Origin of the sequence: Streptomyces griseiscabiei (assembly GCF_020010925.1) — a bacterium.
GTDB lineage: Bacteria > Actinomycetota > Actinomycetes > Streptomycetales > Streptomycetaceae > Streptomyces > Streptomyces griseiscabiei.
On the sequence record NZ_JAGJBZ010000001.1, the window covers coordinates 2,463,271 to 2,518,914 of the forward strand.

Sequence of the window (55,644 nt, forward strand, 5' to 3'; positions counted from 1 at the left end):
CTCACCGAACTGGTCGGCCGGGGTGTCGTGGGCTTCCGGGCGCGCGGCCTGTGGGCGGGCGTCGACATCGACCCCGCGATCGGCACGGGCCGCGAGATCAGCCACCGTCTGATGGACCGGGGCATCCTGGTCAAGGACACCCACGGCTCCACGATCCGCCTGGCCCCGCCCCTGACGATCACGGCGTCGGAACTCCGGTCGGCACTGGAGACCCTGGGGGAGGTCCTGAAGGCGGGCTCCTGAGAGACCTGCTCCTCGCCCACGCGCGACGGCGCCCCGGTGGCAGGCCGCCACCGGGGCGCCGCGCGGTCACCGCGTCGCGGCGGCACCGTATCTCGCCTGTCCGCCCGACGAGTTGGGTGTCCGTCCGACGAGTCGAGCGGGCCGCCCGGGACACCCGCGCGGCCCAAGGAGGTCTCGGCCGACTTGCCGCCGGGGACCGGGCGCACAAGCTGGGAGGAGGTCGTTCACTTCCCGGGAGGACATCCGACATGGCGACGGTCCGCAAGCACGACGGTGAGCAGCAGACGCTGGAGGTCTTCGAGATCGAGTTCGACGACGGGGACTGGGAGGCGATGCGCCCCGACCCCGAGCGGTTCTTCCGGGAGCTGCTGGAGCCCGACTACAAGGTCAACGGCATCTGCCTCGACACCAGGAACGCGGCCCGGCTCGCCCGGGGCGAACTGGTGGCGGCGAGTTTCGTCCGGCTCGTCCACATCAGCGGCGGGCCCTTCGACTCGTACTACGTCTGGCCCGAGCACAAGATGTGAGGCCGTGAGCGGTCGGGGCACCGCCACGCGGCGCCCTCACGGCTCGGCGGTCCCGTACGGGCGCAGCAGGAGCAGGGCGATGTCGTCGGTGTGCCGGTCGGTACGCGGGGTGTGCTGGACGAGGCTGTCCACGAGCTGGTGCAGGGGGAGGCCGCCGACCTCGCCGAGGTGCTCCGCGAGGTCCGTGATGGTCCGGGTGATGTCGCGGCCGGGGTTCTCCACCAGACCGTCGGTGTAGAGGGCGAGGAGCGTGTCCGGGGCCAGGGACAGCGAGGTGAGCGGGTAGGCGGGGGACCCGATGCCGATGCCCAGCGGCGGGCCGGGGCAGATGTGCACGGGGTGGGTGCGCCGGTCGGGGTGGCGCAGCAGCGGGGGCGGATGTCCGGCGCTGGCGAGCGTGACCTGGTGGTTCGCCAGGTCGAGGTGGGCGTAGAGGCAGGACACGAAGCGGCTGGCGTGCAGGTCGGCGAGGTCGCGGTCGGTGCGGGTGAGGACCTGGTCGGGGGTGGCGCCGGCCGTGGCGTGCGAGTGGACCGCCATCCTGACCTGGCCCATGAGGGCCGCCGCCGTCATGTCGTGACCCTGCACGTCTCCGATGACCGCCGCGGCGGTGGTGTCGGTGAGGCGGATGAGGTCGTAGAAGTCGCCGCCGATGTCCATGCCGTGGCTGGCGGGCAGATACCGGGCGGCGACGTCGAGCCCGGTCACGGTGGGCAGGGCGTGGGGCAGCAGGGTCTGCTGGAGGGCGTGGGCGAGGGTGTGCTGGGCGTCGTAGAGGCGGGCCCGGTCCAGGGCCTGGGCGATGAGTCCGGCGAGGGGGGTGAGGAGGGAGCGCTCGGCCGCGGTGAAGGGGTGGGGTTCGTTGTAGGCGAGGAGCAGACAGCCGATGGGGTGGCCGGAGCTGAGCAGCGGCAGGAAGGCCCACGCGTGCTTGTCGGTGATCTGCGGGGCCCTCGGGTAGAGGCGGGAGAGTTCGCCGCGGTCGGCGAAGAACGAGGAGGTGCCGGTGGTCAGGGTCCGGCCGGCGGGGGTCAGGTCGGCGTCCGTGGGCAGTCCGTCGAACAGTTCGATCACGGCGGGGTCGTAGCCGCGGTGTCCGATGATGTGGATGCGGCCGGCGTCGGCGGTGGACATGATCATGCCGTGGGCGCCGAAGGCGGGCAGGATCCGCTCGGCGACCAGGTCGACGACGTCCTGGACGCCGAGGGTGTCGGTCAGTGCCGCAGCCAGGGCCATCAGCAGATGGATGCGGCTGTGCGTGGGGGTGCCGGTGAAGGCCGGCTGCGTGCCGGCCGGCCGGGAGGTGGGGTCGGGGGCGATGAGGACGCTGGTGCCCGTGTCGTCGGTGTGGAGGCGCAGGTCGAGCCATCGGTCCGGTGGGCGCAGCACGGTCAGGGCGATGGGCTCACGACTGCTCACGGCCGTGCGGTAGGCGTCCATGTACGCGATGTTGTCCAGCCAGGGCAGGGACCGCCACGGCTCGGTTCCCAGCAACTGGTCGGCCGGTCTGCCGAGGAGGTCGGCGGCTGCCGCGTTCATATACGTGACGCATCCGCCCAGGTCGAGGCCGAAGGCGCCGAGGGGCAGGCGTTCCACCAGCTGGGCCGCGGCGAGTCCGGACTGCGGCCTGGGGTCGGCGTGGTGGGGACGGACGAAGCGGGGCCGGTCCGGGATGACCGGGGGGTGGGCCGCGGCGTCCAGGACGCGGGCGATCCGGCGGGCGCCGTCGGCGATGTGCCCGCGCTCGCGGCGGCTGAGCCGGGGCGAGCGGCCGGGGGGCCACATCAGCAGCAGCGCGCCGCGGCAGTGCCGGACGTCCTTGAGGGGCACGACCGCGAACGCGACCTGGTAGGGGATGCTCGCCGCGACGCGGGGGTAGCTGCGGGCCAGTTCGTCCAGGGAACTCACCCAGACGAGGCGTTCGTTGCGTATCGCGTCCTGGCTCGGGCCGCGCACGGCGAAGGGGGCCCGCCACCACGGGGCGAAGGCGTCGACCGGGATGCCGCACAGCGCGACGAGGCCGATCACGGCTTCCGTCGGGTCCAGCAGATAGACGCCGCCCGACCTGGCACCGGTACGGCGCACCGCCGCCGCCAGGGTCTCACCGAGCGGATCGACCACACCCGGCTCCGCACCGGACCCGGTCATGCGGCGCCACACCTAACGCCCATAAGGCGACGCTAAGCCCGCACGCGGGCGACGGCATGTGGATCACGGGGACGGGGCGCCGTGCGGGGCGCTGGACGAGGTGCCGCACGGGCGCCGGACGAGACGCCGGACGGGGGCCCGACCGGCTGTCGGCGGACGGCGCGATCCGGGTCGGGACCGAGGCGGGGCCGGGCAGGACCGAGGCGGGGGGCGCGGAGGTGGTGAGGAGGCGGTGAGGAGGTGGTGGTGAGGCGGTGGCGAGCGGATGGGCAGGCGGTATCCGGCCGAGTACCGGACGGGGTACGGGCGGCCCGTGATGTCCCGGGTGCCGCCGCCCCGCCGCCCCACGGCGCCGGGCGGTGCCACCCGCCGCACGCCTCCGACAGGGTCCGGCCAGAAGTCCGTACGGGACGATACGGGCGGGTCCGGGTGCTCCCGGTGACGCGGCGTGTCGGGCTACGATCAATCGTCGACACGCGGGACGGGGCTCACCAGCGCTCACGCGCCTGACGCAACGTCAGCAAAGTTGGCCGATCCGGTAGCGCGAGGGAGACGCCGTGTTCTATTACCTGCTCAAGTACGTGCTTCTGGGGCCGCTGCTGAGACTGGTCTTCCGGCCTCGCATCGAGGGCCTCGAACACGTACCGTCATCGGGCGCGGCCATCGTCGCGGGCAACCACCTGTCCTTCTCGGACCACTTCCTGATGCCCGCGATCCTCAAGCGCCGCATCACGTTCCTGGCGAAGGCCGAGTACTTCACCGGCCCGGGGCTCAAGGGCAGGCTGACGGCGTTCTTCTTCCACAGCGCCGGGCAGATCCCGGTCGACCGCTCCGGCAAGGACGCGGGCCAGGCCGCCATCCGCGAGGGGCTCGGCGTGCTGAGCAAGGACGAACTCCTCGGCATCTACCCGGAGGGCACCCGCTCGCACGACGGCCGCCTCTACAAGGGCAAGGTCGGCGTCGCGGTCATGGCGCTCAAGGCCGGGGTGCCGGTGATCCCCTGCGCGATGATCGGCACCTTCGAGGCGCAGCCCCCGGGCAAGGTCATCCCCAACATCCACCCCGTCGTCATCCGCTTCGGCAAGCCCCTCGACTTCTCCCGCTACGAGGGCATGGAGAACGAGAAGGCCGTCCTGCGCGCCATCACCGACGAGATCATGTACGCGATCCTCACGCTCTCCGAGCAGGAGTACGTCGACCAGTACGCGGCCGTGGTGAAGGCCGAGGAGGCAGCGGCGGCGAAGGCGGTGAAGGAACGCAAGTTCCCGCGCATGCCGTTGAGTTGAGCATGTTGCCGCAGGCGGTGCCGGGTTGAGCGAGCCGCCGTGCGGCCGGGCGTTCTGCCGGTGGCAGATCTTCACCGTGGCCGGGGCGTGGTCGTCGTACGGTCGGGGGCATGACACGACGTGCTGTGGTGATCGGGGCGACGGGACAGATCGGGCGCGTGGCCGTGGGCGCGCTGGCGCGGGACGGCTGGGCGGTGACGGCCCTCTCGCGGGGCGGCGACCGGGACGACGGCTGGCCGGAGGAGGTGCGGACCGCACCGGCCGACCGGGGCGACGACGCGGCGCTGGCGGCGGCGATCGGTGACGGCTGTGACGTGCTGGTGGACATGGTGGCGTACGGGCCCGAGCACGCCCGGCAGTTGCTCGGCCTGGCCGACCGGATCGGGTCGGCGGTCGTGGTCTCCAGCATCTCGGTGTACGAGGACGGCAAGGGCCGCAACTTCGACACCCAGGCGGAGCCGGACGGCTTCCCCGAGTACCCGGTGCCCCTCCCCGAGAGCCAGCGCACGATCCGGCCGGACGACCTCTCGTACAGCACCCGCAAGGCGGGGCTGGAGCACGAACTCCTCGCCGGGGGCGACCGGTTGCCCACGACCCTGCTGCGCGCGGGCGCCATCCACGGGCCGCACTGCCGTACGCCGCGCGAGCTGTACTTCGTCAAGCGCAACCTGGACGGGCGGCCCCGCCGGGTCCTCGCGTACGGCGGTCGGAGCCGCTTCCATCCGGCGAACGTCCACAACATCGCCGAGCTGATCCGGCTGGCCGCCGCCCGGCCGGGGACACGGGCGCTGAACGCCGTCGACCCCGAGGCGCCGACCGTCGTGGAGATCGCCGCCGCGATCGACGCGGTGATGGGCGTCGAGCCGGAGAACGTCCTCGTGGACGGCCCCGCCCCCTCCCCCACCGTGGGTGACACCCCGTGGTCCGTGCCGGCGCCCGTGGTGTGCGACATGGCGCTGGCGGAACGGGAGTTGGGCTACCGCCCGGTGGTGCGGTACGCGGACTCGCTGCCGGAGACGGTCGCGTGGATCGAGGGCCGGCTGGCGGGCGGACGGGACTGGCGGGAGGCGTATCCCCGGATGGCCGAGGTGTACGGGGACCTGTTCGACTACGCGGCGGAGGACGTGTGGCTGGCGGGGCGGCCGAAGTGAGCGGGTGAGCACGGAGGGAGGGGGCGGCCGGTAGTACCGGCCGCCCCCTCCCTCCTCCTCAGGGTCCTACGGTGTCGGCGTGGCGTGCGGGGCGCACTTCACGTCGGCCTTGCCCACCTTGCCGGTGAGCAGGTAGGTGTCGACCCGCGCGTTGACGCACGGGTTGACCAGGCCGGTGACTCCGTGGGAGCCGGCCTTCGTCTCCGTGACCAGACGCGAGCCCTTGAACCGCTTGTGCAGCTCGACGGCACCCTCGTACGGGGTGGCCGCGTCCCGCTCGGACTGGACGATCAGGACGGGCGGCAGGCCCTTCTTCGTCTTCACGTCCAGCGGGGTGTACTGCTTGGACTGCCAGGTGGCGCACGGCAGGTTCATCCAGGCGTTGGCCCAGGTCATGAACGGGTGCTTCTTGTGCAGCTCGGTGTTGTCGCGGTCCCACTTCTTCCAGCTCGTGGGCCACTTGGCGTCGGTGCACTCGACCGCCGTGTAGACGGCGTTGCCGTTCTCCGAGGCGGCGTTGCCCGCGGTGTCGGAGAGGTCCGGGGCGGCGGCGTCGACCAGCGCCTGGGCGTCACCGGCGGCGTACTTGCTCCACACCTGGGCGGTGGGCGCCCACGCGGAGTCGTAGTACGGGGCGCTCTGGAAGAAGGAGATCAGCTCGGCCGGGCCGACGACCCCGCCGAGGGGCTTCTTCTTCGCGGTGGCGCGCAGCTCCAGCCACTTCGCCTGCACCTTGGCCTGGGTGTTCCCGAGGTGGTACGTCGCGTCGTTCGCCGCGACCCACTTCGTCCAGTCCTTCCAGCGCCCCTCGAAGGCGACGTCCTGGTCCAGGTTGGCCTGGTACCAGATCTTCTCGCGGGAGGGGTTCACCACGCTGTCGACGACCATGCGGCGCACGTGGTTCGGGAAGAGGGTGCCGTAGACGGCGCCGATGTAGGTGCCGTAGGAGACGCCGAGGAAGTTGAGCTTCTTCTCCCCGAGGGCGGCCCGGATGACGTCCAGGTCACGCGCGGTGTTCGGCGTGGTCATGTGCGGCAGCATCGCGCCGCTGCGCTTCTTGCAGCCGGCCGCGTACTCCGCCGCGAGCTTGCGCTGCTTGCGCTTGTCGGCCTCGGAGCCCGGGACCGGGTCCATCTTGGGCGCCTTCACGAACTCCTGCGGGTCGACGCAGGAGATGGGCGCCGACTTGCCGACACCACGCGGGTCGAAGCCCACGAAGTCGTATGCCTTCGACGTGTTGACCCACAGCGGGGCCTTGGTCGTGACCCGGCGCGGGAAACGCAGGCCCGAACCGCCCGGGCCGCCGGGGTTGTAGACGAGCGCGCCCTGGCGCTCCTTCTTCGTCCCGGTGCTGCCGATCCGGTCCACGGCCAGCTTGATCTGCTTGCCGTTCGGCTTGGCGTAGTCCAGCGGGACGGTGACCCAGCCGCATGTGATCGGCTTCTCCAGGCCCCAGCTCTCGGGGCAGTCCTGCCAGGCGATGCCCTTCTTCGCCGCCTTCGCCGCGGCGACCGCCACGCCCTGGGCCTCGCGGTCCTGCGCGGGAGCGCTGTCCGCGGCGCTGGCCACGGGGGCCGTGACGGCACCGGCTATCAAGGTCGCCGTGACGAGCAGACCCGCGGAGCCGAACGCCGCCGTCCTTCTGGTCGGCCTCATACCTCTCAAGAGGAAACTCCCCGTACATAGATTCGAAGTTTCGAATGGTCACGGGGATCCTCGTGCCTGTGAGGTGCCTGAGGACAGAGGGGCGAACAGTTCTTTACTAATCCGATAACCGGTGCGGAAAGTCCCGTTCAGCGGAGGAACGGCCGCGGCTCCTCGCGATCCGGGAGCCGCCCTCCGTCAACCGTCCAGCTCGGCAAGGGCCTCGTCCAGGACGCGCCGCAGCCGTAGCGCGTCCGGCGCGAGGGCGCTGACGAGAACCGCGGGCCCGGCGAGCGGGGTGAGCGCGGCCGTCTCCCCCAGCACCCTCGGCGCGGGCGTCCGCTCGGCGAACTCCGGCCGTACGACCACGAGTTGCCCCAGGGCGCGGAACCCGCCCAGCACGGCGGGCCCGTCCCAGCCGCCGGGCGCGCCCGGACCGCACCCCACCTGCTGATCGAGCAACGGCCGCCCGGCGAGCAGCACGGTGAGTCGGCTGGTGAGCCGGCCGGGCTCCTCCCCCACCCGTCCGAGCACCTGCTCCTCCCGGAACACCAGCCGTGCCCCGGCGGCGAGATCCACCCGCGTCGACACCCCCAGATCGCTGCCCCGCGCGGAGATCAACTGCTCGGGCAGCCACCGCAGTTCGCCTCCGGCGGCGACCTCGATCCGTACGTCGTAACGGGCCTCGCCCTTGGCCTGGCCCGGCAGCGCGATCGTCGCGGCGGCCGACCCCACGCGCAGCCGGGCCCCTTCACCGACCTCGGCCTCGACGGCGAACCGGTCGCCGCCGAGCGGTCCGCTCATGGCCCCGACGAGCATGACCCGCGCCTCGTCGCCGCTCCCCCGGGTGCGGCGCAACGCCAGCGGCCCGTCGCTCTCCAGCACGGGCAGGGCCGTACCGCCCCGCCCGTCCGCGCGGGCCGCGATACGGGCGGTGGCCCTGACGCCGGAGGTCCCCCGCGCCTCTTCCGACACTGTCATGCCGTCTCCGTCGCTCTCATGCCGTCCACGCCACGAGCTTCTCCCGCACCCAGGCCGCGACGTCGCCGACCCCGGCCTCGCTCCGCAGCGACTGGAACACCACCGGCAGTTCCGCGCGCTGCGCCTTCGCGTCCGCGGCCATCCGGGCGAGGTCGGACCCCACGTACGGCGCGAGGTCCGTCTTGTTGACGACGAGCAGGTCGGCGGTGGTGACGCCGGGGCCGCCCTTACGGGGGATGTCGTCGCCGCCGGCCACGTCGATGACGAAGATCTGCGCGTCGACGAGGCCCTTGGAGAAGGTGGCCGTGAGGTTGTCGCCCCCGGACTCGACGAGGATCAGATCGAGCGGTCCGACCTCGTCCTCCAGGTCCTCCACCGCTTCGAGGTTCGCGGAGATGTCGTCCCTGATCGCGGTGTGCGGGCACGCGCCCGTCTCCACGGCCGTGATCCGCTCCGGCGGCAGCACGGCCTCGCGGAGCAGGAACTCGGCGTCCTCCCGGGTGTAGATGTCGTTCGTCACCACCGCCAGCGACAACTCGTCCCGCAGGGCCTGGCAGAGCGCGGCGACGGTCGCGGTCTTCCCGGACCCGACGGGCCCGCCCAGACCGATCCGCAGCGCCCGTCGCGCCCCGTCGGCGCGGTGCGCGTCCGCGCTGATGGCCGGGGGGCCGTCGTGGGAGTGGGTGTGATCGAGATGCATGGGTGGTGACTCCTGACTGGGGGATCGGGTTCGCGGAAGAGCTCGGTGGGATGGGGTGCGGTGGCGGGTGCGGGTGCGGTGGGGCTTCTCGCGCAGTTTCCCGCGCCCCTGAAAAGCAGGGGCTGCGCCCCGTGCTTTTCCCCGAAAGGGCCGCAGGCCTCTTTCAGGGGCGCGGGGAACTGCGCGACCAGCCCCCACCGGACGGACGTTTGGGGGCGAGGAAGGTCAGGACGCGAACAACCGCACGGGCCAAGCCGCATGCACCTCCGCCCCGATCTCCACCAGCGGCGCCGACGAAGCCGGCAACTCCCCCACCCCACCCCGCCCCGCCTCCACCGCCGCCCCCACCACCACATCCATCTCGGGAGCCAGCCGCGCCAACACCCCCGTCGCGTCGAACGGATCAAGACTCAGCAGCCGCACCACCGCACTGGCCACCCCGCTCACACTCTCGTACACGGAGCAGTACGCCGCGTCCTCCGCCCCCAGCCCGGCCCCACGAGCCACCACCCCCAGCACCACCGGCTGATGCGCCCCCTTGGGATACGCCCGTGCCAGCGCGTCCAGCTCGGCCGACGGCCAGACCACCCGCGCCGCCCGCGTCAACTGCCGCCCCAGCTTCCGCGAAGCGACCCGCAGCGCGAGCGACGGCGTACGGGCGTCGGCGGCCGTGTCCAGCTCGGCCGGGTCGACACCGAGCGCGGCCGCCGCGGCGAGGGAGGCCGACACCAGCCCTGCCGTGTGCAACCGCCCCCGGCAGAACGCCTCCAGCCCTTCCACCCCGGTGATCCGCCCCGCCTTGACCGCCGCCTCGGCCCCGCCGGAGTGCGCGTGCCCCCCGGCGGGAAACCGACCGTCGGCCAGTACGAGAAGAGTCGCCCTGCCCATTCAGCGCCCGCCCATCAGAAGAGGAAGTACCGCTGGGCCATGGGCAGTTCGGCGGCCGGAGCCGCCTCCACCAGCTCCCCGTCGATGTGCACGGCGAAGCTGTCCGGATCGACCCGCACCTCGGGCCGCGCGTCGTTCTCGCGCATGTCGGCCTTGGTGACCCCGCGCGTCGACTCGATGGCGACGAACCGCTTCCCCAGCGCGAGCCGCTCCGGCAGCCCGTCCTCGATGGCGAGCGGCGCCACGAAGTTGAACGAGTTGGCGGCCGGCGCCCGCCCGATGGCCCCGAACATGGGGCGCGGCAGGATCGGCTGCGGTGTGGGGATGGACGCGTTGGCGTCGCCCATCTGCGCGTACGCGATCTGCCCGCCCTTGAGCACGAGCTGCGGCTTGACGCCGAAGAACGCCGGCTCCCACAGCACGAGGTCGGCGAGCTTGCCGTTCTCGACGGAGCCGATCTCCTTGGCGAGTCCCTGCGCGAGCGCCGGGTTGATCGTGTATTTGGCGACATAGCGACGTACCCGGTGGTTGTCCGCCCGCCCGTCGCCCGGCAGGGCACCCCTGCGCCGCTTCATCACATGGGCCGTCTGCCAGGTCCGCAGGATGACCTCTCCCACCCGGCCCATCGCCTGCGCGTCGGAGGAGATGATCGAGATCGCGCCCAGGTCGTGCAGGATGTCCTCGGCCCCGATGGTGGACGGCCGGATACGGGACTCGGCGAACGCGAGGTCCTCCGGCACGGCCGCGTTCAGGTGGTGGCAGACCATCAGCATGTCGAGGTGTTCCTCGGCGGTGTTGACGGTGTAGGGCCGGGTCGGGTTGGTGGAGCTGGGCAGGACGTGCGGCTCGGACACCACGGTCATGATGTCGGGCGCGTGCCCGCCGCCCGCGCCCTCGGTGTGGTACGCGTGGATGCCGCGTCCGGCGATCGCGGCGAGCGTGTCACCGACGAACCCGGCCTCGTTCAGCGTGTCCGTGTGGATGGCGACCTGGATGCCGGTCCGTTCGGCGACCGTCAGGGAGGCGTCGATGACGGCCGGGGTCGAACCCCAGTCCTCGTGCAGCTTCAGACCGAGGGCGCCGCCGCGGATCTGGGACAGCATCGCCTCGTGCGAGACGGTGTTGCCCTTGCCCAGGAAGCCGATGTTCAGCGGGTACCGCTCCATCGCCTCCAGCATCCGGGCGAGGTGCCACGGGCCGGGGGTGACGGTGGTGGCCTTGGAGCCCTCCGCCGGACCCGTACCGCCGCCGACGAGTGTGGTGACTCCGGACGACAGGGCCTCGTCGGCGATCTGGGGGCAGATGAAGTGGACATGGGCGTCGACACCGCCGGCGGTGACGATCCGCCCGTTGCCCGCGATGATCTCCGTCTCGGGGCCGATGACCAGGTCGGGGTGGACCCCGTCCATGGTGTCGGGGTTGCCGGCCTTGCCGATGCCGGTGATCCGGCCGTCGCGGATGCCGATGTCGGCCTTGACGACGCCCCAATGGTCGATGATCACCGCACCGGTGATCACCGTGTCCGGGGTGCCGTCTGCGCGCGTAGCACGGGCCTGGCCCATGGATTCGCGGATGACCTTGCCACCGCCGAACACGGCCTCGTCCCCGGCGAGTCCGGGCCCGCCCGAGCGGTCCTCCTCGATCTCGACGAGCAGATCGGTGTCGGCCAGCCGGATACGGTCACCGGTGGTCGGGCCGAACAGGTCGGCGTACGCGGCACGCGAGATCTCAGGCATCGAGGGCACCTCCGGTCTCCCCGCGCAGTCCGGGCACCACACGGGCACCGGCGAGCGGGACGAGTTCGACGTCGACGGGGATGCCCGGCTCGAACCGCACGGCGGTGCCGGCGGCGACGTTCAGCCGCAGTCCGCGCGCGGCGGCGCGGTCGAACTCCAGGCCGGGGTTGGCCTCCGCGAAGTGGTAGTGGGAGCCGACCTGGACGGGCCGGTCGGCGGCGTTGAGGACGGTGAGCCGGGTGACCGCACGGCCCTCGTTGTAGACGATCGGGTCCTCGGCGAAGAGGATCTCTCCGGGAATCACGGCGTCTCCCCTCAGACGATCGGATCGTGGACGGTGACGAGCTTGGTGCCGTCCGGGAAGGTCGCCTCGACCTGGACGTCGTGGATCATCTCGGGGATGCCTTCCATGACGTCGTCCCGGGTGAGCAACTTCCGCCCGGACGCCATGAGTTCGGCCACCGTACGGCCGTCCCGCGCGCCTTCGAGGAGGTGCGCGGTGATGAGCGCGACGGCCTCGGGGTGGTTCAGCTTCAGGCCACGGGCCCGGCGCTTCTCCGCCACATCGGCCGCCACATGGATCAGCAGCCTCTCCTGCTCGTGCGGGGTCAGTTGCACGGCGTCCACCTCACATCCTCGCTCCGGACCGTGCGGGGTCCGGTTGCCTCGCCACCGGGCACATTCGCTGGTGGCGTGGCCGCAGGCTAATTGGGTGGCGTTTCGGCGACGTTAACCGGACCGTGATCCACGCGCCGCGCCGCCGCCGTGCCGGGCCGCCCGTTCCGCCGCGCCCCGGCACCGCCCCGCTCAGTCCCGGTGGCTCAGCCCCGGGCCTTCGGGTCCCCCATGCTCGTCAGCGCCTTCACTCCCAGCTCGACCACCTGGATCGGTACGTCGCCGAACAGCGCGTACTGGGCGGCGAAGCCCTGGGCGAGCGCCACCATCGTGCGGGCCACGCTGACGGCCGGGATGTCGGCCCGCATCATCCCCGCGTCCTGGTACCCCTCGACGATCCTCACCCAGGGCTTGCGGACCGTGGCGAACCCGTCGACGAGGATGGTGTGCAGGTCGGGGTTGCGCAGGGTCTCGCCCCACACCTGCACCATCAGCCTCGGGTACAGGGACTCCTCCGTCTCCCCCAGCCACGGCTGCTGGTGCAGGATCCGGCGCAGGACCGCCCCGATGAGAACGTCCGGCGGCGGGGGCGGGCTCTGCGCCGCGGCCTCCTCGAAGGCCTCGCGGACCCGGCCGAGCACCTCCTCGACGATCGCCGCGATCAGCTCCTCCTTGCCGCTGAAGTAGCGGTAGACCGCCCCGGCGGAGAGGTCGGCCTCCTTCAGCACGTCCTGCATCGACGTGGCGTGGAAGCCGTTGCGCGCGAAGCAGCGGGCGGCGGCGTCGAGGATCTGGCGGCGGCGGGCGTCGAGACGCTCCTGGGATACGCGGGGCATGTCACCCAACGTAAAACGAACGTTCCTTCTTGACAAGGCGCAACCCCCGGGAGCATGGTGAAGTCAAGAAAAACGAACGCTCCTTCTTTTTGGCGGCCCCACCCATCCGGCCGCCCCTCCCACCCAAGGAGAACCATGTCCGCCCCGTCCGCCGCACCCACCGCGGCCCAGGCCACCGGCACCACACCCGCCACCGCCGCCGGCCCCGGCCCGGCGGCGCCGACCCCGGCCCACGCGGCGCCCCCGAGCCGCCGCATGATCGCGATCATCGTCCTGATCCCGGTCATCGCGGCCCTCGCGCTCTGGGCCTTCGCCTGGCCCAACGCCCGCACCGCCCCCCGCGACCTGCCGCTCGGCGTGGCCGGACCGGCGACCGCCGTCACCCAGGTCGAGCAGCAGCTGAAGCAGCGGGACGGCGCCTTCGAGATCCACCGCTACGCCGACGAGGCGGCCGCCCGGGACGCGATCAAGGACCGGACCGTATACGGCGCGGTGGTCGTCACCCAGGCCGGACCCAAGCTGCTGACGGCTTCGGCGGCGAGCCCGATGGTCGCCCAGTTGCTGCAGCAGGCCGTCACCCAGCAGGCCGCCGAAGAGGGCGTCCCGGTGACGACCGCCGATGTGGTGGCCGGTCCGGCGAACGACCCGCGGGGCGGCGCCTTCGGTTCGAGCGTGCTGCCGCTGGCCCTGGCCGGCACCGCCTCCGGCGCGCTGGTCACCGTGCTCGGACTGCGCCGGTGGCGTGCGGTCGGCGCGCTGGCCGGGGCCGCCGCCCTGGTCGGCGTGGCCGCCACCGCGATCACGGACAGCTGGCTCGGGGTGCTCGGCGGGCACTGGTGGGCGGAGGCCGGTGTGCTGAGCCTCGCGACCCTGGCCGTCGGCGCCACCGTGGCCGGCCTCGCCTCCCTGCTGGGCAGGGCGGGCCTCGGTCTGGGCGCGCTGCTGATCGTGTTCCTCGGCAACCCGTTCGCGGCCGCCTCCTCGGCACCGCAACTGCTGCCCGAGCCGGTCGGCGCCCTCGGTCAGCTCCTGCCGCCGGGCGCGGGCGCGTCACTGCTGCGCTCGGTGTCCTTCTTCGACGGCGCCGCCGCCCTCACCCCGGCCCTGGTCCTGACCACCTGGGCGACCCTCGGCCTGGCCGCCGTGCTCCTGGGCGACCTGCTCAGGCGGCGCCCCAAGCCCACGGAGCGGACCACCGCCGAACCGGCCCCGGCCCCGGCACACTGACCCGCCCGGAGACCGAACGCGGAGTCCGAACCCACAGTCCGAACCCGGAGGCCGAACTCACAATCCGCCCCCGGAGCCCGGAACACAGACCGGCCGTGCGTCCCCGCTGTAGCGGACGGGGGCGCACGGCCTTTCGTCACGTCGGCGACACGGCCGTCCGGGCCGTCCGGTGGCTACGAAGCCCCCGGCCCCCGATGCTCCGCCGCGATACCGAACCGCTGCTGTTCCCTCGCCGTCGGCGCGACCTCGCGGACTCGGGAGACGGCACTGACCACCGGCTCCTCGGCGGGTCCCTGCAGCGCTTCGAGCTGCTCCAGGTCGGCGGCGGAGACCAGGGCGACGAGGGGCTTTCCGTGCCGTGTCACGACGACACGCTCACCGCCGTAGACCACGCGGTTGATCAGATCGGCGAGCTCAGCCCTGGCTTGCGTCACCGGAATCTCGTAGGCCATGGAGTCCAGCTTAGACCGGGCGCCGCACACCGCCCCGAGCGGAAGATCCCCGTTCTCGACCGAGACCGCCCAACCGGCACCGCGCGACCGGCACCGCGCGACCGGCACCGCGCGATCGACGCCGCGCGATCGACGCCTCTCAACCGACACCACCGAACCGATCGTCCGAGCCCCTCCCCTCGGCTACGTACGTCCTGTACATTTTTTACAGACGTCGATCAGAGGAGGCGCTCCCCATGCCCGCGAACCGCCCGTCGGCCCGACAGGTGCTGCCCGAGTTCACCGAGCGCACCAGTGCGGGTCACCGAACGATGGATCCGTACTCGAAGTTGTTGGAGGAACGGATCGTGTTCCTCGGGACGCCGATCGACGACACCTCGGCGAACGACGTGATGGCGCAGTTCATGCATCTCGAGTACCAGTCGCCGGACCGCGACATCTCGCTGTACATCAACTCGCCGGGCGGCTCGTTCAGCGCGATGACGGCGCTCTACGACACGATCCGGTTCGTCACCTGTGACGTGGAGACCATCTGCCTCGGACAGGCGGGTTCGGCCGCCGCGGTGCTGCTGGCGGCGGGCACGCCCGGCAAGCGGTTCATGCTGCCGGGGGCACGCGTGCTGATCCATCAGCCGGAGGTGAGCGGCCGGATCGAGGGGCAGACGAGCGATCTGGTCATCCAGGCCGCGGAGTTGACGCGCAACCGCCGGATGCTGGAGGAGATGCTCGTCCGGCACACGGGGCAGAGCCCGGAGCGGGTCGGCGCCGACATCGAGCGGGACAAGTTCCTCGACGCCGAGGCGGCGGTGGCGTACGGGCTGGCCGACCGGGTGATCCCGAGCCGCAGGAGCTCCCACCCGCTCCCCGGCGCGAGGTGAGGCGCGGATGCTGCCACCGGAACTGCCGCCGCTGCCCGCGCTCACCCGCGCCGAGGCGGAGCTGATCGACCGTTACCTGGACGTGGTCGATCTGCTCGGCCGGATCAATCCGGCTCGCCCGGGCGACACCTACCGCGGGTTGCGCGCGGCGCAGGCGCTCGTCGCCAAGGCGATCGCACTGCGCGAAGCGCTCGAACTGATGCACAGGCGCGGGGAGAACGAGGTGCACGCCCCGACCCTCGCGCGGGCGCTGCGGGTCCTCGACGGCGAACGACGGGCCGGCCGCGTGGCCCTGCCCCCGGAGCCGGAGGACTCGCCCGCCTGAGCACAGGAACTCACCTCCCCCGCACGGGACCGCTCGGCCGTCTGAACCGATCCCGGGCCGTTCGCCGTACTACTGACGGAGCGTCCGGTCCGGGTTTCCCGCCCTCCGGACGGCCTACCGTGATCGACCCATCGGCCCATACGTCATGAGGACCTGTGAAGTTGCGCAACATGCCTGGTACATGGCCGGAACGCCTCATTCCGGTGCTGGTGCGGACCTCCTCGACCAGTGGGACACAACAGCCGAAAAGGCTCTGTCCACCCGAACGGTCGAGTGGTGAGTAAGACCACAAATCCACGGTTCCGTTGGGATTTTCGGACGTCCGTGCGCCAAGATCCCTTCCTGACGACAAGCCCCCGCCGCAGCGGCGGGGCGATCCGGGTGGACGCCGAGTCCTGCCGCTACCCGGATGACCGGTCGACAGGAGTGCATCGGCAGGAGTGGAGGACCCAAGCACGACGGGTCGCCGGAACGGTCAAGCCATGACCGGGCCGAGCAGCCCTTGGGGTGAAGCCGCGTCAGCGGCCGGGCAACTTCGCCAGCCCGAATCCGACAGGTCATCCTTCACAGGCGGCTGACGAAGGGTTGCGCATGTCTGCGCTGAATCGTGTCCCGTCGCTGTTGACCCGGGCCGGCACGGCCTCGGCTCTCACCATCGCCGCAGTGAGCGGCAGCATCGTGGTCCCGGGCGCCGCATCCGGCGCCGAGGCCGCCACAGTGGCGTCGAAGGCACTCAAGGTCGCGGCTTCCAAGAAGGGCTCCCCTTACAAGTACGGCGCCACGGGCCCGGGCAGGTTCGACTGCTCAGGGCTGACGCTCTACTCGTTCAAGAAGGCGGGCAAGAAGCTGCCCCGTACTGCTCAGCAGCAGTACAACAAGACGAAGCACATCTCCGCGAGCAGCCGCAAGCTCGGAGACCTCGTCTTCTTCCACTCGGGCTCGAACGTCTATCACGTCGGTATCTACGCGGGGAAGGGAAAGATCTGGCACTCGCCGAAGACGGGTGACATCGTCCGGCTGCAGAAGCTCTGGACGAAGAACGTCTGGTACGGCCGGGTCCGCTGACCCACCGTCGGGGGCGGCGGAGGCTCCGCCGCCCCCGACGGGCGCCCTCGACGGGTGCCGCCAACGGGCGCCCCCGACCGGCATCCCACCGGCGACCACGCCTCGAACAGGCGTGCCATGGCCGGATCTGGTTACCCGTCCGCCCATGGCCGACGAACACACCGTCCCCGCACGCAACGAGACCCCCCTCGAACGCGCAGACCGCAACTTCTCCGAACTGCTCCAGGAGCTGCGGGTCACCCAGACGGGGGTGCAGATCCTCTTCGCGTTCCTGCTGACGCTGGCCTTCACCCCGCGCTTCCCGGAGCTGGACTCCGTGCAGCGCGCCACCTATGTCACCACCCTGCTCCTCGCGGTCCTCGCTGCGGCCCTCTTCACCGCCCCGGCCGCACTGCACCGTTCGCTCTTCGGGCAGAACGCCAAGCCCGTCATCGTCCGGGTCTCCTCCCGGCTGGCCGGCGCGGGCCTGGTGGTGCTGATCCTCGCCTTCGCCGGATCCGTCCTGCTGGTCGTGGATGTGACGCTCGACCGGGCGGCCGGCATCGCCGCCGGGGCCGGCACCCTCGTCGGATGTGTGTTCCTGTGGGGTGTGCTGCCGCGGCTGGTGGGACGCGCGCACTCCCTCAGGTCTCCTGCGGACCGCCGGCCGTGACCGGCTGGACGGGAACCGTCCACGGAAGTTCGATCGCCACCGTCTTGCCGCCCTCCCGTGTGGGTCTGACGCTCAGCCTGCCGCCGCACTCGGCGGTCAGCCAGCGGATGATGACCATGCCCCGGCCGTTGTCCTGCTGGACGGCGGCCGGCAGCCGTTTCGGGAAGCGTGGGTGACTGTCGGTGACGCCGATGCGCAAGTGCTCGTCCCGGTCGAGCGCGAGGTCCACGGTGAACGTGGGCGACTGGCCCAGGGTGTGCTGGACGGCGTTGGTGGCGAGTTCGGACACGATCAGGCGCACGGTGTCCGCGATGTCGGTGTCGCCCGGCAGGCCCCATTCGGCGAGCACACTGGCGACGTAGTTCCGGGCCGCGGACACCGAGGCGGGATCGCTCGGCAGAGTGACGGATGCTTCCAGGTGATCTGCCATGGCGAGGCGTCCCTTTCCCACGGGACCGGTGTCCGACAGGGAGCGGATGGTTCGACTACGGTCCCGGACTGGTGCTTCGCGCCAGACTGCCACTACCTGGGCCGTCACGGGTGGCGATCCACCAAGATATGCATATATCTGTCGCTCGAAGCGGTGAACTATCCGACGGCCGACCGTATTTGGGTGAGGGTTTCGTCCATCCTCTGTCGTCACCCCGACTTCGCGCGCCGGGCGGAAGGAGAATCCCATGCAGTACGGTCCGGCGGTGCGCCGCCGCAAGCTCGGTGCCGAGTTGCGTGTCCTGCGCACCCGTTCCGCGCTCACCAGTATCGAGGCGGCCCATCGCGTGGGCTGGCACCAGTCCAAGGTGAGCCGGATCGAGACGGGCGCCAGCGGGGTGAAGCCCGCGGACGTCCGCAGGCTGCTGGACGCCTACGGGGTCGACGACACGGAGTTACGGGAACTGCTGCTGGCGCTCGCGGGCTCCGAGGACGGCGGCGGGCGGCACAACTGGTGGCACGCGTACCGGGGTGTACTGCCGCCGACGTACCGGGACTTCATCAGTCTGGAGTCCCAGGCCGGCGGGATGCGGACGCTGGAGACCTCGGTGGTGCCGGGACTGCTGCAGATCCCCGAGTACGCGCGGGCGGTGACCCGGGCCGCGGTGGAGGGGCTGGAAGACGACAAAATCGACGCGCTCGTGGAGGTGCGGCTCGCGCGGCAGGAAGTGCTGCGCGGGAGCCCGCCGATGCGGCTGAGCGCGGTGCTCGACGAGGGCGTTCTCCGACGTGAGGTGGGCGGCCCCGAGATCATGACCCGGCAGCTGGTCCGTCTGGTGGAGGCGGCGCGCCTTCCCCAAGTGCGACTGCAGGTGCTCCCGTTCACTGCCGGGGCGCATATCGGCCTCACCGGCCCTTTCGTAATTTTCTCATTTCGGAGCACATCTGATCTGGACGTGGTTGTTCTCGACCACTTGACGAGTAGCCTCTACCTCGAACGGAAAGAAGACCTCAAGGCGTATGTCGAGGCCTTCAACGCCCTTCAGATCCACGCCCTTTCGCCCGAGGACTCGTTGGATTACATCGCCGGGCTAGCCGCCGGCGCGTAAGGAGGCACCATGTCCGCACTGCCTCGGAACGTACCCACCAGTACCGAACTGCGCGAAGTGCGATGGCTGCGCAGCAGCCGCAGCACCGGAATGAACAACTGCGTGGAGACGGCCCGTCCCGGGTCCGGCCGCTGGGCCGGTCTGGTGGCCGTACGCGACTCCAAGAACACGGCGGGGCCCGCCCTGCTGTTCGACCCCGACGCCTGGGAGGGATTCATCACCACGCTGCGGTGACCACCACCGGCAGCGTGCGCACTTCCGCTTGCGGCGACGCTCGGCCGGGACGCCGACTCACGGTCGCGTATCGCCGATGATCCCCACGGCTCGGTCGATCTGCCCCTGTGTGAGATCCGCGCGGGCGGTCAACCGCAGCCTTGAGACGCCGTCGGGCACGGACGGTGGGCGGAAACAGCCGACGGCGAGACCCGCCGCCCGGCAGTCCGCCGCCCACCGGACCGCCTGATCCGGCGACGGCGCGCGTACGGACACCACGGCGGCGTCGGGCCGCACCGCTTCATGGCCCGACGCCGTCAGCCGTGTGTGCAGCTCCCGCGCCACCTCCCGGGCCCGCGCCGCCCGTTCCGGCTCGCGGCGCAGCAGCCGCAGCGCGGCGAGCGCCGCGCCGGTGGCGGCCGGGGCGAGGCCCGTGTCGAAGATGAACGTGCGGGCCGCGTTGACCAGGTGGTCGATGACCTTCGCCGGGCCGAGGACGGCGCCGCCCTGGCTGCCCAGCGACTTGGACAGGGTGACCGTCACGACCACGTCGGGGTCGCCCGCGAGCCCGGCCGCGTGCGCCGCGCCCCGGCCCCCGTCGCCCAGCACACCGAGCCCGTGGGCGTCGTCGACGACGAGCCCGGCGCCGTACTCCCGGCAGACGGCGGCGAGGGCGGCCAGCGGGGCGGCGTCGCCGTCCACGGAGAAGACGGTGTCGGAGACGGCGACGGCGGGCGCCCCGCCGCCCGTGCCCAGCGCCTTGCGGACCGCCTCCGGGTCGGCGTGGGCGACGACCTGGGTGGTGCCCCGGGCCAGTCGGCAGCCGTCGATGAGGGAGGCGTGGTTGCCCGCGTCGGAGACGATCAGGGAGCCGTGCGGGGCGAGCGCGGTGACGGCGGCGAGGTTGGCGGCGTAGCCGGAGGAGAAGACGAGGGCGGCCTCGAAGCCGCAGAAGTCGGCCAGTTCCCGTTCCAGTTCGCCGTGGAGCTCGGTGGTGCCGGTGACGAGCCGGGAGCCGGTGGCCCCGCCGCCCCACCGGCGCGCGGCCTCGGCGGCGCCCTCGGTGATCTCGGGGTGCCGGGCCAGACCGAGGTAGTCGTTGCTCGCGAGGTCCAGCAGCGGCGAGTCGGCGGGGCGGGGCCGCAGGGTCCGTACGAGCCCGGCCCGGCGGCGCGCCGAGGCCTGCTCGTCGATCCAGCCGAACGCCATGGGTCCTCCGGGGTGGTGTGGGCACCCCGGCGCGCCGGGCCGTCGTGGACGGTCCCGGTGGGGGCTTTTGTAGGCAGTGCACAGACACTAACGGCAGGACCGGCCGCCCACGATGTGGTGATACCCACACGCCGATCCCACTCTGTTGTCCGAACTCTCCTTGGCCGGGAGCGGTCCCGTAGGACAGGATCGGCTCTCATGGACCTGCTGAACACGCTGGTGGACAAGGGGCTGCGGCGCGAGCCGCTGAGCCGTGCCGAGGCGCTCGCCGTCCTCGGCACCTCCGACGACGAGCTGTTGGACGTGGTGGCCGCGGCCGGGAAGGTGCGCCGGCACTGGTACGGGCGCCGGGTGAAACTGAACTATCTGGTCAACCTCAAGTCCGGGCTCTGCCCCGAGGACTGCTCCTACTGCTCCCAGCGGCTCGGCTCCACCGCCGGCATCCTCAAGTACAGCTGGCTCAAGCCCGACGAGGCGTCCAAGGCCGCGGCGGCCGGGCTCGCCGGGGGTGCCAAGCGGGTCTGTCTGGTGGCGTCCGGGCGCGGTCCGACCGACCGGGACGTGGCCCGGGTCTCCGACACGATCAGGACGATCAAGGACCAGAACGAGGGCGTCGAGGTCTGCGCGTGTCTGGGCCTGCTCTCCGACGGACAGGCGGAACGGCTGCGTGAGGCGGGCGCGGACGCCTACAACCACAACCTGAACACGTCCGAGGCGACCTACGGCGAGATCACGACCACCCACACCTACGCCGACCGGGTGGACACCGTGCAGAAGGCGCACGCCGCCGGTCTGTCGGCGTGCTCCGGGCTGATCGCGGGCATGGGCGAGAGCGACGAGGACCTGGTCGACGTGGTCTTCTCGCTGCGCGAACTGGACCCGGACTCGGTGCCGGTGAACTTCCTGATCCCGTTCGAGGGCACTCCGCTGGCCAAGGAGTGGAACCTCACCCCGCAGCGCTGTCTGCGCATCCTGGCGATGGTCCGGTTCGTCTGCCCGGACAGCGAGGTGCGGATCGCGGGCGGCCGGGAGGTCCACCTCCGCACGATGCAGCCGCTCGCCCTACACCTGGCCAACTCCATCTTCCTCGGCGACTACCTCACCAGCGAGGGCCAGGCGGGGAAGGCCGACCTGGAGATGATCGCGGACGCCGGCTTCGAGGTGGAGGGCACCGACCAGGTGACCCTGCCGGAGCACCGGGCGCACGTCGCCGCCGGTGGGGGTTGCGGGTCGCGGGAGAGCGCCGGGTGCGGGTCGCACGCCGAGGGCGGCTGCGGGTCGCACGCGGGCGCGGGTTGCGGGTCGCACGCGGGGGGCGGGGTGTGCGGTTCCGCCGCCGAGGCCCCGGCCGCCGAGACCTCGGCCGGAGAGGCCCGTACGGATCTCGTGGCCGTACGCCGTCGGGGTGCCGGCACCGATCTCGCGCCCAATGCCTGATCAGCCCCACCTGACCGTGCCGGAGCTGCTGGAGCTGGACCGGCGGCATGTGTGGCATCCGTACGGGCCCATGCCGGGCCGGCGGGACCCGCTCGTCGTGGAGTCGGCGAGCGGGGTCCGGCTGAGGCTCGCGGACGGCTCGGGCGAGCTGGTCGACGGCATGTCCTCGTGGTGGTCGGCGATCCACGGCTACAACCACCCCGTCCTGAACGAGGCGGTGCGCGAGCAGCTCGGCCGGATGAGTCATGTGATGTTCGGCGGGCTCACCCACGAGCCCGCCGTACGGCTGGCGAAGCACCTGGTCGATCTGTCCCCCGAGGGCCTGGAGCATGTGTTCCTCGCCGACTCGGGGTCGGTCTCCGTCGAGGTCGCGGTCAAGATGTGCCTGCAGTACTGGCGTTCGCTCGGGCGTCCCGGCAAGCAGCGGCTGCTGACCTGGCGCGGCGGCTACCACGGGGACACCTGGCAGCCGATGTCGGTGTGCGACCCCGAGGGCGGGATGCACGAGCTGTGGCAGGGCGTCCTGCCCCGGCAGGTGTTCGTGGACCCGCCGCCGGTGGAGTACGAGGAGGCGTACGCGCAGGAGCTGCGCTCGGCGATCGAACGGCACGCCGACGATCTGGCCGCCGTGATCGTGGAGCCGGTGGTGCAGGGCGCGGGCGGAATGCGGTTCCACTCCCCCGCGTATCTGCGGGTGCTGCGCGAGGCGTGCGACGCGCACGACGTGCTGCTGGTGTTCGACGAGATCGCGACCGGGTTCGGGCGCACGGGCGCGCTGTTCGCGGCCGACCACGCGGCGGTGACGCCGGATGTGATGTGTGTCGGCAAGGCGTTGACCGGCGGTTATCTGACGATGGCGGCGGCGCTGTGCACCGCCCGGGTGGCCGACGGGATCTCCCGGGGCGAGGTGCCGGTGCTGGCCCATGGGCCCACCTTCATGGGCAACCCGCTGGCCGCGGCCGTCGCCTGTGCCTCGATCGAGCTGCTGCTCGGTCAGGACTGGCTCGCCGAGGTCAAGCGCGTCGAGACGGGGCTGCGCGACGGGCTCGCGCCGGCGCGCGAGGTCCCGGGGGTGAAGGACGTGCGCGTCCTCGGCGCGATCGGTGTGGTGCAGCTCGACCACCCGGTGGACATGGAGGCGGCGACGGCGGCCGCGGTCCGCGAGGGCGTGTGGTTGCGGCCCTTCCGGGATCTCGTCTACACGATGCCGCCGTACGTCACGGGCGACGAGGACGTGGCGCGGATCGCGCGCGCGGTGTGCGCGGCCGTGCGGGAGGGATGACATGACGGTCCTGGTGATCACGGGGACGGGCACGGAGGTCGGCAAGACGGTCGTCACGGCGGCCGTCGCGGCGGCGGCCGTCGCTGCCGGGCGGTCCGTGGCCGTGCTCAAGCCCGCGCAGACGGGTGTACGGCCGGACGAGCGCGGCGACGCGGACGAGGTGGCCCGGCTCGCGGGGACCGTGACGGCGCGTGAGCTCGCGCGCTATCCCGAGCCCCTGGCCCCGGGGACCGCGGCCCGGCGGTCCGGGCTGCCGCCCGTGCACCCCGAGGACGTCGCCGAGGCGGCGGCCAAGCTGGCCGTCGACCACGATCTGGTCCTGGTCGAGGGCGCGGGCGGCCTCCTCGTCCGGTTCGACGAGGCGGGCGGCACCCTGGCGGACACGGCACGGCTGCTCGCGGCGCCGGTCCTGCTGGTCGCCCCGGCCGGGCTGGGCACGCTGAACACGACCGAGCTGACGGCCCGCGAACTCGCCGCGCGGGAGCTGGAGCTGGCGGGCGTCGTCATCGGCAGCTGGCCCGGTTCGCCGGACCTGGCGTGCCGCTGCAACCTGGCGGACCTGCCGGTGGTGGCGAACGCTCCGCTGCTGGGGGCGGTGCCCGCGGGGGCGGGGGCGTTGGCCCCGGCCGACTTCCGCGTGGCGTCCACGGGTTGGCTGGCGCCGCGGTTGGGCGGCGCGTGGGACGCCGCCGCTTTCACGGCGGCGCAGGGTTCCGCCGACGTCTGAGGCCGACCGCGCGCCCCGTCAGGGGCGCGGCTGTCACGGCGCCGACTGCTCACCCAGCAACCGCACCAACTCGATCCGCGACCTGATCCCCAACCGCGAGAACACCCCCCGCAGATGGTGGTCGATCGTGCGCGGGCTCAGCAGCAGCCGCGCGGCGATCTCCCGGTTGGTGGCGCCCTCCGCCGCCATGCGGGCGATCATCAGCTGCTGGGCGGTGAGGCGGGCGGCGAGATCCTCGGTGCCGGGCGCGGCGGGGGCGCGCTCCCCGAGGGCCCGGAGCTCCGCACGGGCCTGGGCCGCGCAGTGCGGTGAGCCGAAGTGGTCGAAGGCCTCCAGCGCGCTGTGCAGCCGGTCGCGGGCCTCGGTGCGGTTGCGGAGCCGCCGCAGGGCGCTGCCGAACAGGAGTTCCGTACGGGCGCGTTCGAAGTCACGGGTGCCGGAGGCGTGCAGGTCGAGCGCGGTGCGGTAGTGCTCGACGGCCTCCTCCCCGGTCGCGAGGAGGGCCCGGCAGCGGGCGCTGAGGGCGAGGTCGTCGGCGCTGCGGACGGTGCGGGCCCAGCGGTCGTAGTCGGCGTGCGCGGCGACGGCCACCCGGGTCTCGCCGGTACGGACGGCGGCCTCGACGTAGTGCGGGGTGGCGAGGTGCCGGATGGCGCGGTGGCCGTGTCCGGGGCCGAACCCGGCGAGGGCGCGGAGCCGGGCGGCCGAGGCGGCGTACCGGCCGGTGCTCAGGTCGAGGAAGGCGAGGGCGAAGATGGCGAGCGCGGCGGGCAGTCCGAGGCCGCGCTCCAGGGCGTAGGCGCGGGCGGACTCGGCGCGCTCCCGGCACACCTGCTCGTCGCCGGTGACGGCGGCGAACATCGCGAGGGCGGCCTGCAGATGGCAGGCGCCGTTGTCCTGCCCGGTGGCGTGCGCCTGGCGCAGGGCGTCCAGGGCGGCGGCCTCGGCGGCCTTGGGGCGTCCGGTCCAGAACTCGGCGTAGGCCCGGAACTCCATGGCCTGCGGCACGGTCACCGTCTCGCCGCGGGCCCGTGCGGAGGCGGCGGCGCGGGCGGTGGCGGTGAAGGCACGGGTGTGGTCGCCGAGGAGGAGGGCGGCGATCCCGGAGTGGATGAGCTGGGTGGGGTCGCCGCCGGGACCGCAACGGTCGGCGGCGGCTTCGAGGACGTCACGGGCGTCGTCGTAGCGTCCCTCGAACGCGGCGGCGAGTGCGCCGAGGGTGCTGGGCGGGAGGATGCCGAGTCCGTCGGCGACGGCGGCGGCCTCCCGGCAGCGGCGGAGGTCCCCGGTGTAGATGGCCGCCTCGGTGGCTCGTGCGAGCAGGTGTGCGGCACGGTCCGGGGTGGGGGCGCCGACGTGCCGGACGGCGGCGGTGAGCAGGGCGTCGAAGGCCTCGGCGGCGTTTCCGGCGCGCAGGGCGAGCAGTCCGCCGAGGGCGTCGTCGTCGGTGGCGGCGACGAGCCGGCGGGCCCGGTCGCCGTCGCCGGACTGCCAGGCCTCGGCGGCGGCCTGGGCGAGCAGGGGCGCGCGTTCGGCCGGTTCGGGGGTGAGGCCGGCGGCGCGTTCGGCGAGGGCGGAGGCGAGGGTGGGGTCGCCGATGGCACGTGCCACCCGTGCCGCGAGCCGGAGTTCGGCGGCGAGCCGGCGGCTGGGTCCGAGGGCGGCGGCGGCCCGGTGCCAGGAGCGGCCGGGTCTCTCGCCCTCGCCGCTGAGCACGGCGGCGAGGAGGCGGTGGGCCTCGCGCCGGTCGGCCATGGACGCCGACTCGTAGACGGCGATCCGGGTCCAGGCGTCCCGGAAGACGATGCCCTGGGCGGTGGTGTGGGCGAGGCCCGCCGCCTCCGCCGCATCGAGGGGGCGGGTGTCGAGGCCGGCGGCGGTGACGGCGCGCGCGTAGGCGTGGGTCGGCACCGGGTACTCGTCGGCGGCGGCGAGGAGCAGCAGGAAGCGGGTGTCGTCGGGCAGGGCCCGTACCTCCCGCCGGTGGGTGCGCAGCAGGGCGGGGGCCAGCGTCAGGGGCTCGGCGGGCAGCGGGTCGAGGCCCGTGAGCTGGCGCCGGGTCAGGGCCGCGGCGAGTTCCGCGGCGGCCCGTGGGTCACCGTGGGCGGCGTGCAGCAGCCGTACGCGCACGCCTTCGGACAGCGTGGGCACGGGGGCCGACGCTGTGTCCGGGCTCGACCACACGTTCATGGGGGGCGGTGGCGAGCGATGCGGAAGTCGTGGGGGGTTCACCGGAGTCACCACGCTCATCACGTTACTGGCGGGTTAACCGGCCAGTAAAGACCGGCGATTTCGCCGATGCGGCGCGCGTAGACCCCGCTGACACTCCTGACGAACCCCACCCGTTTCAGGAGGCACCATGCATCGCCGCATGCGCCGTATCGCCACGGCCCTCGCGACCGTGACCAGCACGCTCCTTGTGTCGCTCTCCTTCTCTGCGTCCTCCGCCCAGGCCGCCACCCACAACCCGGTCGTCTTCGTGCACGGACTGAGCAGTTCGTCCAGCAGCTGGGACGACTGGATCGCGTACTTCAAGGCCGACGGCTACACGTCCTCCGAGCTGTACTCCTGGTCCTACGACTGGGGCCAGTCGAACGCCACCACGGCGGCCCAGCTGAAGACCAAGATCGACAGTGTGCGCGCCTCGACGGGCGCCGCGAAGGTCGACGTGGTCGTGCATTCCATGGGCGCGCTCAGCTCCCGCTACTACCTGAAGAACCTCGGCGGGACGTCGTCCGTGGACGACTTCGTCTCCGCGGCCGGGGTGAACCACGGGACGACCGTCGCCGGTTGGTGCCGGTGGCTCTACACGTCCTGTTCGGAGATGTACACCGGCAGTTCGTTCCTGACGTCGCTCAACTCCGGTGACGAGACGCCGGGCAGTGTGTCGTACGCCAGCTACTGGTCCAACTGCGACGACGCGCTCACCCCGGACACCACCGCGATCCTCAGCGGCGCGACGAACGTGGAGGTCGGCTGTGTCTCGCACAACGAGATGAACAACGACCACGGCGTGTACGAGCAGGTCCGGGACTTCATCGCCTGACCGGGCGCCCGGCGCACGGGCCGCCGGCGCGTCGCACCGCGCTCCCCCCACACCCGTCGCACAGTCGTTCCCCACGGCTGTGCGACGGGTGAGCCGGTGCTTCCCGGGGGACAATCGCGGTATCTGCCGTCCTCTTCGGGAGGTCCTCATGGCCCGCGCCCGCACCGCGAAGGACGCCGTCCACCACCCCCTCTTCGCCCGGTTCTACGCCAGACTCAGCGTGTCGGCGGAGCCGAGGATCGGGCCGCTGCGCGACGAGTTGCTCGCCGGGCTCTCGGGGCGGGTGATCGAGATCGGCGCCGGGAACGGTCTGAACTTCGCGCGCTACCCGGGCACGGTCTCGGAGGTGGTGGCGATCGAACCGGAGCACTCCCTGCGGCGGTTGGCCCTGGAGTCCGCCCTGCGCGCCGAGGTTCCGGTGGACGTGGTGCCGGGCGCGGCGGAGGCGCTGCCGGTCAAGAGCGAGGCGTTCGACGCGGCCGTGGTGTCCCTGGTGCTGTGCAGTGTGCGGGACGTGCGGCGTTCGCTGAACGAGGTGCGGCGGGTGCTGCGCCCCGGAGGCGAGCTGCGGTTCTTCGAGCACGGCCGGGGCGGCGGACGGACGATGCGGACGGCCCAGCGGGTGCTGGACGGCTCGGTGTGGCCGCTGCTGTTCGGCGGCTGCCATGTGTCCCGCGACCCGGTCGCCGTGATCCGCGCCGCCGGCTTCGAGACCGGCCCGGTCCGGGAGGTCCTGGTGCCGGAGCAGGGGCCGAGGCTGCCCAGTTCCTACTGTGTGCTGGGCCGGGCGAGGCGGCCCCGTTCGGCCTGGCCCACCGGCCTCACAGACTCCACTGGCGCAGCTCCCGGGTGATGTCGTGCACGCTCGCCTCGCCGCTCTTGACCAGCCGGGCCAGTTCGCGCACCTGCTCGGCGGTGGTGACGACCTTGACACCGCTGGCCACCAGATAGCCGTAGGCGACGGCGGAGGCGAACAGCGCGTTGGAGCGCTCCAGTGCCGGGACGTGCAGCAGGAGTTGGAGGAGGGCGGCGGCGCGCGCGTGCGGGGTGTCGTACACGGCGACGTCGAAGATCTGGGCCTCGTGCCGGGCGACGGCCGCGACGAGGGCGCCCCAGTCGGTGACCTGGGGGTCTCCGGGTGTCTTGCGTTCGGCGACCATCAGGAGCCAGGCGAGGTCGATGCGGAGCTGACTCAAGGGATCAGCGACGTCCCTCGTGCCGGTCCTCGCGACGGAGTTCACGCCGGCCTTCGGGTTCGGTGCCGAACTCCTCGGCGAAGACCGCCTCGTACTGCTTCATGAAGTCGGCGGCGGACTCGACGAAGGTATGGCCCGCTTCGCCGGTGTCCTGCCGGACCAGCTCCTCGATGTACCGGTTCACACTCATCCCGCGCTCCAGGGCTCGTTCACGGGCGGCCCGGGCCGTGTCCTCATCCACCCGTACGTTCAGCTGGGTCTTGGCCATGCTTCGACGCTAGCGCCGGAGTGCTAGCGGAGGCAAGGGCACCGGTACGGGCACCGCTCCCGAGGGCCCCCTAGGGGCACAGTTTCGGTGCCCCTTACATCGATATCGGGAACCCGACCTGCGGCGGAGACGGTCTCGGACTTCGGAAGGATTTCGACTGTGCCCCGCGTCACACTAGGCTCGGCCGGGAACGCCCGGAATTCGAACTGGTTCGAGCCTGGAGGCCGTTTTGTCCACTGCTGCCGCTGAGCACCCCCTCGGCCGCGCGGAAGCCGACGGCATCGCCGCCCGCGCCCGGGCCCTGACGAAGGCGTACGGCTCGGGCGAGACGACGGTGCTCGCCCTCGACTCGGTCGACGTGGACATCGCACGCGGCCGGTTCACCGCGGTCATGGGCCCCTCGGGCTCGGGGAAGTCCACGCTGATGCACTGCCTGGCGGGGCTCGACACCGTCTCGGCCGGACAGGTGTGGCTCGGGGACACCGAGATCACCGGGCTGAAGGAGCGTGATCTGACACGGCTGCGCCGGGACCGGATCGGCTTCATGTTCCAGTCCTTCAATCTGATCCCCACACTGAACGCGGCCGAGAACATCACCCTGCCGATGGACATCGCGGGCAAGAAGCCCGACGAGAAGTGGCTGGACCAGGTCATCGACACCCTCGGGCTGCGGGACCGGCTGGGGCACCGGCCCTCGCAGCTCTCCGGCGGCCAGCAGCAGCGCGTCGCCTGCGCCCGCGCGCTCGCCTCCCGGCCCGAGCTGATCTTCGCCGACGAACCGACCGGCAACCTCGACTCCCGTGCCGGGCTCGAAGTGCTCGGCTTCCTGCGCGAGGCGGTCGACCAGCTGGGCCAGACGGTCGTCATGGTCACCCACGACCCGGGCGCCGCCGCCCACTCCGACCTGGTGCTCTTCCTCGCGGACGGGCGGATCGTGGACCGGATGGAGCGGCCGTCGGCGGACGCGGTGCTGGAGCGCATGAAGCGGTTCGACACGATCCGGGCGACCTTCGGACCGGAGGGCGCCCCGGCCCCCGCCGCCACCGACCTCGACAAGGACTGACACCGTGCTCAAGGCGACCCTGCGGAGTTTCCTCGCGCACAAGGGGCGGCTGCTGCTCTCGGCGCTCGCGGTCGTGCTGTCCGTGGCGTTCGTCTCGGGCAGCCTGATCTTCTCGGACACGGTCACCCGTACCTTCGACCGGCTCTTCGCCTCCACCTCGGCCGATGTGACCGTGGGCCCCAAGGACGACGACCTGTCCGGGCAGCTGCCGACCGGTGCCGTCGAGACCGTCCCCGCCTCGCTCGCCCAGCGGGTCGCGGGCATCGACGGCGTCGCGGACACCCATGTCGACGCGGCCGTCGAGAACGTCACGGTCGTCGACAGCGAGAACGAGTCGGTGGGGCCCACGACCGGCGCCCCCACCATCGCCACCAACTGGTACCTCACCGACCGCAGCCCGGTGAAGCTGACCAGCGGACACGCACCCGAGGGCCCCGGTCAGGCACTGCTCGACGCGGACACCGCGAAGAACAAGGACGTGAAGATCGGCGACACCCTGACGGTGCTCGCCCAGCCGGGCTCCTTCAAGGTCGAGGTCGTCGGCATCGCCACCTTCACCACCACCAACCCCGGCGCCGCGCTGGTCTTCCTCGACACCCGGGCCGCGCAGACCGAACTGCTGGGCGACCCCGACGCCGCCACCACCATCTCGGTGACCGCCGAGCCGGGTGTCGGCGACGACGTGCTCAAGCGGCGGATCGCCGACGAGCTGGGACCGACGGCGTACGACTACCAGACGGCCGACGAACAGGCCGAGTCCGCCGCCGCCTCGCTCGGCGGATTCCTCGACGTCATCAAGTACGTGATGCTGGGATTCGCCGGTATCGCCACGCTCGTGGGCGTCTTCCTCATCGTCAACACCTTCTCCATGCTGATCGCCCAACGCACCCGTGAACTGGGCCTGTTGCGGGCGCTGGGCGCCGACCGGCGGCAGGTGCGGCGGTCGGTGCTCACCGAGGCGGCGCTCCTCGGCCTGGTCGGGTCGACGGCCGGCCTCGCCGTGGGCATCGCCCTGGCCTTCGGGCTGATCGAGCTGATGGGCGCCTTCGGCATGAACCTCAGCTCGGCCGAGATGGTGATCGGCGTGGGCACGCCGATCGCGGCCTACGTCGTCGGGCTCGGCGTCACCTTCGTGGCGGCCTATCTGCCGGCCCGGCGGGCGTCGACCGTGTCGCCGATGGCGGCGCTCTCCGACGCCGAGATCGCCGGGGTGGGACGGCCGCTGAAGGTGCGCGCGATCGTCGGCGCCGTGGTCGGGGCGGCCGGTGCCGCCGCGCTCGTGGGGTGCGCGGTGTCCTCGGACACCGGCTCGGCGGCCTCCCTGCTCGGCCTCGGCGTGGTCCTCACGCTCGTCGCCACGGTCATCGCGGGACCGCTGCTGGTCCGGCCGGTGATCCGGGTCCTCGGCGGCGCCTTCCCCGCGCTGTTCGGTTCCGTCGGCCGGATGAGCCAGCGCAACGCCCTGCGCAACCCGCGCCGGACCGGGGCCACCGCCGCCGCGCTGATGGTGGGGATCGCGCTGGTCGGCGGGATGTCCGTGGCCAGCGCGTCGATGACCAAGTCCTTCGACGACGAGATCGACAAGACCCTCGGCGCCGACTTCGTCATCCAGAACCAGAACTTCATGCCGTTCCCGCAGGAGGTCACCGCCAAGGTCCGCGCCACGGACGGCGCCGGACTCGTCGTACGGCAGCGTTTCACGCCGGTCGAGGTGCGACTGCCGGACGGCGACCGGGTCGAGACGACCGCCGCCGCCTACGACCCGCGGCTCGACGAGGTCGCCAACGTCACCTACGCCCAGGGCGACAGCGCCGCCGCACTGGCGGACGGCGCCCTCGCGATGGACGTGGACTTCGCCCGCGAGCACGACGTGAAGGTGGGCAGCACGATCCCCGTGCGGTTCCCGGCCGGGAAGAACGCCGAGCTGAAGGTCGGCGCGCTCACCGACCAGGACACCGCCGACGGCTTCGGGATGCAGGGCGGGATCTACTTCGGGACGGGCACCATCGAGAAGTACGTGCCCGACGGCCAGGACTCGTCGCTGTACGTGAACGCCGGGTCCGGCGTCGGCGCCGACGAGCTGCGCGCGAACCTGGACCGGACACTGGAGGCGTATCCGCAGGTGCAGGTCCGCGACCAGGCCGACTACAAGGAGCTGATCCGGGGCCAGATCGCCGTACTCCTCTATCTGGTCTACGCGTTGCTCGGGCTGGCGATCGTGATCGCGGTGCTCGGCGTGGTCAACACCCTCGCCCTGTCGGTCGTCGAGCGGACCCGGGAGATCGGGCTGCTGCGCGCGATCGGGCTGGCCCGGCGGCAGCTGCGCCGGATGATCCGGCTGGAGTCGGTGATGATCGCCGTGTTCGGGGCGGTCCTCGGCCTCGCGCTGGGCCTGGTCTGGGGCGTGTGTGTGCAGCAGGTGCTGGCGCTGCAGGGCATGAAGGCGCTGGCGATCCCGTGGGGCACGGTCGTCGCCGTGGTGATCGGCTCGGCGGTGGTGGGTGTCGTCGCGGCCCTGCTGCCCGCGCTGCGCGCCTCGCGGATGAACGTGCTGGCGGCCATCGCGCACGAGTGAGACGGCCTCGCGCTGCCGCGCACGCGGGAGGCACTCACCCCGGCACGCCTGGTGGACTCGCCCGCGCACGAGTGGTGCACTCGCCGGGTAGACGGCTCAAGTCCCTTTTAGGTGAGGAGAGTTCATGCCGCGCCCGTTCCGTTTCGGAGTCAATCTGCTCAGCCCCACGTCGGGAGAGGAGTGGCGCGCCAAGTGCCGCCGGGCCGAACAGCTCGGGTACGACGTGATCCTGGTCCCGGACCATCTGGGCATGCCTGCCCCGTTCCCGTCGCTGGTCGCGGCGGCGGAGGCGACCGAGCGCCCCCGGCTCGGCACGTTCGTGCTCAACGCGGGCTTCTGGAACCCGGCGCTGCTGGCCCGCGAGGTCGCCACCACGGACACCCTGACCGGCGGGCGGCTGGAGCTGGGACTCGGCACCGGGTACGTACCGGCCGAGCACGAGAAGGCCGGGCTGCCCTGGGGGTCGGCGGGCGAGCGGGTCGCGCATCTGCGGCGTACGGTCGAGGAGTTGGACCGGCTGCTCGGCTCCGAGGAGCACGAACCGCGGCCCGCGCAGCGGCCCCGGGTGCCGCTGCTCATCGGCGCCAACGGCGACCGGATGCTGCGGATCACCGCCGAGCACGCGGACATCGCGGCGTTCACGGGCGCGCGGACGGCGGCGGGCGGCAGGCTGGAACCGCTGACGGCCGGGGAACTCGACGAACGCGTCGGCCGCTACCAGGAGTTCGCGGCCGGGCGGAAGGAGCCCGCCGAACTCAACCTGCTGATCCAGATCGTCGAACTCACCGACGACCGCGGCGCCGCCGTACGGCCGTGGCTCGGCCACCTCCCGCACCTGAGCGAGGAGCAGGTCCTGGGGCTGCCGCTGATCCTCGTGGGGACCCTGGAGGAGATCGTCGACCAGGTGCTGGCGCAGCGGGAGCGGTACGGGTTCTCGTATCTGACCGTGCTGGAGCCGAACATGGAGACCTTCGCGAAGATCGTCGAGGCGCTGCGGGGGCGGTGACGGGGCGGCGGCGCCGACGGGGCCGGCACGGGTCCGCCGGGCGGCCGCTGTCCGGATCCTGGAATTCCAGGCCGCCGTCCGGGCCTCGTGATGGGATCGGTCCATGATCGACTTGCGTATACGGGCCGCGACACCCGCCGACCTCGACGCCGTCCTCGCCTTCTGGAAGGTCGCCGCCGAGGGCACGAGCATCAGTGACGACCGCGGGGGCGTCGAGCGGCTGGTGGCCCGTGATCCCGAGACCCTCATCCTCGCGGAGCTGGACGGCGAACTGGTGGGCACGGTCATCGCCGGTTTCGACGGCTGGCGGTGCCATCTCTACCGGCTCGCGGTGCACCCGGAGCGCCGGCGCAGGGGCATCGGCTCGGCGCTGCTCACCGCGGCCGAGGAGCGCTTCGTCCGGCTCGGCGGGCGGCGCGGCGACGCCATGGTGCTCGTCCGCAACGAGACGGCCCAGCATGCGTGGCGGGCGGCGGGGTACGCGCCCGAGGAGAAGTGGCGGCGATGGGTGAAGCCGCTCGGGGACTGACCTTCCGCTCGGCACCGACACTCCTTTGCCGGTCCTTTACCATGGGTGGACCCGTCAACCTCTACGGAAAGGTTGTGAGCGTCCGCCCATGGGCGAGCCTCCCAGTACCCGCCTCGGTACACCCCGTACCCGAGCCGGTGCACGACATCGCGCGATCCTCCCGCCCCTGTCCGACCATGGGACGGAGGTGACCCGATGACCGAAGTGCTCCTCCTTCTGGTGGCGGTGCTGCTCTCGCTGATCTGTGGTGCCTTCGTCGCCGCCGAGTTCTCCCTGACCACGGTCGACCGGGGCCGGCTGGAGCGGGCCGTGGAGCGCGGCGAGCGGGGCGCCGCCGGCGCCCTCAAGGCCGTACGGAACCTGACGTTCCAGCTCTCCGGCGCCCAGCTCGGCATCACCGTCACCAACCTGGTCGTCGGCATGCTCGCCGAGCCGTCCATCGCCAAGCTGATCGCGGGCCCGCTGGAGGCGGTCGGCGTCCCGGCGTCCGCGTCGAGTTCGGTGGCGCTGGTGATCGGTACGGCCCTGTCGACCGTCGTCCTGATGGTGGTCGGTGAGCTGGTGCCCAAGAACTGGGCGATCTCCGCGCCGCTGCCGGTGGCGAAGAAGGTGGCGAACCCGCAGCGCTGGTTCAGCGCCGCGTTCCGGCCGTTCATCACCCATCTCAACAACACCGCCAACCGTCTCGTACGCCTCCTCGGCATCGAACCCGCCGAGGAGCTGGCGTCCGCGCGCGGCCCCCAGGAGCTGGCGGCCCTCGCCCGGCACTCCGCCAAGGAGGGCGCCCTGGAGGCGGACACCGCCGAGCTGTTCGTGCGCACCCTGAACCTGGCGGACCTGACCGCGGAGAACGTGATGACCCCGCGCGTCCAGGTCATCGCCCTCGACGCCCAGGCGACCTGCGAGGACGTGGCGAACGCGACCCGGGCCACCGGCCTGTCCCGCTTCCCCGTCTACCGGGGCAACCTCGACTCCGTCGTCGGCACCGTGCACATCAAGGACGTCCTGGCCGTGCCCGCCGAGCGCCGGCTGCGCACCTCCGTCGCCGAACTGCTGCGCGAGCCGCTGCTCGTCCCCGAGTCCCTGACCGTCGACCGTGTCCTCGACCGGCTCTCCGGCAAGCGCACCATGGCCGTCGTCATCGACGAGTACGGCGGGACCGCCGGTGTGGTGACGTTGGAGGACATCGTCGAGGAGGTCGTCGGCGAGGTCCGCGACGAGCACGACCCGCACGAGACACCCGACCTCGCCCCCGTCGGCACCGACGAGGACGGCCGCGAGCTGTTCTCGGCCGACGGCTCGGCCCGCACCGACCAGCTGGCCCGCGTCGGCCTGCGCGCGCCGGAGGGGCCGTACGAGACGCTCGCGGGGCTCGTCGCCACCGAGCTGGGCCGGATTCCGGCCGTCGGTGACACCGTCGAGGTCGTCGGCTGGCGCATGGACGTGGTGGACGCCGCCGGACGCCGGGCCGCCCGTGTGCTGCTGCACGCGCCGGTCGCGTCCGACGAGGAGGACGAGGAGAGCGAGAGGGACGACCGGCGCGTGAGGCGCGAGAAGTCCGGCGGACCGGGGAAAACCGGTGAACCCGGGAAGTCCGGTGGACCCGAGAAGTCGGGTGGGCCCGGTGAATCCGGCGGACCCGCGAAGTCGGGTGGGCCCGGGAAGTCCGGCGGACCCGCGAAGTCCGGTGAGCCCTGGAAATCCGGTGAGCCCGGGAAGCACGTGGGGTCCGAGACGCGCCAGGGGTCCGAGAAGCATCAGGGGGAGACGCGATGACCGCCGTCCAGCTGCTGATCGGTTTCGCGACACTGGTCGTCAACGCCTTCTTCGTGGGCGCCGAGTTCGCCCTGATCTCGGTGCGCCGCAGCCAGATCGAGCCGTACGCCGAACAGGGCGACCGGCGGGCCCGCAGCGTGCTGTGGGGTCTGCAGCACGTGTCCGCGCTGATGGCCGCCGCCCAGCTCGGCATCACGCTGTGCACCCTGGTCCTCGGTGTGGTCGCGGAGCCCGCGATCGAACATCTGCTGGAGCCGGTGTTCCACGCGGTGGGCGTGCCGGAGGGCGCGGGCCACGTGATCTCCTTCGTGATCGCCCTGACCCTCGCGACCTACCTCCACATGCTGCTCGGTGAGATGGTGCCGAAGAACATCGCCCTCGCGGAGCCGGTGCGCAGCGCGCTGCTGCTCGGCCCGCCGCTGGTGACGCTGTCGCGCGGGCTGCGCCCGGTGATCTTCACGATCAACGCCTTCGCCAACACCCTGCTGAGGCTGATGCGCATCGAGACGAAGGACGAGGTCGCGGCGACCTTCTCGGACACCGAACTCGCCCGTCTCGTGGCCGACTCCAGCGAGGCCGGGCTCATCGACGACCGTGCGCAGGAGCGGCTGCGCGACGCGCTGGAACTGGGCCGCCGCCCCGTGCGCGACGTGGTGCTCCCGCTGGAGCGGGTCGTGTACGCGGGCATGGGGGTGACCCCGGAGGAGCTGGAGCGGCTGTCGGCCGAGTCCGGGTTCTCCCGCTTCCCCGTGGTCGACGAGGGGCGCCGGATCGTGGGCTATCTCCATGTGAAGGACGCGCTCGACGCGGCCCCGCGCGATGTGCCGTTCTCCGTCCGCGACATGCGGTCCATCGCCCGGGTGCGGGAGACCACACCGCTGGACGACGTGCTCACCGCGATGCGCCGCAGCCGGACGCACCTGGCGGCCGTGCTGGGCGAGGACGGGCGGCTCGCGGGCATCGTGACCATGGAGGACGTGCTGCGGGAGCTGCTGGGCCAGCCCAGCGTGTGAGGTCCGCGGGACCGCACGGGGTGAGGGAGGAGCCGACCGACCGCCGGGTATGTGAACGCGTTAGCATCGTGGACGCGATGCAGACGAACCCCACCTACACCAGCCTTGTCACGGTCGGCGACTCCTTCACCGAGGGCATGTCCGACCTCCTTCCCGACGGCTCCTACCGGGGCTGGGCGGACCTCCTCGCCGGCCGCATGGCCGCGCGGGCGCCCGGCTTCCGGTACGCCAACCTCGCGGTGCGCGGAAAACTGATCGGACAGATCGTCGCCGAGCAGGTGGACGTCGCGGCCTCGATGGAGGCGGACGTGATCACTCTGGTCGGCGGCCTGAACGACACTCTGCGCCCGAAGTGCGACATGGGCCGGGTGCGCGGACTGCTGGAGGAGGCCGTGGAACGCCTCGCCCCCTCCTGCAAGCAGCTCGTCCTGATGCGCAGCCCCGGCCGTCAGGGTCCGGTCCTGGAGCGGTTCCGGCCGCGCATGGAGGAGCTGTTCGTCTGCGTCGACGAGCTGGCCGCCCGGCACGGCGCCCTCGTCGTCGACCTGTACGGCGCTCCTTCGCTGGCCGACCCCCGGATGTGGGACGTGGACCGGCTGCACCTGACCGCCGAGGGCCACCGCCGGGTCGCCGAGGCGGTCTGGCAGACCCTCGGCCACGAGGCTCAGGACCCGGAGTGGCGGACGCCGATGCCCGCCACACCGCCGCCCGGCTGGAGCGCCCGCCAGATCGCCCACGCCCGGTTCGCCCGCCAGTATCTGCTGCCCTGGATAGGCCGCCGCCTGACCGGCCGCTCCTCGGGCGACGGCAAGCCGGCCAAGCGGCCCGAGTTGCTGCCGTACGAGGGCCCGCTAGCGTAGGGAGCCGTCCGGCGTGGGAGCCGCCTGGCGTGAGAGCCGTCCAGGCGTGAGACCCGCCTGACGTGAGGGGCCGCCGCACCGGGAGGCACACGTGTCCACGACAGTGATCAACCTCAAGGGCCGCATCCGCGACTTCGGCCCCCGGCTGGAGTTCGCGCCCGGCGACCTGGTGTACATCGGCCGCCGCTGGACCATGGGCCACTGGGACCTGCCGCGGCATCCGCTCTTCAACCCGTTCCAGTACGACACCGAGAAGAAGAAGCGGGACGGCACGCGGGCCGAGGTGATGGCGAAGTACCGCGAGTACCTGCTCGCCGACCCCGAGCTGCTGGCCCTCGTCCCGACCCTGCGCGGCAGGACGCTCGCCTGCTGGTGCGCGCCCGAGCTGTGCCACGGGGACATCCTGGCGGAGCTGGCCGACGCGCCGGACGCTTCTTCGTAGGTTCCTCCGAAGGGACCCTCGGCGCTCACCTGCACGAATCGCCAGTAGAATCCGTCCACGTGACTTCTGCGCCAGCCAAGCCCCGCATCCCGAACGTCCTCGCCGGACGCTACGCCTCCACCGAGCTCGCCACGCTCTGGTCGCCCGAGCAGAAGGTGAGGCTGGAGCGGCAGCTCTGGCTGGCCGTGCTGCGGGCCCAGAAGGATCTCGGCATCGAGGTGCCGGACGAGGCGCTCGCCGACTACGAGCGGGTCCTCGACACCGTCGACCTGGCCTCGATCGCCGAGCGCGAGAAGGTCACGCGGCACGACGTGAAGGCGCGGATCGAGGAGTTCAACGACCTCGCCGGGCACGAGCACGTGCACAAGGGCATGACCTCCCGCGACCTCACCGAGAACGTCGAGCAGCTGCAGATCCGGCTCTCCCTGGAGCTGGTCCGCGACCGTACGGTGTCCGTGCTGGCGCGGCTCGGCAAGCTGGCCGGCGAGTACGGCGAGCTGGTCATGGCGGGCCGCTCGCACAACGTGGCGGCGCAGGCCACCACCCTCGGCAAGCGGTTCGCGACCGGCGCCGACGAGCTCCTCGTGGCGTACGGCCGGGTCGAGGAGCTACTCGGCCGGTACCCGCTGCGCGGGATCAAGGGCCCGGTGGGCACGGCCCAGGACATGCTGGACCTGCTGGGCGGGGACGCCGGCAAGCTGGCGGAGCTGGAGGACCGGATCGCCGGGCACCTCGGCTTCGCGCAGGCGTTCACCTCCGTCGGCCAGGTCTACCCGCGCTCGCTGGACTACGACGTGGTGACCGCGCTGGTGCAGCTGGCGGCGGCCCCGTCCTCGCTGGCCAAGACGATCCGGCTGATGGCCGGGCACGAGCTGGTGACCGAGGGCTTCAAGCCGGGGCAGGTCGGCTCCTCCGCCATGCCGCACAAGATGAACACGCGGTCGTGCGAGCGGGTCAACGGCCTCATGGTCATCCTGCGCGGGTACGCGTCCATGACCGGCGAGCTGGCCGGCGACCAGTGGAACGAGGGCGACGTGTCCTGCTCGGTGGTGCGCCGGGTCGCGCTGCCGGACGCCTTCTTCGCACTGGACGGGCTGCTGGAGACCTTCCTGACCGTGCTCGACGAGTTCGGGGCGTTCCCGGCGGTGGTCGCGCGTGAGCTGGACCGCTACCTGCCCTTCCTGGCCACGACCAAGGTGCTGATGGGCGCCGTACGGGCGGGCGTCGGCCGTGAGGTGGCGCACGAGGCCATCAAGGAGAACGCCGTCGCCTCCGCCCTCGCCATGCGCGAGCAGGGCGCCGAGCGCAACGAGCTGCTCGACAAGCTCGCCGCCGACGACCGCATCCCGCTGGACCGCGGTCAGCTGGACGCCCTCATGGCCGACAAGCTCTCCTTCACGGGCGCCGCCGCCGACCAGGTCGCCGTGGTCGTCGCCCGGATCGAGGAGATCGTGAAGCAGCGCCCGGAGGCCGCCGGCTACACGCCGGGAGCGATCCTCTGACCCGCTGGACCCGGGCCGAACTGGAGGCCGCCCGCGACCGGTTGGTGCCGGACGTGACCGCGGACGGCCTCCGGGTCCTGTTCTGCGGCATCAACCCGGGGCTGATGACGGCCGTCTCCGGCCACCACTTCGCCCGCCCCGGCAACCGCTTCTGGCCCGTCCTGCATCTGTCCGGGTTCACGCCCCGGCTCCTGAAGCCGTCCGAGCAGGGCGAGCTGCCGTCGTACGGGCTCGGCATCACCAATGTCGTGGCCCGTGCCACGGCACGCGCCGACGAGCTGACGGCGGAGGAGTACGTCGAGGGCGGGCGTCTGGTGACCGCCAAGGTCGAGCGGCTCCGGCCGCGCTGGCTCGCGGTGGTGGGCGTGACCGCGTACCGGTCGGCCTTCGGCGACCGCAAGGCCGCGATCGGACCGCAGGAGCGGACGATCGGGGACGCGCGTGTCTGGGTGCTGCCCAACCCGAGCGGGCTCAACGCGCACTGGACGGCGGCGACGATGGCGCAGGAGTTCGGGCGGCTGCGGGTGGCGGCGGCGGGCTGACCGCTCCGGCTCCCATGGGTTCGGCCGGGTCAGGGCGGGTCGATCTCCGTTATCAGCGCGATCAGTTGGAACGGCAGCTCCTTGTCCCACTGGGAGACACCGAGCGCGACCCAGCGGCCGTGGCCGTCGGCCCGCCACAGATGGACGTCGGGGACATGGGAGCTGAGCGGTCCCCAGGGCTCGGGGATGTCCTCGCCGTCCGTGGAGCGGTCGAGGACGCTCCAGAGGCTGAACACGTCGGGGACGCCCCAGCGCGCGGCGAGCCGCTCCGACAGGGCGTCCCGGTCCGCCTCGTACTGCTCCTCGGTCTCCTCACGCCGCGTCCCGTCGTCCTCCCAGAAGCCGGCGCTCGTCTCTAACTCGGCGAGGTGCCAGCCGGGTCCGGCCGTGCCGACGTCCGAGCGGCCGGGCTCCGCCGGGAAGTCGTCGGAGCACAGCCGCTCGATGACGGCGAGGTGCTGCGTGATGCTCATACGGTCCAGTAAAGCGGGCACCACTGACAATTGGCACGGCGTCAAGGGGGCGGGCATTCGCCTGGCACGGCGTCAGGGGGGCGGGCGTTCGACCGGCGGGCGGGGCGACGGCGGGCTGCACCGGGCGCCGGGCCCGCGGCTCCGGCTCCCGCCCGTGCCTCCCCCGCGACTACCCCGTGCCGGCTCCGCCCGACCTCACCCGTCGGGGATTGCGCAGGTCGGGGCTGCGGGCACTCGCCGGGGTGCGTCGTGGCGAGTACGATCCGGCAGACACGGGAGCGAGCTGGGAGGACGGACGTTGGGGCGACTGACCGGCGGGGATCCTTCTCTGCTCCGAAGAATCAACTCGGCCGTGGTGCTGCACGCCCTGCGGGCCACGGACCACGCGACCCTCACCGAGATCACCAGGGTCACCGGGCTGTCCCGGCCCACGGTGGAGGGCGTCGTGGAGGGGCTGGTCGAGGCCGGGCTGGTGGTCGAGCGGGCCGCCGACGAGGGCGCCGCCCGACGGCAGGGGCGCCCGGCACGGCACTACCGGTTCCGGGCCGAGGCGGGCCATCTGCTGGGCCTGGACGTGGGCTCGCACCAGGTGACCGCGCTGCTCGCGGACCTCGACGGGCGGGTGCTCGGCTCGCTGTCCAAGGACGTCTCCGAGTCCGCGTCCGCCGACGACCGGCTGGAGCGGCTGCGCTCGACCGTGGCCGAGCTGCTCCGCAAGGCCGGGGTCTCGCGTGGTTCGCTGCGCGCGGTGGGCGTGGGCAGTCCGGGGGTCATCGAGGCGGACGGTGCCGTACGCCTGTGCGCGGCCCTGCCGGAGTGGACGGGCCTGAACCTCGGCGAGCGGCTGAGCCGTTCCTTCAAGTGTCCCGTCCTGGTCGAGAACGACGCCAACGCGGCGGCCGTGGCAGAGCACTGGAAGGGTGCCGCCGCCGAGTCGGACGATGTGGTGTTCGTGCTGGCGGGGCTGAGCCCGGGCGCGGGTTCGCTGATCGGCGGGCGGCTGCACCGGGGGTACGGCGGCGCGGCCGGCGAGATCGGCGCGCTGCATCTGCTGGGCCGCGAGGCCACCCCGGAGGCGCTGCTGTCGACCACGGGCGAGCCGCTGCATCCGCTGGACGAGCAGGCGGTCGCCGAGGTCTTCCAGCACGCGCGCGAGGGCGACGTACGGGCCCGGGAGGCCGTCGACCGCTTCATACAGCGTCTCGTGCACGACGTGACGGCCCTCGTCCTCGCCCTCGACCCGGAACTCGTGGTCGTCGGCGGCTGGGCGACCGGTATCGACGACGTCCTCGACCCCCTCCGCCACGAGCTGGCCCGCTACTGTCTGCGCCCGCCCCGCGTCGCCCTCTCCCGGCTGGGCGAGGCGGCCGTCGCCATGGGCGCGCTCCGGCTGGCCCTGGACCATGTCGAGGAGCAGCTCTTCGCGGTGGAGGGCACGGTCACGGCACGCCGCTGACGCACCGCACCACCGCGAGCCCGCCGCGCGGGGGCGCGGCGGGCTCGGGTGCGGCTCTCATACGGGTGCGGCTCGCGCGCGTGGGGCACGCCTGCCGTGTCGTCAGGAGGCGCGGCGCTCCGGGCCGTGGTGGATCTCGACGCCGCCCGAGGCGCCGAAGGTCAGGCGGCACGTGTCAGCACGGTAGGTGGCCAGGGAGACGGCTGCCGTGCGTCCCTCGGCGTAGAAGCGGGTGGTGACGACGAGGACGGGCGCGCCGGGCAGCCGGTCCAGCTCCTTGGCGTCGTCCGCGCGGGCGGAACCCAGCTCCACCGAGCGCTCCTGTCCCTCCAGCTCCAGGCGCTGCAGCTCACGCAGCACCGCACGCGCGCGTGCGGCACCGGAGGGGGCGTCTATGGCGGAGAGGGCGGGCACCGAGGCCGCCGGGATGTAGAGCAGTTCGGCGGCGACGGGCTGGCCGTGCGACACACGGGAGCGGCGTACGACGTGCACCTGCTCGCCGTGCACGCTGTCCAGGATGTCCGCGACGGCGACGGGCGGTGTCGAGTCCGCGCAGTCCACGGGCTGCCAGGCGTCACCGGCGGTGCCCGGCCACGCCTGCTGTTCGGTGCCGACCGCGACGCCCACGCGCGGGGGTGCCACGGTGGTGCCGACGCCGCGCCGGCGCTGCAGTCGGCCCTCCAGTTCGAGCTGCTCCAGCGCTTGGCGGAGGGTGGCCCGGGCGACGCCGAAACGGGCCGCCAGATCACGCTCGTTGGGCAGGATCTCCCCCACCGAGAACTCGGAGTCCAATGCCTCGCTGAGCACGGTCTTCAGATGCCAGTACTTCGGTTCCGGCACCGATTCCAGCTGCTGGGTCCCCACCCTGTCCTCCGCTGCTTCGCCGTGGCCCGGCGGCGTTTTTAGCGCCCTTGTTTATTAAAGGTTGTTGCACTTTCTTGCGACCATAGGCCTGCCCCCACCCTTGGTCAAGACCAATCATCGAACCCTCGGGCATCCGACGGGCCGGACGCCCGGCAGCGTTCATCAAGGCTTCACGGCCGCCAGGGCGAGCAGCTTCTCCGGGTTGCGCACGATGTAGACGCACTGGATCAGCCCGTCGGCGACGTCGAGTTGGAACACGCTGTCCACCTTGTCGCCGGTCAACAGGACCACCGCGTAAGCACCGTTGATCTCCATGAAGCGGAACGAGGCGTCCGGGATGCCCTTGCCTGCCGCGCCGTGCACGAACCGACCCACCTTGTCGGCGGTTTCGAGGACCCGCACCGGGGCCTTGCCGATGCCGCCGCCGTCGCCCACGAGTCGGACGTCGGGGGCCAGCAGCGCCATGAGTCCGTCGAGGTCGCCACCGGTCGCGGCGGCGAGGAACTTCTCCGTCAGCTCCCGGCGTTCGGCCGGGTCGACCTCGTAGCGCGGGCGCCGCTCATCGACATGCCGGCGGGCCCGCCCGGCGAGTTGGCGCACGGCGGGCTCGGCGCGGTCGATCATGGCCGCGATCTCGGCGTACGGACAGCCGAAGGCCTCCCGGAGCACGAACACCGCGCGTTCCAGGGGCGACAGAGACTCCATGACGACGAGGACGGCGAGCGAGACGGTGTCGGCGAGGACGGCCCGCTCGGCGGTGTCGGGGACGGTGGCCCCGTAGTCGGTGAGGTACGGCTCGGGCAGCCAGGGGCCCGGATAGGCCTCGTTGCGCGACCGCACCTGGCGCAGCCGGTCGATGGCGAGCCGGGTGGTGATCCGGACCAGATAGCCGCGGGGTTCACGCACCTCGGACCGGTCGGCGCCGGACCAGCGCAGCCAGGCCTCCTGGACCACGTCCTCCGCGTCGGCGATCCGGCCGAGCATGCGGTACGCGACTCCCATGAGGACGGGGCGGTGCTCTTCGAAGACGTCGGTCGCGATATCGGTGTCGGTGGCCACCCGTCCATCCCATCCCGGCGGGCGCCGCCCTGTCCAGGCGATTCCGGGCACGTGCGCGGGCTTGTTACCGACAAGGACTACCCGCCGGTAGCAGTTGCTGACAAGCTGTCTATGAACGCCGTACGTCAGCGCGCCCCCCTCCCAGACGAGGAGCTGCACCATGTCCGCCGCCACGGTCACCTTCCAGGTCCCCACCCCGCTCGGCCCGCGACCCGTGACGGTCTCCTACACGCGCGAGGGCACGGGCGAGCCGCTGCTCCTGCTGCACGGCATCGGCCACCACCGGCAGGCCTGGGACCCCGTGGTGCACATCCTGGCGGCCGAGCGCGAGGTCATCGCCGTGGACCTGCCCGGCTTCGGCGAGTCCCCGGCGCTGCCCGACGGCCTCGCCTACGACCTGCCCACGACGACCGCCGTGTTCGGCGCCTTCTGCGAGGCACTGGAACTCGACCGCCCCCATGTGGCCGGCAACTCGCTGGGCGGGCTGCTCGCCCTGGAACTGGGCCGCGAGAAGCTCGTACGGTCCGTCACGGCCCTGTCCCCGGCCGGGTTCTGGAACGAGGCCGAGCGGCGGTACGCCTTCGGAATCCTGCTCACCATGCGGCACATCTCACGGCGGCTGCCGCTGCCCCTGGTGGAGCGGTTGTCCCGTTCGGCGGCCGGTCGTACGGCGCTGACGAGCACCATCTACGCCCGCCCGGCCCGGCGTTCCCCGGACGCCGTGGTCGCCGAGACGCTCGCGCTGGCGGGGGCCACCGGGTTCGACGCGACGCTCCGGGCCGGCGGCAGCGTGCTGTTCACCGACGACGTCCCCGGGCTGTCGATCACCGTGGCCTGGGGCACCCGGGACTGGCTGCTCGTCCGCCGCCAGGGCGTCCGCGCCAAGCGCGTCATCCCCGGCGCCCGCCTCGTCCGACTCCCCGGCTGCGGCCACTGCCCCATGAGCGACGACCCCGCGCTGGTCGCCCGCGTCATCCTCGACGGCAGCCGCTGAGTTCTTGGCCGAGCGGTACAGCGCGGGTCCGGTGGGGGCTTCTCGCGCAGTTCCCCGCGCCCCTGAAAGAGGCCTGCGGCCCTTTCGGGACGAAAAGCACGGGCGCAGCCCCTGCTTTTCAGGGGCGCGGGGAACTGCGCGACCAGCCCCCACCGGCCCCTCAGACGACAACGCACCCGATCCCCACGTCCTGACGCATCACCCGCTTCCCTCGTGACCCGGACAGTTGTTCACTTGCCGTTTCCGTGTGCGCTGCGGCGTACGCGTAGTTGTGGCTGTGCACACTGGCCGGATCCGTCACTGGAGGCGCATTCATGTCACACCGTCCGCCGAGTTCCCAGCCCGGTCGCCGCAGCGTGCTGCGCGGCTCGCTCGCCGCGTCGGCGGCACTCGCGCTGCCCGGTTCCGTCGCGCTCGGCTCGGTGCCGGCGCTGGCCCTGTCGGGGCGGCCCGAGGCCGGGTGGGGTGTGCAGACCGGCGACGTGACCGCGCACTCCGGGCTGGTGTGGGTGCGGTCGGACCGCCCGGCGCGGATGATCGTCGAGACGTCCGCCACCGAGTCGTTCCGCAACGCGCGCAGATGGCACGGCCCGCTGCTCGGCGCCGGTACGGACTTCACCGGGACGACGCGGCTGCGCGGTCTGCCGTCGGGCGAGCAGATCCACTACCGGGTGCTGCTGGCCGACCCGGACGACCCGCGCCGCACGGGTGAGCCGGTCACCGGCACATTCCGTACGACCTCGCTGAAACGCCGGTCCGGGGCGCGGTTCGTGTGGTCGGGCGACCTCGCCGGGCAGGGCTGGGGCATCAACCCGGACCGCGGCGGCTACCGCATCTTCGACGCGATGGGCGCGCTGGACCCGGACTTCTTCCTGTTCAGCGGCGACACCATCTACGCGGACGGCCCGATCGCGGCGACGGCCGCGCTCCCCGACGGCGGAACCTGGCGGAACGTCACCACCGAGGAGAAGTCCAAGGTCGCCGAGACGCTGGCCGAGTTCCGGGGCAACTTCCGCTACAACCTGCTGGACGAGAACCTGAAGCGGTTCAACGCCCAGGTCCCGGCGATCGTGCAGTGGGACGACCACGAGGTCACCAACAACTGGTACCCGGGCGAGATCCTCACCGACACCCGGTACACCGAGAAGAACGTGGACGTCCTCGCGGCACGCGCGCGGCGGGCCTTCAGCGAGTACTTCCCGATCTCCACGCTGCGGCCGGGCGACCGGGAGGGCCGCGTGCACCGCGTCATGCGCCACGGTCCCCTGCTGGACGTGTTCGTGCTCGACATGCGGACGTACCGCAACGCCAACTCGCCCGACATCCAGACCACCGACCCGGTGGGCATCCTCGGCGCCGAGCAGCTCCAGTGGCTCAAGCGGGAGCTGTCCCGCTCCCGCGCGGTGTGGAAGGTGATCGCCTCCGACATGCCGCTCGGCCTGGTCGTGCCGGACACAGGTGACGGAAAGCCGAACATCGAGGCCGTGGCCCAGGGCGACCCGGGCGCGCCGCTCGGGCGGGAGCTGCAGATCGCCGAGCTGCTGCGGTTCGTCAAGCACCGCAGGATCACCGGCACGGTGTGGCTGACGGCGGACGTGCACTACACCTCGGCGCAGCACTACCAGCCGTCGCGGGCCGCCTTCACCGACTTCGAGCCGTTCTGGGAGTTCGTCTCCGGCCCGCTGAACGCCGGTGCCTTCCCGGCCAACGCGCTGGACGGCACGTTCGGTCCCGAGCGGGTGTTCGTCAAGGCGCCGACCGCGGCGAACGTGTCACCGGCGGGCGGCTACCAGTTCTTCGGCGAGGTCGACATCGACGGCCACAGCGGGGAGCTGACGGTCCGGCTGCGCGAGCAGGACGGGACCGTGCTCTACACGAAGGTGCTGCAGCCGGGTCTCGTCGGGCAGTAGGCCAGAGCCCGCAGCTCGTCCGACAAACGCCCTTGACCTCGCGTCTTCGCAGGTCAGGGGCGATTGTCAGTGGTGGCTCCTACGGTTTTCCCATGACGCGATCTCTACAGGCCGTGGCCTACACCCGACCCTCCGCGCTGGAGTCCGTGGCGGGCGGACGCCGGCTGGGGCTGGAGACCTCCCGGGGCGCGACCCCGACGGGGGTCGAGGACCATCCCCGGTTCTTCACGGGCTTCCTGACCTCCCCTCAGGTGGCGGCTGCGGGGCTGCTGGCGGTCGCCGACGTGGCGGCGGCGCGGTACTTCCAGCAGCAGCTGCGGGCCTCCCTGGATCCGGTGGTGACGGGGAACGGGGACCGGCTGCGGTTCGAGTCCTTCTCGGGCTGCGGTGGCGTCTACGCCCGGCTGGACGTGCTGGAGAGCGGCCTCGACGGCGGCGAGGTGGGGCACGGCACGACCAATGTGGACGTCAACAACCCCCTGCGGGAGGCGCTGTCCCGGATCGGCGGGGACGATCCGCTGCATCTGCGGGTCGGGCCCGAGGAGTTGGCGGTGACCACGCTGGACGGCCCGGTGGTGGAGAAGAAGGTGCCGCTGCCGGACCGCTGGCTGCGCGGTTTCGCCGAGGCCCAGGTGATCGCCGCCGGGTTCGATCTGCGGGCCGAGCTGCCCGCCGCCGAGGCGGTGCGATTCCTGCGGTCGCTGCCTCGCGGGGGTGCGCGAGGGGCCTCCCGGGGCGTCCAGTGGGTCGTGCCCGCCGGACGCGCCCTGCGGCCGACGACCCGGCCCGTGCCGGGCGCGGTCTGTCTGCCGGGCCCGGAGCGGCTGGTGGCGCTGCAGCGGGCGCTGCGCCATGCCACGGCCCTGCGGGTCTACGGCCCGCCGGCCGCCGGTGAGGCCGCCCTCGCCAGTGCCTGGGAGGTCGTGCTCCCCGGTATGCGACTCACCCTCACACTGTCCCCGGAGGCCGCGCGGGGCTTCTCCGGCGAGGGCGGTGTGCTGGAGGCACTGGCCACCGACGAGGCCGCCGAGGACGCGGAGCTGATCGGGGTCCTGCTCGCCTGGGAGCCGCGCATCGACGTCGGCGACCTCGCCGCCTTCTCCGGCCTGCCGGCCGACCGGGTGCGGGCGGCGCTGACCCGGCTGGGCACCTCGGGCCGCGTCGGCTACGACACCGCGGAGGCCGCGTACTTCCACCGCGAACTCCCCTACGACGCCGACCGCGTCGAGCGCCACAATCCGCGGCTCCGCTCGGCCCGCGCCCTGGTGGCCGCCGGAGCGGTCTCCCTGGACGGCGACCTCGGCACCGTCACCGCCGAGGACGGCCATGTCCACCGCGTACGGGACAGCGCGGGCACCCTGACCTGCTCCTGCCTGTGGTGGGCGAAGTACCGGGGCGGCCGGGGCCCCTGCAAGCACGCGCTGGCGGTGCGCATGGTCCGCCGGGGCGCCACGGCGGCGCCGGACGACACACAGGCCGGCGCCGGAGCCGGCACGGCACGGATCGACGGGGGTGCGCGATGAGTACGGAGTCGCTGATCAGGGCGGTGCGGTCGGGGAACACGAGTGACCTGGTCGCGCTGGTGGACGGCATGACGGACACCGAACGGCGGGCGTGCGTGCCGGAGTTGAAGCAGGTGCGCAAGGAGCTGCGGGCGGAGCCCTGGGGGTCCCCGGCCCGGCACGTGTATCCGGCGCTGCACGCGGCCGGTGCCGCCTGTCAGACGGGGGCCGCCGCCGTGGCGGCCTGGCTCACCGGGTCCGAGCTGCGCTGGCGGCAGGCGCCGCCGAAGGTCCTGATCGAGGTGCTCGGCGACCGCGATCCCGCCTGGCTGGCCGAGGTCGTGCGCCGCCTGGCGGAGCGCCCCCTTTCCGCGGACGTCCCGTACGAGCTGATGGCCGGCCTCGTCCGGCTCGCGGGCTGCCCGGTGCCCACGTCCGAGGCGTATGTGCGCGGCTGGATGGACCACATCGGGCGCGTACACCGGCCGGCCGGCACGGTGATCGGGAATCTGCGGAACGACCCGCATCTGGCGGAGCTGGTCGCCGCGCTGTTCGAGACCGAGGAGATCGGCGCCCGCAGCGCCTGGCGGTACGGCGACGGACTGAACAACTGGACGTACGCCCTCACCCAGCTGACCCGGGAGGGCCTCCTCGACCGCGCGGCCATGATCGACGGGTGTGTGGCCCGGCTGCTGCGCGGCGGCGGCTCCACCGCCGACAACAAGGTCTTCCTGGGCCTGCTGACCGCGCTCGACCTCACCCGTGACGAGCGGCGTGATCGGATCGCGGACTGGACGGCGCTGTGCGCGGACGCGCCCTCCACGGTCGCCGCCCACGCGCAGTCGATCCTCGCGGGCTTCGCGCTGGACGGCGAACTCGGGCCGCGCCGGCTCGCGGAGCTGTCCGGCGCGGTCCTCTTCCGGACCGAGAAGAGGCTCGTCCGGGCGCAGCTCGTGCTGCTGGGCAAGGTCCTCAGGCAGGATGCGTCCACGGCGGCCGAGCTGCTTCCGGCGGTCACACAGGCGTTCGGGCACCCGGACACGGATGTGCAGGAGAGGGCGCTGAAGCTGGTGGAGCGTCACCTCGGCGATCTCACCGACCCCGACCCTGACGCCGACCTCGGCCCCGGTAGCGGCAGCGGCAGCGGCAGCGGCAGCGAGGTGCTCGGCGTACGGGACGAGATCGCCGACGCCGCGGCCCAGTTGGTCCCCGGCCTCCGTGTCCGGGCCCACCGCCTCCTCGGCGCCCCGGACGCGGAGGTGCCCGCCTCCGAGGTGTACGAGGAACTGCTTCCGCCCGTGCCCCTGCCGACCCGGCTCGCCCCCGCTCCGGTCACGGTGACCGAACTGGCGGAGGAGATCGGTGCCCTGCTGGCCGCGGAGGGCGAGGTCGGCGCGTTCGAGCGGGCGTTGGACGGACTCGTACGGCACGCGCACCGCGACCGGGACGCCCTGGTGGAGGCGCTGGGCCCGGCGAGGGCCGGACGCTGGTGGACGGAGATGGACACGGGGTACGTCGACAAGTACTTCCGTGACTCGCCCCACGGTCTGGACATCGTCCTCGCGGCACTCTTCGAGCGGGTGCGCACCGAGGCCCTGCGTCCGATCCGCGACAAGGCCGACGAGTCGGCGGGCTGCGTGCACGCCGGTCTGGCCTGGTCGTTCGACGCCCGGCTGCGGGAGATCGCGTATCGGGTCCGCACCGAACCGCTGCCGTTCCTGCTGGCGACGCCCACCTGGAGCACCGGTGCGCTGGAGGCGGCGGAGCTGGTGGAGCGGCTGGACGCCTACCGGCGGTCGGGCGACCGGCCGGGCGAGGCGGACTTCGCGCAGGCCCTGCTGCGGGTGCGGCGCGAGGACCCGGCGGCGCTCGTGTCCGGCGCGGCGGCGGCCCGGGAGCTGGGCACGAGGGAGGGCGACCGGCTGGCGGAGTGGCTGCTGACGGATGTGCCGTCGCAGCCCGCCGAGCGGAGCCGTACGGCCGGGCCGAGGATGCTCGTGGAGTTCGGCGAACTGCCCGAGATGCGGGGCGGGTCGTTCCCGCCGGAGTTCCGTCGGCTGGGGCGGCCGTCGTCCGTGTACACGGACCGCTACTACTGCGCGCACTGGGACAATGACGAGTGGAAGCACTGGCTGGCGATGGTGCCGGGGCGGCCGGAGCTGATGGCGGGACGCATCCTGCGCGATCTCTCCATGGCCACCGTCGAGGACTCCCGGTCCGGTTACGGTTTCCTGCCGACGCTGGCCGAGGCGGAGGGCGAGGCGGGCCTCGCCGTCCATCTCTGTGTCGCGTACGGGCTGGGCGCACAGCGTGCGGAGGACCGGCTCGCCGCCGTGGACGCCCTGCTGGTGCTGGCGGCGCGCGGGCGGCTGGACGCGGAGCAGTTGGGTGCCGACCTGGGGAAGCTGGCGGTGCTGGGGAGTGTGAAGCCGGCGCGGCTCGCGGAGGCGATGGGGACCGCCGCGGCGACCGGGGCGTACGGCACGGCCTGGGCGGTGCTGCGGGCGGCGCTGCCGCCGCTGTTCGCCGACCTCACGGACTTCGCGGGCCTCGCGGACTTCGCGGGCCTCGCGGACGGGAAGGGGAAGGGGACGAAGCCGGCTCCGGCGCCGCGCGGTCTCGGGGATCTCGTGGCCGTCGCCGCCGAATGCGTGGAGCGGTCCGGGGCCCACGGGGAGCTGCCGCGTCTCGCGGAGGTGGCGGAGCGGCCGGGCTCGTCCCGGCTGGTGTCCCAGGCCCGGCGGCTCCGGACGGCGCTCGCAGGGGCGGTGGGAGAGGTGGTGGAAGGCGCGGCGGTCTGACCACGGCGGTCATGATGGGCGCCGGTTGCGACAGCATCGGTCGACTTCGGTCATACAAACCGCAATAAAAGGTGCGGAACGATGCTTTTACCGGTCAGTCACAAAGCGTTCGTGATCACGCAACACCGTTCGTTCACAGTGGCCCCATGACTCAGGACAAGTTCGATGCTACGCGGGCCCGCGACGGCCGCGCGATCCACCACCTGCTCTCGGCCACGGCCGGATTCCGGGGCTGGTGGGAACGCCGCCACGGGCACGCGCCCCCGACCGGTGATACCGACGCCCGGCCGCCGCTCGCCGAGGGGCAGCAGGCCGGGCCGTCCGCCGAGGCCGCCCCGGTGGTCACCGGTGCGACGCTGCTGTGGCGGATGCGGACGACGGTGAAGGACGAACCGGGCTCGCTGGCCGTGCTGTGCACGGCGCTGGCGGAGCACCGGGTCGACATCCTGAGCCTGCAGACGCATCCGCTGGCCGAGGGCACGGTGGACGAGTTCCTGCTCCGGGCGCCCGAGGAGCTGTCGGCCACCGCGATCGGCCGGGCCGTGTCCGAGGCGGGCGGCGCCGAGACCTGGATCGAGCGCGGTGACGCCCACGATCTGGTGGACGCCCCGACCCGGATCCTCGGCCTGGCCACACGCACGGCGCTGGACGCGGCGGAACTCCCGCTCGCGTTGCGGCAGTTGCTGGGCCGCTGCACCATCCGCTCGCTGCCCGCCATCGCTCCCGGCTCGGGCCGGGCCCAGGAGAGCGCCCCGGTCGAAGGGGTCCTGGAGGAGACGGTGATGCGGCTGCGGGCGCCGGAGGGCGGGATGATCACGGTGGAGCGGCCGTATCTGCCGTTCACGCCCACGGAGTTCGCGCGGGCGCGGGCCCTGGTGGAACTGGACGCACGGCTGGGGCCGCGGGTCCCGCACGGCGAGGACGTGCTGACGCTGTCCGAGGGCGACGACATCACGGTGCGCCGGGCCGACGGAGGGGACCTGCGGGCGGCCAGGGAGATGCACGAGCGGTGCTCCGCGCGCACCCTGAGCATGCGGTACCACGGGCCGGTCGGGGACGCCGACCGGTATCTCAAGCACCTGCTGAGCCCGCGCTTCGGCCGGACGCTCGCCGCGCGGACCGCCTCGGGCCGCCTCGTCGGACTGGGTCACCTCCTCTGGGACGGTGACGAGACGGAGATCGCGCTGCTCGTCGAGGACGACTGGCAGCGGCGCGGGATCGGCGGCGAACTGCTCCGCAGGCTGGTGGACATGGCGGCCGGGACGGGCTGCGCGAACGTGTACGTGGTGACGCAGTCGTCCAACACGGGGATGGTCGCGGCGATGCGGGCGCTCGGGCTGCCGCTCGACTACCAGATCGAGGAGGGGACGCTGGTGATCACCGCGCGACTGGACGAGGTCCGGGTGGTGGAGACCGCGGAGGGGCGCCGCAGGGGGTGACGCCCGGCGTCGGCTACCGGTGCGCCGCGGCGCATCGCGCGGTTCCCCGCGCCCCCGCGGAGGTGCCGCGCACCCTGCTCCCCAGCGCCTCGTCCAGGTCCGCCCACAGGTCCTCGACGTCCTCCAGGCCCACCGACATCCGCAGCAGCCGGTCGCTGACGCCCGCGCCCCGGCGGTCGGTCTCGTCCACGATGCGGTGGCTGATGGAGGCGGGGTGCTGGATGAGGGAGTCGACGCTGCCGAGGCTCACCGCCGGGGTGATGAGACGGACCGCGGCGATGACCTCGTGGGGGTCGCCGTGGACCTCGAAGGCGATCATGGCGCCGCCGATACGCGGGTAGTGGACCCGGGCGACGCGCGGGTCGGCGGCGAGGCGGCCGACGAGGTCGGCGGCGGTCGCCGAGGCCGCGCGGACGCGGACCGGGAGGGTGGACAGCCCGCGCAGCAGGAGGTAGCCGGCGAGCGGGTGCAGGACGCCGCCGGTGGCGAAGCGGATCTGGCGCAGCCGCCCGGCGAACTCCTCGTCGCAGGCCACGACCCCGGCCATGACGTCACCGTGGCCGCCGAGGTACTTGGTGGCGCTGTGCAGGACGAGCCGGGCGCCCTGTTCGACGGGGCGTTGCAGGACCGGCGTGGCGAAGGTGTTGTCGGCGAGCAGCGGGACCGAGCCGCAGGCATGGGCGAGGGCGCGCAGGTCGAGTTCGGCGAGGGTCGGGTTGGCCGGTGTCTCGACCAGGACCAGGCCCGTGTCGGGGCGCAGGGCGTCGGCGACACCGGCCGGGTCGACCCAGGTGACCTCGGTGCCGAGCAGCCCGGCGGTGAGGAGATGGTCGCTGCAGCCGTACAGGGGGCGTACGGCGACGACATGGCGCAGGCCCGTCGAGGCGCGGGCCAGAAGCACGGCGCTCAGGGCGGCCATGCCGCTGGCGAAGGCGACCGCGCCGCCGGTGCCTTCGAGGCGGGCGAGGGCGGTCTCGAAGCGGGCGACGGTCGGGTTGCCGAGCCGTCCGTAGATCGGCGGGCCCTCCGGCTCGGCCCCGTCGCCGGCGAAGGCGTCGATGCGGGCGGCCTCGCCCCGGCTGTCGTACGAGGGGTAGGTGGTCGACAGGTCGATCGGCGGAACGTGCAGGCCCTGGCGTGCGAGGTCGTCGCGGCCGGCGTGCACCGCCTCGGTGGCCAGTGCTCTCGGCGTGGTGCGTGCGTGGTCGTACGCGTGCGTGCTCGCTGAGTCCATGGGCGCCAGCGTGAACATCCGCCGGGCTCCGGTGTGCATATCCCGTGCTACGTTCGGGCAATGGCCGAATCCGTCGTACTCGATCCGGTGGACCTCCATCTGCTGAGGCTGCTGCAGAACGACGCCCGGACGACGTACCGGGACCTCGCCGCGCAGGTCGGGGTCGCGCCGTCGACCTGTCTGGACCGGGTGACCCGGCTGCGCAGGGCCGGGGTGATCCTCGGTCATCAGCTGCGGCTGGATCCGGCCAAGCTGGGGCGCGGTCTGGAGGCGCTGCTGTCGGTGCAGGTCAGGCCGCACCGGCGGGAGCTGGTGGGGCCGTTCGTGGAGCGGATCCGGGCGCTGCCGGAGTCGCGGACCGTGTACCACCTCACCGGGCCGGACGACTATCTCGTGCATGTCGCGGTCGCGGACATGGCGGATCTGCAGCGGCTGGTCCTGGACGGGTTCACCTCGCGGCGCGAGGTGGCGCGGGTGGAGACCCGGCTGATCTTCCAGCAGTGGGAGTGCGGCCCGCTGCTGCCGCCGGACGCCGAACGGGACACTCCATGAGCGCTTCAGCCATGGGCCCGGCCGGATCACGCCGTGAGCGGAATCCGGCCGACGTAAGGCTCAAGCGGGCCTTAAGCAGCTGACGTCGCTCCGCCGCCGTACCAAGATTGTCGGCATGGCTGACACCAAGAGCTTCCTGCCCCGCGAGGTCGCCGACGCGTACGTCGACGACCTCGTCGCCCTCGACCCCGTGACCGGCACCTATCTGGGGGTGAAGGAGAGTTCCGGCAGGCTGCCGGACACCTCGCCGGCGGGCCAGGAGGCCCGGGCGGAGCTGATCCGGGCGACGCTCGCACGGCTCGACGAGGCGGAGCGGCAGCCCGGCGCGGACAGTGACGCCGAGCGCCGGTGCGCGCGTCTGCTGCGTGAGCGGCTGACGGCGGAGCTGGCCGTGCACGAGGCCGACGAGGGGCTGCGCGCGGTCGGCAACATGGTCACGCCGCCGCACGAGGTGCGCGAGGTCTTCACCATGACGCCCACCGAGACCGAGGAGGACTGGGCGGCGATCGCGGAGCGGCTGCGCGCGGTGCCGACGGCGTACGCCGGCTATCGCGAGTCCCTCGCGCTGGGCCTGGACCGCAAGCTGTACGCGGGCCCGCGTCCGACGGCGACGTTCATCGGCCAGCTGACCGAGTGGGCGGACACGGACGGTTCGGGGCGCGGCTGGTTCGAGGACTTCGCGTCGGCGGGTCCCGAGTCGCTGCGCGCCGAGCTGGACGAGGCAGCGCGCGGGGCGACCCGGGCTGTGGTGGAGCTGCGGGACTGGATGCGGGACGTGTACGCCCCGGAGGTCGCGGACGCGCCGAACACGACCGGCCGGGAGCGCTACGGCAGGCTGGTCCGCTACTTCACGGGCTCGGACCTGGACCTGGACGAGGCGTACGCGTACGGCTGGGCCGAGTTCCACCGTCTGCTCGGCGAGATGAGGAAGGAGGCGGCGAAGATCCTGCCCGGCGCCGGGACTCCGTGGGTGGCGCTGGCGCACCTGGACGAGCACGGCCGGCACATCGAGGGCGTCGACGAGGTCCGCGAGTGGCTGCAGTCGCTGATGGACGAGGCGATCGAGGCCCTGGACGGCACCCACTTCGACCTGGCCGAGCCGGTCCGCAAGGTCGAGTCGTGCATCGCCCCGCCCGGCGGCGCGGCGGCCCCCTACTACTCGGCCCCGACCGAGGACTTCTCCCGGCCGGGCCGCACCTGGCTGCCGACGATGGGCGCGACCCGCTTCCCCGTCTACGACCTGGTCTCCACCTGGTACCACGAGGGCGTCCCCGGCCACCATCTCCAGCTGGCGCAGTGGGTGTACGTCAAGGACGACCTCTCCCGCTACCAGGCGACGATCGGCGGGGTGAGCGCCAACGCCGAGGGCTGGGCCCTGTACGCGGAACGCCTCATGGACGAGCTGGGCTTCCTCAAGGACGCGGAGGAGCGGCTCGGTTACCTGGACGCGCAGATGATGCGCGCGACCCGGGTCATCGTCGACATCGGTATGCACCTGGAGCTGGAGATCCCGGCGGACTCGCCGTTCCACCCGGGCGAGCGCTGGACCGTCGAGCTGGCCCAGGAGTTCTTCGGCGCCCACAGCAGCCGTCCGGCGGACTTCGTGGAGAGCGAGCTGACCCGCTATCTGACGATGCCGGGCCAGGCCATCGGCTACAAGCTCGGGGAACGCGCCTGGCTGCTGGGCCGGGAGAACGCGAAGCGACGCCATGGTGAGGCCTTCGACGCCAAGGCCTGGCACATGGCCGCGCTCTCCCAGGGCTCCCTGGGCCTGGACGACCT

The 55,644-nt window shown here is 72.5% G+C and carries 53 protein-coding genes and 1 riboswitch (2 of these 54 cut by a window edge); of the genes, 34 read left to right on the plus strand and 19 right to left on the minus strand.

Features of this window, described 5'->3' with window-relative positions:
- Both rocD and J8M51_RS10585 read left to right on the plus strand, forming a co-directional pair.
- Nucleotides 1–243, plus strand: partial view of an ornithine--oxo-acid transaminase gene (rocD, locus tag J8M51_RS10580; RefSeq protein ID WP_086761651.1) — the 3' portion only. The gene continues 984 nt to the left of window position 1, outside the view; 243 of the gene's 1,227 nt are visible here — the last part of the coding sequence; the start codon falls outside the window, past its left edge; its stop codon occupies nt 241–243.
- A 248-nt stretch (nt 244–491) separates the two neighbouring features.
- Nucleotides 492–770 carry a hypothetical protein gene (locus J8M51_RS10585; protein ID WP_086761649.1) on the plus strand — a complete coding sequence of 93 codons (279 nt, stop codon included), beginning with the start codon at nt 492–494 and terminating at the stop codon, nt 768–770.
- Between the two features lie 36 nt (nt 771–806).
- Here the strand turns inward: J8M51_RS10585 and J8M51_RS10590 are convergent, their stop codons facing one another.
- Nucleotides 807–2,918, minus strand: coding sequence for a SpoIIE family protein phosphatase (locus tag J8M51_RS10590; RefSeq protein ID WP_267299134.1), 2,112 nt, complete (start codon nt 2,916–2,918; stop codon nt 807–809).
- Between the two features lie 557 nt (nt 2,919–3,475).
- Here J8M51_RS10590 and J8M51_RS10595 point away from each other — a divergent pair.
- The gene (locus tag J8M51_RS10595) at nt 3,476–4,204 is read left to right on the plus strand and encodes a lysophospholipid acyltransferase family protein (RefSeq protein ID WP_086762201.1); all 729 of its coding nucleotides are present in this window, start codon (nt 3,476–3,478) and stop codon (nt 4,202–4,204) included.
- 125 nt (nt 4,205–4,329) lie between these two features.
- Nucleotides 4,330–5,355 carry an NAD-dependent epimerase/dehydratase family protein gene (locus J8M51_RS10600; protein ID WP_179203422.1) on the plus strand — a complete coding sequence of 342 codons (1,026 nt, stop codon included), beginning with the start codon at nt 4,330–4,332 and terminating at the stop codon, nt 5,353–5,355.
- A 66-nt stretch (nt 5,356–5,421) separates the two neighbouring features.
- Here J8M51_RS10600 and J8M51_RS10605 read toward each other — a convergent pair whose 3' ends face one another.
- The 8 genes from J8M51_RS10605 to J8M51_RS10640 form a co-directional block, all read right to left on the minus strand.
- On the minus strand, nt 5,422–7,011 hold the full coding sequence (locus J8M51_RS10605) for an alpha/beta hydrolase (RefSeq protein WP_086762197.1): 1,590 nt from the start codon (nt 7,009–7,011) through the stop codon (nt 5,422–5,424).
- 186 nt (nt 7,012–7,197) lie between these two features.
- Nucleotides 7,198–7,980 carry an urease accessory protein UreD gene (locus tag J8M51_RS10610; protein ID WP_086762195.1) on the minus strand — a complete coding sequence of 261 codons (783 nt, stop codon included), beginning with the start codon at nt 7,978–7,980 and terminating at the stop codon, nt 7,198–7,200.
- Nucleotides 7,981–7,996: 16 nt separating this feature from the next.
- Nucleotides 7,997–8,680, minus strand: coding sequence for an urease accessory protein UreG (gene ureG, locus J8M51_RS10615; RefSeq protein WP_086762193.1), 684 nt, complete (start codon nt 8,678–8,680; stop codon nt 7,997–7,999).
- 225 nt (nt 8,681–8,905) lie between these two features.
- Nucleotides 8,906–9,568 (minus strand): urease accessory protein UreF, encoded by a 663-nt coding sequence (locus tag J8M51_RS10620; RefSeq protein WP_267299135.1) that lies wholly within the window; start codon nt 9,566–9,568, stop codon nt 8,906–8,908.
- A gap of 14 nt (nt 9,569–9,582) precedes the next feature.
- A complete protein-coding gene (locus J8M51_RS10625) occupies nt 9,583–11,304 on the minus strand; it encodes an urease subunit alpha (RefSeq protein WP_086763189.1) in 1,722 nt (573 codons plus the stop codon).
- Complete coding sequence (locus J8M51_RS10630; protein WP_086763191.1) at nt 11,297–11,608, minus strand: urease subunit beta; 312 nt, start codon at nt 11,606–11,608, stop codon at nt 11,297–11,299. Before J8M51_RS10630 ends, J8M51_RS10625 begins: the two co-directional genes overlap by 8 nt.
- An 11-nt stretch (nt 11,609–11,619) precedes the next feature.
- Nucleotides 11,620–11,922, minus strand: a complete 303-nt coding sequence (locus J8M51_RS10635) for an urease subunit gamma (RefSeq protein ID WP_037727756.1) — start codon at nt 11,920–11,922, stop codon at nt 11,620–11,622.
- A 203-nt stretch (nt 11,923–12,125) separates the two neighbouring features.
- On the minus strand, nt 12,126–12,755 hold the full coding sequence (locus tag J8M51_RS10640) for a TetR/AcrR family transcriptional regulator (protein ID WP_086763193.1): 630 nt from the start codon (nt 12,753–12,755) through the stop codon (nt 12,126–12,128).
- A gap of 135 nt (nt 12,756–12,890) precedes the next feature.
- Between J8M51_RS10640 and J8M51_RS10645 the strand changes: the two genes are divergently transcribed.
- Complete coding sequence (locus J8M51_RS10645) at nt 12,891–13,982, plus strand: ABC transporter permease (protein ID WP_086755560.1); 1,092 nt, start codon at nt 12,891–12,893, stop codon at nt 13,980–13,982.
- Nucleotides 13,983–14,155: 173 nt separating this feature from the next.
- Here J8M51_RS10645 and J8M51_RS10650 read toward each other — a convergent pair whose 3' ends face one another.
- Nucleotides 14,156–14,434, minus strand: coding sequence for a type II toxin-antitoxin system Phd/YefM family antitoxin (locus J8M51_RS10650; protein ID WP_086755561.1), 279 nt, complete (start codon nt 14,432–14,434; stop codon nt 14,156–14,158).
- 236 nt (nt 14,435–14,670) lie between these two features.
- Between J8M51_RS10650 and J8M51_RS10655 the strand changes: the two genes are divergently transcribed.
- From J8M51_RS10655 to J8M51_RS10670, 4 genes are all read left to right on the plus strand, one after another.
- Nucleotides 14,671–15,312 (plus strand): ATP-dependent Clp protease proteolytic subunit, encoded by a 642-nt coding sequence (locus J8M51_RS10655; protein WP_086755562.1) that lies wholly within the window; start codon nt 14,671–14,673, stop codon nt 15,310–15,312.
- A 7-nt stretch (nt 15,313–15,319) separates the two neighbouring features.
- Nucleotides 15,320–15,637, plus strand: a complete 318-nt coding sequence (locus tag J8M51_RS10660) for a hypothetical protein (RefSeq protein ID WP_086755563.1) — start codon at nt 15,320–15,322, stop codon at nt 15,635–15,637.
- A 417-nt stretch (nt 15,638–16,054) separates the two neighbouring features.
- Nucleotides 16,055–16,225, plus strand: a riboswitch (cyclic di-AMP (ydaO/yuaA leader).
- Between the two features lie 3 nt (nt 16,226–16,228).
- Entirely contained in the window at nt 16,229–16,702 is a 474-nt protein-coding gene (locus J8M51_RS10665; protein WP_086755564.1) for a C40 family peptidase, read from the plus strand.
- 145 nt (nt 16,703–16,847) lie between these two features.
- A complete protein-coding gene (locus J8M51_RS10670; protein ID WP_086755565.1) occupies nt 16,848–17,354 on the plus strand; it encodes a DUF6328 family protein in 507 nt (168 codons plus the stop codon).
- Here the strand turns inward: J8M51_RS10670 and J8M51_RS10675 are convergent.
- Nucleotides 17,326–17,784 (minus strand): ATP-binding protein, encoded by a 459-nt coding sequence (locus tag J8M51_RS10675; RefSeq protein WP_086755566.1) that lies wholly within the window; start codon nt 17,782–17,784, stop codon nt 17,326–17,328. The genes J8M51_RS10670 and J8M51_RS10675 overlap by 29 nt on opposite strands.
- A gap of 247 nt (nt 17,785–18,031) precedes the next feature.
- On the opposite strand from J8M51_RS10675, the gene J8M51_RS10680 reads away from it, so the two are divergent.
- Both J8M51_RS10680 and J8M51_RS10685 read left to right on the plus strand, forming a co-directional pair.
- Entirely contained in the window at nt 18,032–18,892 is an 861-nt protein-coding gene (locus J8M51_RS10680) for a helix-turn-helix domain-containing protein (protein ID WP_086755567.1), read from the plus strand.
- Nucleotides 18,893–18,901: 9 nt separating this feature from the next.
- Nucleotides 18,902–19,126: a DUF397 domain-containing protein gene (locus tag J8M51_RS10685; RefSeq protein ID WP_086755568.1), complete on the plus strand. Its 225-nt coding sequence runs from the start codon at nt 18,902–18,904 to the stop codon at nt 19,124–19,126.
- A gap of 57 nt (nt 19,127–19,183) precedes the next feature.
- On the opposite strand, the gene J8M51_RS10690 is transcribed toward J8M51_RS10685, so the two are convergent.
- Nucleotides 19,184–20,314: an 8-amino-7-oxononanoate synthase gene (locus J8M51_RS10690; protein WP_086755569.1), complete on the minus strand. Its 1,131-nt coding sequence runs from the start codon at nt 20,312–20,314 to the stop codon at nt 19,184–19,186.
- 198 nt (nt 20,315–20,512) lie between these two features.
- Between J8M51_RS10690 and bioB the strand changes: the two genes are divergently transcribed.
- From bioB to bioD, 3 genes are read left to right on the plus strand one after another with little or no spacing between them, the layout of a single operon-like run.
- The gene (bioB, locus tag J8M51_RS10695; RefSeq protein WP_086755570.1) at nt 20,513–21,751 is read left to right on the plus strand and encodes a biotin synthase BioB; all 1,239 of its coding nucleotides are present in this window, start codon (nt 20,513–20,515) and stop codon (nt 21,749–21,751) included.
- Nucleotides 21,744–23,033, plus strand: a complete 1,290-nt coding sequence (locus tag J8M51_RS10700) for an adenosylmethionine--8-amino-7-oxononanoate transaminase (RefSeq protein WP_086755571.1) — start codon at nt 21,744–21,746, stop codon at nt 23,031–23,033. Before bioB ends, J8M51_RS10700 begins: the two co-directional genes overlap by 8 nt.
- A 1-nt stretch (nt 23,034) precedes the next feature.
- On the plus strand, nt 23,035–23,760 hold the full coding sequence (gene bioD, locus J8M51_RS10705) for a dethiobiotin synthase (RefSeq protein WP_086755572.1): 726 nt from the start codon (nt 23,035–23,037) through the stop codon (nt 23,758–23,760).
- Between the two features lie 33 nt (nt 23,761–23,793).
- On the opposite strand, the gene J8M51_RS10710 is transcribed toward bioD, so the two are convergent.
- On the minus strand, nt 23,794–25,950 hold the full coding sequence (locus tag J8M51_RS10710) for a helix-turn-helix transcriptional regulator (protein WP_256964560.1): 2,157 nt from the start codon (nt 25,948–25,950) through the stop codon (nt 23,794–23,796).
- Between the two features lie 169 nt (nt 25,951–26,119).
- On the opposite strand from J8M51_RS10710, the gene J8M51_RS10715 reads away from it, so the two are divergent.
- Both J8M51_RS10715 and J8M51_RS10720 read left to right on the plus strand, forming a co-directional pair.
- Nucleotides 26,120–26,806: an esterase/lipase family protein gene (locus tag J8M51_RS10715; RefSeq protein ID WP_086755573.1), complete on the plus strand. Its 687-nt coding sequence runs from the start codon at nt 26,120–26,122 to the stop codon at nt 26,804–26,806.
- Between the two features lie 148 nt (nt 26,807–26,954).
- Nucleotides 26,955–27,659, plus strand: a complete 705-nt coding sequence (locus tag J8M51_RS10720; protein WP_086755574.1) for a class I SAM-dependent methyltransferase — start codon at nt 26,955–26,957, stop codon at nt 27,657–27,659.
- Here the strand turns inward: J8M51_RS10720 and J8M51_RS10725 are convergent.
- Both J8M51_RS10725 and J8M51_RS10730 read right to left on the minus strand, forming a co-directional pair.
- Nucleotides 27,628–28,002 (minus strand): fic family toxin-antitoxin system, toxin component, encoded by a 375-nt coding sequence (locus J8M51_RS10725; protein ID WP_086755575.1) that lies wholly within the window; start codon nt 28,000–28,002, stop codon nt 27,628–27,630. The genes J8M51_RS10720 and J8M51_RS10725 overlap by 32 nt on opposite strands.
- 4 nt (nt 28,003–28,006) lie before the next feature.
- Nucleotides 28,007–28,270: a toxin-antitoxin system HicB family antitoxin gene (locus J8M51_RS10730; protein ID WP_086755576.1), complete on the minus strand. Its 264-nt coding sequence runs from the start codon at nt 28,268–28,270 to the stop codon at nt 28,007–28,009.
- A 229-nt stretch (nt 28,271–28,499) separates the two neighbouring features.
- Here J8M51_RS10730 and J8M51_RS10735 point away from each other — a divergent pair, with 229 nt between their 5' ends.
- The 10 genes from J8M51_RS10735 to mug all read left to right on the plus strand — a co-directional run bounded on the left by J8M51_RS10735 (nt 28,500) and on the right by mug (nt 39,578).
- The gene (locus tag J8M51_RS10735; protein ID WP_086755577.1) at nt 28,500–29,333 is read left to right on the plus strand and encodes an ABC transporter ATP-binding protein; all 834 of its coding nucleotides are present in this window, start codon (nt 28,500–28,502) and stop codon (nt 29,331–29,333) included.
- A 4-nt stretch (nt 29,334–29,337) separates the two neighbouring features.
- Nucleotides 29,338–31,908, plus strand: a complete 2,571-nt coding sequence (locus J8M51_RS10740) for an ABC transporter permease (protein ID WP_267299136.1) — start codon at nt 29,338–29,340, stop codon at nt 31,906–31,908.
- A 124-nt stretch (nt 31,909–32,032) separates the two neighbouring features.
- Nucleotides 32,033–32,914 carry an LLM class F420-dependent oxidoreductase gene (locus J8M51_RS10745; RefSeq protein WP_086761401.1) on the plus strand — a complete coding sequence of 294 codons (882 nt, stop codon included), beginning with the start codon at nt 32,033–32,035 and terminating at the stop codon, nt 32,912–32,914.
- A gap of 103 nt (nt 32,915–33,017) precedes the next feature.
- A complete protein-coding gene (locus J8M51_RS10750; protein WP_086761399.1) occupies nt 33,018–33,443 on the plus strand; it encodes a GNAT family N-acetyltransferase in 426 nt (141 codons plus the stop codon).
- Between the two features lie 195 nt (nt 33,444–33,638).
- A complete protein-coding gene (locus J8M51_RS10755) occupies nt 33,639–35,219 on the plus strand; it encodes a hemolysin family protein (RefSeq protein ID WP_086761397.1) in 1,581 nt (526 codons plus the stop codon).
- Nucleotides 35,216–36,232 carry a hemolysin family protein gene (locus J8M51_RS10760; protein ID WP_086761395.1) on the plus strand — a complete coding sequence of 339 codons (1,017 nt, stop codon included), beginning with the start codon at nt 35,216–35,218 and terminating at the stop codon, nt 36,230–36,232. The genes J8M51_RS10755 and J8M51_RS10760 overlap by 4 nt, the downstream gene beginning before the upstream one ends.
- Nucleotides 36,233–36,309: 77 nt before the next feature.
- Nucleotides 36,310–37,092 (plus strand): SGNH/GDSL hydrolase family protein, encoded by a 783-nt coding sequence (locus J8M51_RS10765; protein ID WP_086761403.1) that lies wholly within the window; start codon nt 36,310–36,312, stop codon nt 37,090–37,092.
- 91 nt (nt 37,093–37,183) lie between these two features.
- Nucleotides 37,184–37,534, plus strand: coding sequence for a DUF4326 domain-containing protein (locus tag J8M51_RS10770; RefSeq protein ID WP_086761393.1), 351 nt, complete (start codon nt 37,184–37,186; stop codon nt 37,532–37,534).
- 59 nt (nt 37,535–37,593) lie between these two features.
- Nucleotides 37,594–39,036 carry an adenylosuccinate lyase gene (gene purB, locus J8M51_RS10775; RefSeq protein WP_086761391.1) on the plus strand — a complete coding sequence of 481 codons (1,443 nt, stop codon included), beginning with the start codon at nt 37,594–37,596 and terminating at the stop codon, nt 39,034–39,036.
- Between the two features lie 44 nt (nt 39,037–39,080).
- Nucleotides 39,081–39,578: a G/U mismatch-specific DNA glycosylase gene (gene mug / locus J8M51_RS10780; protein ID WP_086761389.1), complete on the plus strand. Its 498-nt coding sequence runs from the start codon at nt 39,081–39,083 to the stop codon at nt 39,576–39,578.
- A 29-nt stretch (nt 39,579–39,607) separates the two neighbouring features.
- On the opposite strand, the gene J8M51_RS10785 is transcribed toward mug, so the two are convergent.
- A complete protein-coding gene (locus J8M51_RS10785; protein ID WP_267299137.1) occupies nt 39,608–40,051 on the minus strand; it encodes a hypothetical protein in 444 nt (147 codons plus the stop codon).
- A gap of 298 nt (nt 40,052–40,349) precedes the next feature.
- Here J8M51_RS10785 and J8M51_RS10790 point away from each other — a divergent pair, with 298 nt between their 5' ends.
- The gene (locus J8M51_RS10790; RefSeq protein WP_216587542.1) at nt 40,350–41,507 is read left to right on the plus strand and encodes an ROK family transcriptional regulator; all 1,158 of its coding nucleotides are present in this window, start codon (nt 40,350–40,352) and stop codon (nt 41,505–41,507) included.
- Between the two features lie 102 nt (nt 41,508–41,609).
- Here J8M51_RS10790 and J8M51_RS10795 read toward each other — a convergent pair whose 3' ends face one another.
- Both J8M51_RS10795 and J8M51_RS10800 read right to left on the minus strand, forming a co-directional pair.
- Nucleotides 41,610–42,371, minus strand: coding sequence for a GntR family transcriptional regulator (locus tag J8M51_RS10795; protein WP_216587543.1), 762 nt, complete (start codon nt 42,369–42,371; stop codon nt 41,610–41,612).
- A 162-nt stretch (nt 42,372–42,533) separates the two neighbouring features.
- Entirely contained in the window at nt 42,534–43,430 is an 897-nt protein-coding gene (locus tag J8M51_RS10800; RefSeq protein WP_086751636.1) for an RNA polymerase sigma-70 factor, read from the minus strand.
- Between the two features lie 160 nt (nt 43,431–43,590).
- Between J8M51_RS10800 and J8M51_RS10805 the strand changes: the two genes are divergently transcribed.
- The 5 genes from J8M51_RS10805 to J8M51_RS10825 all read left to right on the plus strand — a co-directional run bounded on the left by J8M51_RS10805 (nt 43,591) and on the right by J8M51_RS10825 (nt 52,076).
- The gene (locus tag J8M51_RS10805; RefSeq protein ID WP_086751634.1) at nt 43,591–44,424 is read left to right on the plus strand and encodes an alpha/beta fold hydrolase; all 834 of its coding nucleotides are present in this window, start codon (nt 43,591–43,593) and stop codon (nt 44,422–44,424) included.
- Nucleotides 44,425–44,738: 314 nt separating this feature from the next.
- A complete protein-coding gene (locus J8M51_RS10810; protein WP_086751632.1) occupies nt 44,739–46,334 on the plus strand; it encodes an alkaline phosphatase D family protein in 1,596 nt (531 codons plus the stop codon).
- A 92-nt stretch (nt 46,335–46,426) separates the two neighbouring features.
- A complete protein-coding gene (locus J8M51_RS10815) occupies nt 46,427–47,857 on the plus strand; it encodes an SWIM zinc finger family protein (protein ID WP_086751630.1) in 1,431 nt (476 codons plus the stop codon).
- Nucleotides 47,854–50,637 (plus strand): DUF7824 domain-containing protein, encoded by a 2,784-nt coding sequence (locus J8M51_RS10820; RefSeq protein ID WP_086751628.1) that lies wholly within the window; start codon nt 47,854–47,856, stop codon nt 50,635–50,637. The genes J8M51_RS10815 and J8M51_RS10820 overlap by 4 nt, the downstream gene beginning before the upstream one ends.
- Nucleotides 50,638–50,783: 146 nt before the next feature.
- The gene (locus J8M51_RS10825; RefSeq protein ID WP_086751626.1) at nt 50,784–52,076 is read left to right on the plus strand and encodes a GNAT family N-acetyltransferase; all 1,293 of its coding nucleotides are present in this window, start codon (nt 50,784–50,786) and stop codon (nt 52,074–52,076) included.
- Between the two features lie 13 nt (nt 52,077–52,089).
- Here J8M51_RS10825 and J8M51_RS10830 read toward each other — a convergent pair whose 3' ends face one another.
- Nucleotides 52,090–53,310, minus strand: coding sequence for a trans-sulfuration enzyme family protein (locus J8M51_RS10830; RefSeq protein WP_086751643.1), 1,221 nt, complete (start codon nt 53,308–53,310; stop codon nt 52,090–52,092).
- Nucleotides 53,311–53,370: 60 nt separating this feature from the next.
- Here J8M51_RS10830 and J8M51_RS10835 point away from each other — a divergent pair, with 60 nt between their 5' ends.
- Together J8M51_RS10835 and J8M51_RS10840 are read left to right on the plus strand one after the other, a co-directional pair.
- Complete coding sequence (locus tag J8M51_RS10835) at nt 53,371–53,862, plus strand: Lrp/AsnC family transcriptional regulator (RefSeq protein ID WP_086751625.1); 492 nt, start codon at nt 53,371–53,373, stop codon at nt 53,860–53,862.
- A 115-nt stretch (nt 53,863–53,977) separates the two neighbouring features.
- Nucleotides 53,978–55,644, plus strand: the 5' portion of a protein-coding gene (locus J8M51_RS10840) for a DUF885 domain-containing protein (protein WP_086751623.1). It continues 25 nt past the right edge of the window; 1,667 of the gene's 1,692 nt are visible here — the first part of the coding sequence; it begins with the start codon at nt 53,978–53,980; its stop codon lies off the right edge, out of view.

Excerpts from the sequence above, each read along its gene's own strand:
- J8M51_RS10730 (WP_086755576.1), bottom strand. The coding sequence starts at position 28,270 with ATGGCCAAGACCCAGCTGAACGTACGGGTGGATGAGGACACGGCCCGG.
- J8M51_RS10660 (WP_086755563.1), top strand. The coding sequence starts at position 15,320 with ATGCTGCCACCGGAACTGCCGCCGCTGCCCGCGCTCACCCGCGCCGAG.
- J8M51_RS10680 (WP_086755567.1), top strand. The coding sequence starts at position 18,032 with ATGCAGTACGGTCCGGCGGTGCGCCGCCGCAAGCTCGGTGCCGAGTTG.
- J8M51_RS10590 (WP_267299134.1), bottom strand. The coding sequence starts at position 2,918 with ATGACCGGGTCCGGTGCGGAGCCGGGTGTGGTCGATCCGCTCGGTGAG.
- J8M51_RS10715 (WP_086755573.1), top strand. The coding sequence starts at position 26,120 with ATGCATCGCCGCATGCGCCGTATCGCCACGGCCCTCGCGACCGTGACC.
- J8M51_RS10785 (WP_267299137.1), bottom strand. The coding sequence starts at position 40,051 with ATGAGCATCACGCAGCACCTCGCCGTCATCGAGCGGCTGTGCTCCGAC.
- J8M51_RS10745 (WP_086761401.1), top strand. The coding sequence starts at position 32,033 with ATGCCGCGCCCGTTCCGTTTCGGAGTCAATCTGCTCAGCCCCACGTCG.
- J8M51_RS10650 (WP_086755561.1), bottom strand. The coding sequence starts at position 14,434 with ATGGCCTACGAGATTCCGGTGACGCAAGCCAGGGCTGAGCTCGCCGAT.
- ureG (WP_086762193.1), bottom strand. The coding sequence starts at position 8,680 with ATGCATCTCGATCACACCCACTCCCACGACGGCCCCCCGGCCATCAGC.
- J8M51_RS10805 (WP_086751634.1), top strand. The coding sequence starts at position 43,591 with ATGTCCGCCGCCACGGTCACCTTCCAGGTCCCCACCCCGCTCGGCCCG.
- J8M51_RS10825 (WP_086751626.1), top strand. The coding sequence starts at position 50,784 with ATGACTCAGGACAAGTTCGATGCTACGCGGGCCCGCGACGGCCGCGCG.
- J8M51_RS10830 (WP_086751643.1), bottom strand. The coding sequence starts at position 53,310 with ATGGACTCAGCGAGCACGCACGCGTACGACCACGCACGCACCACGCCG.
- J8M51_RS10700 (WP_086755571.1), top strand. The coding sequence starts at position 21,744 with ATGCCTGATCAGCCCCACCTGACCGTGCCGGAGCTGCTGGAGCTGGAC.
- J8M51_RS10670 (WP_086755565.1), top strand. The coding sequence starts at position 16,848 with ATGGCCGACGAACACACCGTCCCCGCACGCAACGAGACCCCCCTCGAA.
- J8M51_RS10620 (WP_267299135.1), bottom strand. The coding sequence starts at position 9,568 with ATGGGCAGGGCGACTCTTCTCGTACTGGCCGACGGTCGGTTTCCCGCC.
- J8M51_RS10685 (WP_086755568.1), top strand. The coding sequence starts at position 18,902 with ATGTCCGCACTGCCTCGGAACGTACCCACCAGTACCGAACTGCGCGAA.
- J8M51_RS10720 (WP_086755574.1), top strand. The coding sequence starts at position 26,955 with ATGGCCCGCGCCCGCACCGCGAAGGACGCCGTCCACCACCCCCTCTTC.
- J8M51_RS10750 (WP_086761399.1), top strand. The coding sequence starts at position 33,018 with ATGATCGACTTGCGTATACGGGCCGCGACACCCGCCGACCTCGACGCC.
- bioD (WP_086755572.1), top strand. The coding sequence starts at position 23,035 with ATGACGGTCCTGGTGATCACGGGGACGGGCACGGAGGTCGGCAAGACG.
- J8M51_RS10640 (WP_086763193.1), bottom strand. The coding sequence starts at position 12,755 with ATGCCCCGCGTATCCCAGGAGCGTCTCGACGCCCGCCGCCGCCAGATC.
- J8M51_RS10815 (WP_086751630.1), top strand. The coding sequence starts at position 46,427 with ATGACGCGATCTCTACAGGCCGTGGCCTACACCCGACCCTCCGCGCTG.
- J8M51_RS10655 (WP_086755562.1), top strand. The coding sequence starts at position 14,671 with ATGCCCGCGAACCGCCCGTCGGCCCGACAGGTGCTGCCCGAGTTCACC.
- J8M51_RS10585 (WP_086761649.1), top strand. The coding sequence starts at position 492 with ATGGCGACGGTCCGCAAGCACGACGGTGAGCAGCAGACGCTGGAGGTC.
- J8M51_RS10675 (WP_086755566.1), bottom strand. The coding sequence starts at position 17,784 with ATGGCAGATCACCTGGAAGCATCCGTCACTCTGCCGAGCGATCCCGCC.
- J8M51_RS10710 (WP_256964560.1), bottom strand. The coding sequence starts at position 25,950 with ATGAACGTGTGGTCGAGCCCGGACACAGCGTCGGCCCCCGTGCCCACG.
- J8M51_RS10835 (WP_086751625.1), top strand. The coding sequence starts at position 53,371 with ATGGCCGAATCCGTCGTACTCGATCCGGTGGACCTCCATCTGCTGAGG.
- J8M51_RS10810 (WP_086751632.1), top strand. The coding sequence starts at position 44,739 with ATGTCACACCGTCCGCCGAGTTCCCAGCCCGGTCGCCGCAGCGTGCTG.
- J8M51_RS10820 (WP_086751628.1), top strand. The coding sequence starts at position 47,854 with ATGAGTACGGAGTCGCTGATCAGGGCGGTGCGGTCGGGGAACACGAGT.
- J8M51_RS10760 (WP_086761395.1), top strand. The coding sequence starts at position 35,216 with ATGACCGCCGTCCAGCTGCTGATCGGTTTCGCGACACTGGTCGTCAAC.
- J8M51_RS10755 (WP_086761397.1), top strand. The coding sequence starts at position 33,639 with ATGACCGAAGTGCTCCTCCTTCTGGTGGCGGTGCTGCTCTCGCTGATC.
- J8M51_RS10625 (WP_086763189.1), bottom strand. The coding sequence starts at position 11,304 with ATGCCTGAGATCTCGCGTGCCGCGTACGCCGACCTGTTCGGCCCGACC.
- J8M51_RS10765 (WP_086761403.1), top strand. The coding sequence starts at position 36,310 with ATGCAGACGAACCCCACCTACACCAGCCTTGTCACGGTCGGCGACTCC.
- J8M51_RS10605 (WP_086762197.1), bottom strand. The coding sequence starts at position 7,011 with ATGAGGCCGACCAGAAGGACGGCGGCGTTCGGCTCCGCGGGTCTGCTC.
- J8M51_RS10645 (WP_086755560.1), top strand. The coding sequence starts at position 12,891 with ATGTCCGCCCCGTCCGCCGCACCCACCGCGGCCCAGGCCACCGGCACC.
- J8M51_RS10665 (WP_086755564.1), top strand. The coding sequence starts at position 16,229 with ATGTCTGCGCTGAATCGTGTCCCGTCGCTGTTGACCCGGGCCGGCACG.
- bioB (WP_086755570.1), top strand. The coding sequence starts at position 20,513 with ATGGACCTGCTGAACACGCTGGTGGACAAGGGGCTGCGGCGCGAGCCG.
- J8M51_RS10690 (WP_086755569.1), bottom strand. The coding sequence starts at position 20,314 with ATGGCGTTCGGCTGGATCGACGAGCAGGCCTCGGCGCGCCGCCGGGCC.
- J8M51_RS10610 (WP_086762195.1), bottom strand. The coding sequence starts at position 7,980 with ATGACAGTGTCGGAAGAGGCGCGGGGGACCTCCGGCGTCAGGGCCACC.